Source organism: Paenibacillus rhizoplanae, from assembly GCF_042684125.1.
Lineage (GTDB): Bacteria > Bacillota > Bacilli > Paenibacillales > Paenibacillaceae > Paenibacillus_AQ > Paenibacillus_AQ rhizoplanae.
The window spans coordinates 1-57,671 of record NZ_JBHUKY010000062.1 but is presented as its reverse complement, the minus strand read 5'-3'; the positions used below and the strand labels follow the sequence as shown (position 1 = coordinate 57,671).

The 57,671-nt window shown below is 52.6% G+C and carries 48 protein-coding genes (1 of these 48 running past the window's edge); 10 read left to right on the top strand and 38 right to left on the bottom strand.

Translation table 11 applies throughout. The features are described from left to right. Positions 1-972 carry the 3' portion of a pectin acetylesterase-family hydrolase gene (locus ACFSX3_RS25595; protein ID WP_209993434.1) on the top strand. It extends 219 nt beyond the left edge of the window, so the window shows 972 of its 1,191 coding nt (coding positions 220-1,191); the start codon falls outside the window, past its left edge; it ends in the stop codon at positions 970-972. 54 nt (positions 973-1,026) lie between these two features. Then, positions 1,027-1,644, top strand: coding sequence for a TetR/AcrR family transcriptional regulator (locus ACFSX3_RS25590; RefSeq protein WP_209993435.1), 618 nt, complete (start codon positions 1,027-1,029; stop codon positions 1,642-1,644). Here ACFSX3_RS25590 and ACFSX3_RS25585 read toward each other — a convergent pair. The 7 genes from ACFSX3_RS25585 to ACFSX3_RS25555 all read right to left on the bottom strand — a co-directional run bounded on the left by ACFSX3_RS25585 (position 1,619) and on the right by ACFSX3_RS25555 (position 9,730). Then, positions 1,619-2,977: a sensor histidine kinase gene (locus ACFSX3_RS25585; protein WP_209993436.1), complete on the bottom strand. Its 1,359-nt coding sequence runs from the start codon at positions 2,975-2,977 to the stop codon at positions 1,619-1,621. The two genes, ACFSX3_RS25590 and ACFSX3_RS25585, sit on opposite strands and share 26 nt — an antisense overlap. Beyond that, entirely contained in the window at positions 2,974-3,651 is a 678-nt protein-coding gene (locus tag ACFSX3_RS25580) for a response regulator transcription factor (protein WP_209993437.1), read from the bottom strand. Before ACFSX3_RS25580 ends, ACFSX3_RS25585 begins: the two co-directional genes overlap by 4 nt. A gap of 22 nt (positions 3,652-3,673) precedes the next feature. Continuing rightward, complete coding sequence (locus ACFSX3_RS25575) at positions 3,674-5,635, bottom strand: serine hydrolase domain-containing protein (RefSeq protein ID WP_379256982.1); 1,962 nt, start codon at positions 5,633-5,635, stop codon at positions 3,674-3,676. A 441-nt stretch (positions 5,636-6,076) separates the two neighbouring features. Beyond that, positions 6,077-6,511: a hypothetical protein gene (locus tag ACFSX3_RS25570; protein WP_209993438.1), complete on the bottom strand. Its 435-nt coding sequence runs from the start codon at positions 6,509-6,511 to the stop codon at positions 6,077-6,079. A gap of 40 nt (positions 6,512-6,551) precedes the next feature. After that, entirely contained in the window at positions 6,552-6,977 is a 426-nt protein-coding gene (locus tag ACFSX3_RS25565; RefSeq protein ID WP_209993439.1) for a hypothetical protein, read from the bottom strand. Positions 6,978-7,162: 185 nt separating this feature from the next. After that, positions 7,163-7,711, bottom strand: coding sequence for a CueP family metal-binding protein (locus ACFSX3_RS25560; protein WP_209993440.1), 549 nt, complete (start codon positions 7,709-7,711; stop codon positions 7,163-7,165). Between the two features lie 30 nt (positions 7,712-7,741). Further along, positions 7,742-9,730 carry a Na+/H+ antiporter gene (locus ACFSX3_RS25555; protein WP_209993441.1) on the bottom strand — a complete coding sequence of 663 codons (1,989 nt, stop codon included), beginning with the start codon at positions 9,728-9,730 and terminating at the stop codon, positions 7,742-7,744. Positions 9,731-9,959: 229 nt separating this feature from the next. Here ACFSX3_RS25555 and ACFSX3_RS25550 point away from each other — a divergent pair, with 229 nt between their 5' ends. Then, positions 9,960-10,625, top strand: a complete 666-nt coding sequence (locus ACFSX3_RS25550) for a hypothetical protein (protein WP_209993442.1) — start codon at positions 9,960-9,962, stop codon at positions 10,623-10,625. 459 nt (positions 10,626-11,084) lie between these two features. Here ACFSX3_RS25550 and ACFSX3_RS25545 read toward each other — a convergent pair whose 3' ends face one another. The 9 genes from ACFSX3_RS25545 to ACFSX3_RS25505 form a co-directional block, all read right to left on the bottom strand. Continuing rightward, on the bottom strand, positions 11,085-12,398 hold the full coding sequence (locus ACFSX3_RS25545; protein WP_209993443.1) for an ABC transporter substrate-binding protein: 1,314 nt from the start codon (positions 12,396-12,398) through the stop codon (positions 11,085-11,087). 2 nt (positions 12,399-12,400) lie between these two features. Next, the gene (locus tag ACFSX3_RS25540; RefSeq protein ID WP_209993444.1) at positions 12,401-14,203 is read right to left on the bottom strand and encodes a sensor histidine kinase; all 1,803 of its coding nucleotides are present in this window, start codon (positions 14,201-14,203) and stop codon (positions 12,401-12,403) included. A gap of 118 nt (positions 14,204-14,321) precedes the next feature. Continuing rightward, the gene (locus ACFSX3_RS25535; protein WP_209993445.1) at positions 14,322-14,990 is read right to left on the bottom strand and encodes a hypothetical protein; all 669 of its coding nucleotides are present in this window, start codon (positions 14,988-14,990) and stop codon (positions 14,322-14,324) included. A 15-nt stretch (positions 14,991-15,005) separates the two neighbouring features. After that, positions 15,006-17,150: a hydantoinase/oxoprolinase family protein gene (locus tag ACFSX3_RS25530; RefSeq protein ID WP_209993446.1), complete on the bottom strand. Its 2,145-nt coding sequence runs from the start codon at positions 17,148-17,150 to the stop codon at positions 15,006-15,008. Between the two features lie 60 nt (positions 17,151-17,210). After that, positions 17,211-18,494 carry a citrate transporter gene (locus tag ACFSX3_RS25525; protein WP_235191726.1) on the bottom strand — a complete coding sequence of 428 codons (1,284 nt, stop codon included), beginning with the start codon at positions 18,492-18,494 and terminating at the stop codon, positions 17,211-17,213. Between the two features lie 61 nt (positions 18,495-18,555). Then, positions 18,556-19,905, bottom strand: a complete 1,350-nt coding sequence (locus ACFSX3_RS25520) for an FAD-dependent oxidoreductase (protein ID WP_209993447.1) — start codon at positions 19,903-19,905, stop codon at positions 18,556-18,558. A 25-nt stretch (positions 19,906-19,930) separates the two neighbouring features. Beyond that, positions 19,931-20,683 carry a response regulator transcription factor gene (locus ACFSX3_RS25515; protein ID WP_209993448.1) on the bottom strand — a complete coding sequence of 251 codons (753 nt, stop codon included), beginning with the start codon at positions 20,681-20,683 and terminating at the stop codon, positions 19,931-19,933. A gap of 288 nt (positions 20,684-20,971) precedes the next feature. Continuing rightward, entirely contained in the window at positions 20,972-21,700 is a 729-nt protein-coding gene (locus ACFSX3_RS25510) for an HAD family hydrolase (protein ID WP_209993449.1), read from the bottom strand. A 173-nt stretch (positions 21,701-21,873) separates the two neighbouring features. After that, complete coding sequence (locus ACFSX3_RS25505) at positions 21,874-22,131, bottom strand: AbrB/MazE/SpoVT family DNA-binding domain-containing protein (RefSeq protein WP_339223628.1); 258 nt, start codon at positions 22,129-22,131, stop codon at positions 21,874-21,876. 389 nt (positions 22,132-22,520) lie between these two features. Between ACFSX3_RS25505 and ACFSX3_RS25500 the strand changes: the two genes are divergently transcribed. From ACFSX3_RS25500 to ACFSX3_RS25490, 3 genes are all read left to right on the top strand, one after another. After that, entirely contained in the window at positions 22,521-22,940 is a 420-nt protein-coding gene (locus ACFSX3_RS25500) for a MarR family winged helix-turn-helix transcriptional regulator (RefSeq protein WP_209993450.1), read from the top strand. Between the two features lie 143 nt (positions 22,941-23,083). Beyond that, positions 23,084-23,719: a hypothetical protein gene (locus ACFSX3_RS25495; protein ID WP_379257001.1), complete on the top strand. Its 636-nt coding sequence runs from the start codon at positions 23,084-23,086 to the stop codon at positions 23,717-23,719. Positions 23,720-23,737: 18 nt separating this feature from the next. After that, positions 23,738-24,043 (top strand): hypothetical protein, encoded by a 306-nt coding sequence (locus ACFSX3_RS25490; RefSeq protein ID WP_209993452.1) that lies wholly within the window; start codon positions 23,738-23,740, stop codon positions 24,041-24,043. Positions 24,044-24,152: 109 nt separating this feature from the next. Here the strand turns inward: ACFSX3_RS25490 and ACFSX3_RS25485 are convergent, their stop codons facing one another. The 4 genes from ACFSX3_RS25485 to ACFSX3_RS25470 all read right to left on the bottom strand — a co-directional run bounded on the left by ACFSX3_RS25485 (position 24,153) and on the right by ACFSX3_RS25470 (position 31,570). Next, positions 24,153-26,249, bottom strand: a complete 2,097-nt coding sequence (locus ACFSX3_RS25485; protein ID WP_209993453.1) for a glycoside hydrolase family 36 protein — start codon at positions 26,247-26,249, stop codon at positions 24,153-24,155. Between the two features lie 371 nt (positions 26,250-26,620). Next, positions 26,621-27,946, bottom strand: coding sequence for an ABC transporter substrate-binding protein (locus ACFSX3_RS25480; protein WP_209993454.1), 1,326 nt, complete (start codon positions 27,944-27,946; stop codon positions 26,621-26,623). A 122-nt stretch (positions 27,947-28,068) separates the two neighbouring features. Next, a complete protein-coding gene (locus tag ACFSX3_RS25475) occupies positions 28,069-29,715 on the bottom strand; it encodes a response regulator transcription factor (RefSeq protein WP_209993455.1) in 1,647 nt (548 codons plus the stop codon). Then, positions 29,708-31,570: a cache domain-containing sensor histidine kinase gene (locus ACFSX3_RS25470; RefSeq protein WP_209993456.1), complete on the bottom strand. Its 1,863-nt coding sequence runs from the start codon at positions 31,568-31,570 to the stop codon at positions 29,708-29,710. The genes ACFSX3_RS25475 and ACFSX3_RS25470 overlap by 8 nt, the downstream gene beginning before the upstream one ends. Positions 31,571-31,777: 207 nt before the next feature. Between ACFSX3_RS25470 and ACFSX3_RS25465 the strand changes: the two genes are divergently transcribed. After that, positions 31,778-32,668, top strand: coding sequence for a carbohydrate ABC transporter permease (locus ACFSX3_RS25465; RefSeq protein ID WP_209993457.1), 891 nt, complete (start codon positions 31,778-31,780; stop codon positions 32,666-32,668). Continuing rightward, on the top strand, positions 32,668-33,504 hold the full coding sequence (locus ACFSX3_RS25460; RefSeq protein ID WP_209993458.1) for a carbohydrate ABC transporter permease: 837 nt from the start codon (positions 32,668-32,670) through the stop codon (positions 33,502-33,504). Before ACFSX3_RS25465 ends, ACFSX3_RS25460 begins: the two co-directional genes overlap by 1 nt. Before the next feature lie 588 nt (positions 33,505-34,092). On the opposite strand, the gene ACFSX3_RS25455 is transcribed toward ACFSX3_RS25460, so the two are convergent. From ACFSX3_RS25455 to ACFSX3_RS25395, 13 genes are all read right to left on the bottom strand, one after another. After that, entirely contained in the window at positions 34,093-36,447 is a 2,355-nt protein-coding gene (locus ACFSX3_RS25455) for a beta-galactosidase (protein WP_209993459.1), read from the bottom strand. Between the two features lie 109 nt (positions 36,448-36,556). Then, positions 36,557-38,131: a DUF3502 domain-containing protein gene (locus tag ACFSX3_RS25450; RefSeq protein WP_209993460.1), complete on the bottom strand. Its 1,575-nt coding sequence runs from the start codon at positions 38,129-38,131 to the stop codon at positions 36,557-36,559. A gap of 67 nt (positions 38,132-38,198) precedes the next feature. After that, positions 38,199-39,128, bottom strand: coding sequence for a carbohydrate ABC transporter permease (locus tag ACFSX3_RS25445; RefSeq protein ID WP_209993461.1), 930 nt, complete (start codon positions 39,126-39,128; stop codon positions 38,199-38,201). Positions 39,129-39,147: 19 nt separating this feature from the next. Then, positions 39,148-40,074 (bottom strand): ABC transporter permease, encoded by a 927-nt coding sequence (locus ACFSX3_RS25440; protein WP_036721498.1) that lies wholly within the window; start codon positions 40,072-40,074, stop codon positions 39,148-39,150. Between the two features lie 193 nt (positions 40,075-40,267). Continuing rightward, a complete protein-coding gene (locus ACFSX3_RS25435) occupies positions 40,268-41,827 on the bottom strand; it encodes a response regulator (protein ID WP_209993462.1) in 1,560 nt (519 codons plus the stop codon). A gap of 69 nt (positions 41,828-41,896) precedes the next feature. Beyond that, a complete protein-coding gene (locus tag ACFSX3_RS25430) occupies positions 41,897-43,618 on the bottom strand; it encodes a sensor histidine kinase (RefSeq protein ID WP_209993463.1) in 1,722 nt (573 codons plus the stop codon). Between the two features lie 39 nt (positions 43,619-43,657). Next, on the bottom strand, positions 43,658-46,024 hold the full coding sequence (galA, locus tag ACFSX3_RS25425) for a beta-galactosidase GalA (protein ID WP_209993464.1): 2,367 nt from the start codon (positions 46,022-46,024) through the stop codon (positions 43,658-43,660). A 224-nt stretch (positions 46,025-46,248) separates the two neighbouring features. Beyond that, positions 46,249-47,253 carry a CapA family protein gene (locus ACFSX3_RS25420; RefSeq protein ID WP_417629296.1) on the bottom strand — a complete coding sequence of 335 codons (1,005 nt, stop codon included), beginning with the start codon at positions 47,251-47,253 and terminating at the stop codon, positions 46,249-46,251. Between the two features lie 69 nt (positions 47,254-47,322). After that, positions 47,323-47,787 carry a YfbM family protein gene (locus ACFSX3_RS25415; protein WP_209993465.1) on the bottom strand — a complete coding sequence of 155 codons (465 nt, stop codon included), beginning with the start codon at positions 47,785-47,787 and terminating at the stop codon, positions 47,323-47,325. Between the two features lie 80 nt (positions 47,788-47,867). After that, a complete protein-coding gene (locus tag ACFSX3_RS25410) occupies positions 47,868-48,527 on the bottom strand; it encodes a class I SAM-dependent methyltransferase (RefSeq protein WP_209993466.1) in 660 nt (219 codons plus the stop codon). A gap of 209 nt (positions 48,528-48,736) precedes the next feature. After that, positions 48,737-49,759 carry an SDR family oxidoreductase gene (locus tag ACFSX3_RS25405; RefSeq protein ID WP_209993467.1) on the bottom strand — a complete coding sequence of 341 codons (1,023 nt, stop codon included), beginning with the start codon at positions 49,757-49,759 and terminating at the stop codon, positions 48,737-48,739. Between the two features lie 18 nt (positions 49,760-49,777). Next, a complete protein-coding gene (locus ACFSX3_RS25400; protein ID WP_209993468.1) occupies positions 49,778-50,716 on the bottom strand; it encodes an aldo/keto reductase family protein in 939 nt (312 codons plus the stop codon). A gap of 66 nt (positions 50,717-50,782) precedes the next feature. Then, positions 50,783-51,370 carry a TetR/AcrR family transcriptional regulator gene (locus ACFSX3_RS25395; RefSeq protein WP_209993469.1) on the bottom strand — a complete coding sequence of 196 codons (588 nt, stop codon included), beginning with the start codon at positions 51,368-51,370 and terminating at the stop codon, positions 50,783-50,785. A 183-nt stretch (positions 51,371-51,553) separates the two neighbouring features. Here ACFSX3_RS25395 and ACFSX3_RS25390 point away from each other — a divergent pair, with 183 nt between their 5' ends. Beyond that, positions 51,554-52,519 carry an NADP-dependent oxidoreductase gene (locus ACFSX3_RS25390; protein WP_209993470.1) on the top strand — a complete coding sequence of 322 codons (966 nt, stop codon included), beginning with the start codon at positions 51,554-51,556 and terminating at the stop codon, positions 52,517-52,519. Positions 52,520-52,523: 4 nt separating this feature from the next. Here the strand turns inward: ACFSX3_RS25390 and ACFSX3_RS25385 are convergent, their stop codons facing one another. Further along, positions 52,524-53,108, bottom strand: coding sequence for a TetR/AcrR family transcriptional regulator (locus tag ACFSX3_RS25385; RefSeq protein WP_209993471.1), 585 nt, complete (start codon positions 53,106-53,108; stop codon positions 52,524-52,526). Positions 53,109-53,231: 123 nt separating this feature from the next. Here ACFSX3_RS25385 and ACFSX3_RS25380 point away from each other — a divergent pair, with 123 nt between their 5' ends. Continuing rightward, positions 53,232-53,777 (top strand): hypothetical protein, encoded by a 546-nt coding sequence (locus ACFSX3_RS25380; RefSeq protein WP_209993472.1) that lies wholly within the window; start codon positions 53,232-53,234, stop codon positions 53,775-53,777. A 473-nt stretch (positions 53,778-54,250) separates the two neighbouring features. Here ACFSX3_RS25380 and ltrA read toward each other — a convergent pair whose 3' ends face one another. The 4 genes from ltrA to ACFSX3_RS25360 all read right to left on the bottom strand — a co-directional run bounded on the left by ltrA (position 54,251) and on the right by ACFSX3_RS25360 (position 57,483). Beyond that, positions 54,251-55,543, bottom strand: coding sequence for a group II intron reverse transcriptase/maturase (gene ltrA / locus ACFSX3_RS25375; RefSeq protein WP_209993473.1), 1,293 nt, complete (start codon positions 55,541-55,543; stop codon positions 54,251-54,253). A 549-nt stretch (positions 55,544-56,092) separates the two neighbouring features. After that, a complete protein-coding gene (locus ACFSX3_RS25370) occupies positions 56,093-56,698 on the bottom strand; it encodes a DUF1349 domain-containing protein (RefSeq protein ID WP_209993474.1) in 606 nt (201 codons plus the stop codon). A gap of 102 nt (positions 56,699-56,800) precedes the next feature. Further along, positions 56,801-57,136, bottom strand: a complete 336-nt coding sequence (locus ACFSX3_RS25365; protein ID WP_339223591.1) for an Imm3 family immunity protein — start codon at positions 57,134-57,136, stop codon at positions 56,801-56,803. Then, positions 57,133-57,483 carry a hypothetical protein gene (locus tag ACFSX3_RS25360; RefSeq protein WP_209993475.1) on the bottom strand — a complete coding sequence of 117 codons (351 nt, stop codon included), beginning with the start codon at positions 57,481-57,483 and terminating at the stop codon, positions 57,133-57,135. Before ACFSX3_RS25360 ends, ACFSX3_RS25365 begins: the two co-directional genes overlap by 4 nt. Positions 57,484-57,671 lie beyond the last annotated feature (188 nt).

The window sequence follows — 57,671 nt, the reverse complement described above, 5'->3', positions numbered from 1 at the left end:
GAGAGCAACAATTGGATCATCTTCTTTTCCGGCGGCGGGGTCAGCTGGGATGCCCGGAGCGCTGCACATCCTATTAAGCTCATGAACTTTATTAAGGGCGGAGATACAGGCAACTATTTCGCTGACATTCCGTTCTATATGCTGACTTTGCTCGGCGGGATGATGGATACGGACAACCCGGATAATCCTTTTCACGGCTGGAATGTGGTCTACCTCCCTTATTCAACAGGTGACTTCCACATTGGTAACCGCACCGCTACGTATCCGCGAGAGGACAGCAGCACCTTCACCATGCGGTATAACGGGCGTAATAATGTGCGCAGCAGCCTTGACTGGATCTATGCGAACGTGGCTAAGCCCGATAAGCTGCTAATTGCAGGCGAAAGTGCCGGGGGATTCGGTTCCGCCTTCTGGGCGCCCGAGATCTCCAACCATTATAAAGACTCTGAGATTTTCCAATATGCGGACAGCTCCTTCCTGAAGTCAGACAAGTGGCCGCAGGTGATGGAGCAGGAATGGGACTCGGATTTCACTGCAAACTTCGGATATGCGCCGGAGGCAGATATCATCGGGGCTTCTTTTCGCGCGAATGGCCGGCTGCTGCCTGCAGGTACGGTGCTTTTACAAGCCTATTCGGTATATGATGAGATTCTGATCCACTTCCAGAACAAGATTAACGATCATAATGGTCCACGGGACCAGAAGCTCATTAAGGAATGGTCAGAGGAAATGCGGCAATCGGTAGCTGCTCTAGCGGCAACGGTTCCTAATTATTATTACTATTTGACGGATTACGGGCTGAATGCTGAGAACGGGACCACCCCGCACACTTTTTCCACCCGGGAGACCTTCTATCAGGCGGAGCAGGATGGGGTGAAGCTGCTGAAGTGGCTGGGGGATGCGGTCAATCATCACAACCCCTATTCGGTGGGCAGCAAGTTCCTCGGGAAGCCGGAGCCAGCTCAAGAGTAGTCCGGGAAGCAGCGGAATACTAGCATAACAGCATAAGGACAGGAGAGGAAATCATTGAATTTGCGTGAGAAGCAGCAGCAATTAACGAGGAGCCTTATTAAGGATACTGCGCTGGAGCTATTCTGTACTCAGGGTATTGAGCGCACGGATATGACACAGATCGCCGGACAAGCCGGTGTCTCCCGCCGCACATTGTACCTTCATTATAAGGACAAGGAAGATTTAGCCGCCGAGCTCTATGTCGATAATCTGGAGCAGATGTTTGGACAGCTGCTGTTTGATTTCGATTTTGCACAGCCGGTACAGTCTCTGGAGAAGATTCTGGATCAATACCTGGAGCTGAGAGAGCATCAAGAGTCACTGATCTATTATGATGCCCTTTTTGGAGTCTACTACAGTACTCTCTCCAAGAACCCGGCCGAGCTCCCTGACTTCAGGAAGGCTATGGAGGTCTGGTATTCGCGGTACATCAGCCTGGAGAGCGCCTCGGTGGCTCCAGAGCATCAAAAAAAGTGGCTGGACCTTCTGCAGAAGTCCACCCACCTGTATTTCATGTATTTACAAAAAGCCGTTATTCTGTCTCACCAGCGGGGCGGTGCAGTCACGGAGGAAGACCGGGCAACGGACCGGCAATTCAAGGATTTCATTATGTCTGGCGTACGGGCAACCTGACAATAATCGTCGTGCCTACTCCTGCCGCACCGTCTACCTCAATACTGCCCTGATGCAGGGAGACGATTTTTGAGACAATGGCCAGTCCCAGACCGTTCCCGCTATTACTTCCATTCCGCGATTTGTCTACTGTATAGAATCTTTGGAACACGGCACCCCACTCCTCCGGGGAGATCCCGATGCCATTATCGCTGATAGTGACGGCAACTTCCGCTGCACTGTGGTCTATACGGATGCTGATCTTCCCGCCTTCTGGCGTGAACTTGATGCTGTTACTGAGCAGATTCATCCATACCTGCTTCAGCTGATCTTCATCCCCTGTGATATGAACAGCTTCCGGCAGCTCCAGATCAATAATGATGCTCCGGGCTGACCACTGCGGCTCACAGGTCACCACGATGGTTCGGATCTGCTCGTCAAGCCGGAAAGGGACTGCCGTGAAGGGGTGATGCTCGGAATCCAGGGAAGCCAGCTTCAGCAGATTATCACTTAGCCGGGACAGACGTCCGCTCTCCGCAATGATGATATCCAGATAGTCCTTACGTTCCTCTTCGGCAATCAGATCATTGCTCTGCAGCGCCCTGGCAAAACCGGATATGGAGGTAAGCGGTGTCTGGATTTCATGGGAGACATTGGAGACGAAATCCTGCCTCATCTGCTCCAGCTGCTTCAGTTCCCCCGCCATCTCCACATAGCTCTGGGTCAGCTCCCCTATCTCGTCCACACGGTTCATTCTGAGATCCACTTCGAAATCACCCTTGGCCAATCTTCTGGTGGCATTCGTCAAAGCCTTGATCGGCTCCACCAGATATCTGGCAGCGACAACAATACATACGCTTCCCAGCACAAGCACGAGCAGCAGCACAAAGAGTACCAGCCGGTTGACAAGATGTTCGTTCTCAGCAGAATACTGCAGGAACATCGCACGCCACTCCCCCTTGAGCATGAAGGGCATTCCGATGAACGTATCATCATCTTCCGTGGAGGAACGATAGACCTTTCCCTGCAACACTTGCCGGACAGCGCCGGGGGTGATGGTCACAGCCGGACTATCCGGGAGACCGTAAAAGCTATGTTCCCCCGAGGGATGGTACATGTGGATAGGATGCGCCGATATTTTAACCATACTATTCAGGAACTCATCCATATCTGTAGGCTTGGCGTCATCATAGCGGTGAATAATCTCCCTGCCCACTGTGATCATCTCGTTCTGTCCCTCATAACTTATCTGCTTCTGAAATACATACAAGCCGATGAAAAAGGAACAGATCAGACTAAAGACAATAATGCCAAGAAACGTGAGAATGATCCTGACATACAATGTCTTGATCATGGCTCAGGGATCAGCCGGTATCCCAGGCCGCGGGCGGTTTCGATCTGAAAACCCTCGCCGTTGCCGCTGAACTTCTCCCTCAGCCGGCTAATATGCACATCTACCGTCCGCCCGTCCCCTTCATAATGGAGTCCCCAGACTTGCTGGATCAGTTGTTCTCTGGTGAAGATCTGCCTGGGGTGGCTGACCAGCAGAAACAGAAGATCAAATTCCTTCAAGGGCAGCGTGACCGGTGCCCCGCCGCGTGTAACCTGAAAGGTCCGGCGGTTAAGCACCACATTACCGAGCTGCACGGACTGGGAAGTAACTACCAGTGAGCGTTTGAGCAGCGCTTTTACCCGCATCACCAGCTCCACCGGATCAAACGGCTTGGTCAGGTAATCGTCCGTTCCGAGCTGAAACCCTTTGATTTTGTGGGCGGATTCCGCTTTGGCCGTCACCATGAGAAGAGGGAGATTCGCATCCGAACGCCTGATTTCCCTGCACAGCTCCCAGCCGTTCAGTCCCGGCATCATAATATCCAGAATGACAAGATCAATCTGTGAGTCCTCTATGATCGACAAGGCCTTGGTGCCGTCCCCGGCTTCTTCGAGGTGGAACCCTTCTTTGCGCAGATATAAAGACATCAGCTTCCGGATATTGTCATCATCATCCGCGATAAGTATTGTAGCCACGGTCATCCTTCTCTCTTAAGCGTTATCCAAACTGCCAGCCGAGCAGATTCCAATAGTAGAAGAAGATCGTCAGTACGATAGCCGAAAGCGTCACTAACGTGTAATGCACCCGCTTCAGGGCGGTCCAATACTTATTCTTCCAAACCAGTACAGCCGAGATCAATATTGCCAAGGTCAAGCCCGCCATAATGATTGGCATAACCAGACTGACAGACAGCAAAGGACTGATACCGCTGAGCTTCTGCATAATGTCCATGGACATAATAATCATAAACAGAGTAATAAAAGACAACAGCGCCCAAACGGAAGTTCCCGCAGATAACCGGATGGCCCGCTTTTCGGGGAGCGTCATCGCCTTGAACCTGCGTCTGAAGAAGATAGGTCCAGGCAAGGCCGTGAGGAAAATGAATCCGACGACACCAAGCAGTATGAGCCAAAACTCACTCTGATCCAAAAGCGGCGTACGCTCCAGCGGCATCTCCGGAGCCATGTCCAGAAGCATATGTGTCACTGTGCCGGACTCATCCGTAAGGAAGCCGATCTGATCAGTCCCTTCCTCCAGCTGGAACAGGTTAGGGGCAATTGCTCTGTACAGCTGTTGTTCACTGCCGCTTCCCAAGGATATCTTGTTATCCACAACCGTAACATTCAGCTGGGCAAAAAAGTTAAAGAACTTGTCAATATCACTTATGTTGCGGCGTGTAAATTGATAGGAGCCGGCATATTTCTGCACAGATTCCGCGGAAGCGGAGAACTCCGGCTGCTTCACTTCGGAAGCGGGATAATACCGGTTGAACAAGGCCTGGACCAGATTAGCCGCAGCTTCGCTGCCTTGACCGCCATTGTAGGATAAGAAAATCCCCAGTTGCTTGGCAGGCGCGAGATATAATTCCGTATTGAACATGGGATCGGAGCCGCCATGAGAGATTATTCTCACCCCGTTCACCCGCTTCTCTGCGAATCCGAGAGCGACTCCCGGCAGGCGCTTATCGAGCTGAAATGCCGTTGAATGAATGAATGCAGCAGTCTCAGGCTTCAGAATCTGCCCGCCCCCATATTTCCCGTTCTGCAGATGCGCGATCATGAAATGGGCCATGTCTAACGCAGATACGGTGCCCGAGCCGGCAGGACGAAATCCGCCCTCGAAGGTAGGTGTGCCTGGAATAAAGCTGCCGTTCTCGCTGTTATACCCTACCACCTGGTTAGGGATGAATGACTCCGGCAATGGCTCCACGACCGTCGAATGCTTCATGTCCAGCGGATCGAAGATATATTTCTGAATATAATCATTATAAGGAATGCCGCTGACATCCTCCACGATCATCCCGGCAAGCGTGGCTCCATAGTTAGAATAGGCACTCATCTCACCGGGCGGTCTGATCCGGGCGAGCATATGTTTATTGAGTGTCTCCGAGATGGAACCGGGCAGTCCGGCAGGATCAGTGACGATCTGATAACCGACCCCGCCCTCTTCAAAGCCTGCTGTATGGGTCATCAAATGACGCATGGTGATCGGTTCAGGATAAGTGGCAGGAATCTTCACGGATTTCAGATAGGTGTTAATGTCCGTGTCCAGATCAATCTGCCCCTGTTCCACCAGCTGCATCACAGCTGTCCAGGTGAACAACTTGGTCGTTGAAGCGATTCGGAACATGCTGGTGGCAGGGTCAACCGGAGCCGCTTGCTCCAGATTGGAACTGCCATACCCTTTGCCCAAAATGATCTTCCCGTCCTTGACGATGGAGATGACGGCTCCCGGAATTTGCAGCCGGTTCATATACTCTTCCATCATACCATCCACAAAGGCAGTCAGGCCTGCCGTATCCTCAAGATTGGCAGGTGCTTCAATCCGGGACCCCGGTGAGGCGGCTTGCCCCGTCTCCGCCTTTGCATGTTTCCCGGGAAATATAAGGCCTGCGCCTAACCCCAGCACAGCCAGCATGGCCATACCGGCGATCAGCTTTTTTTTCATAAATATTAACATTATTACCCTCCGCATCATCTGTCTATTTAAGGTTGAACTTCATCCGCCTAACACTTATAGAGATTATCAGAGTAGTGTGAATGGAACGTTAACAAGACTATAAATGCTTCAAGAGCAGGTTCATTAGACAAGAATTTTCATTGATCGAATGATAAAGTACATTCACAATCACTTGAAAATCCTGCATGAAATACAACACTTCACCTAACAACTGAGTATGCCTGAATCCAAGTTGTAATTCTTACAACAATTATGCCTATAAAACTAAGAACTTAACTCACTTACTTCGTTGCTGCCAGGATTCAGTGGAAAAAGGAGTGCGCAAAAAAGAACGCCCGCTCTGCCGGGCGGCAGCTTGGGACGTTCTTCGTCTTATGTACAGGGAATTGAATGTCTTCTTGATCGCCAGACATCATTCAGCTTCGGTATAATTTTAAACGATTAATTTCTTTTCCACACTCTCACATTGATTAGATAATATAAAGTCATAAGGGATTGAATTACTAAAATACCCAGCGGAAGTACATACAGCATTTCAGCCTGATATTTTTGGAAAAGCTCAAAAGATACTACAGCATATCCTCTAGGTTCAACACCTTGTAACTCCACGAAAAGAAACAGAAGTAAACTGCTTGGAATGACCGTAAATAAAAACCAGGTGATTTGGTCGCCTCTCCTATTAGCCCTAATAAACAATAAAGAATTAATAAAACACATGCAGAAGGGCAGGAAGTAGGTTTTGCAAAGTAATATTATTATTTCTGTTCCCCATCCCTCAATTCTTATCTCAAGAAAATAGATTAATATCAGGTGTATTGCAATTGCTGCTAACATATAAAGAACGGCTTGGTATATTGGCTTTATGAATTTCCCCATTCTCTTTCCTCCTTGCTTAACATTGTATGAGGTAAAATGATTATTCTTTGGATAATATCATAATCCACATTGAAACCCACAAGACTAACTGGATGACCGAATAGATAAAGGGGAAAAAAAGCATCAGTTCTAAATAACCTTGTTCAAAATGCAATTCAATAAATACGGGTTCGCTCGGCTCCGCGCCCGCAATTTCTTTTATTTTAAAAAGGATGGCCGCACTGGGAAGCAGACTGGTCAATAGCCAAACCAGATTATACCTGATCTTCTTCGTTTTCAACGACCTCATACAAGTTGCATACAACAAAAAAACCGGAGCGCAATATGTCAATGCAATTTGCAGACCCCCTACTTCCTCCCACGCACCCTTTTTTAAATTCAAAAAGCTAATGATCAGCAAATGAATTATACCCACCACTGCAACCTGCGCTAGTCCTTTAATCCTAATAATCATCCGCTCACTCAACTTATCTCCCCCGTGATTATATATATTTTCCTTTTACACCGAATATCGGATTCTCCTCTTGATTTATGTATATCAAAGAACCGCAAAAAAGGAGCCGTATACAGATACGGCCCCAACTCATTAAATATTTTTATTATTCTTCTTACAAACGAGATGGTACAGACAGAATCAGGATTGCTATACTTTTAGCTCAATTGCATACTCGTAAGACAGGTATCATCACTCTCAAAGGTGGAAATCTCAGACTGGGCCTTCTTGCCCTCATGCGTAATGGTCATCTTATAGTTCTGATCACGCGGCAGCCATAGGTCGATGAAGCCGTTCGGCTGTGACTTGACGGTCTGGTTCATGATCTCCTTACCGTCTGCGTCTTCGATCGTTACCCCGAAGGATTGGCCGACCATCTCTCCCTGGCAGCCGGTCAGGCTGTGCGTGGCACAGGGATGTGTATTCTGCACATAAGGGGCAACCGACAGGAAGAACTCTTCCTCCGGCAGCTCGTAGACTGCTTCGTTAGAACCGCCGCTATCTACAATAAGCTGAGTAGAGGTAATCGAAGCGGACTCTGCCGTCAAGGTGCGTGAGCTGAAGTCAGCCACCATTTGCTTGATGTTTTGACTGCTGCCTGGAGTTGTGGCAACTTCCGTTGTCTTAGCTCCCCCGCTTCCCGCGTACAGATAGATTCCTAGCGCAGCAATCACCGCACAGGTACCTGCTACCAATTTATTATTCATGATATAGATTCATCTCCTTGTAGATGGAATTCAGCCCATTTCTTCCCGCAAATCATGCTCCATGAACAGAATATCACGTTTCATTTCCTTCATGCTAGCTCTGGAGATCCGTCCAGCCTCGAACATAAGTTGAATGTTATCACGTTCTAGCTGAATCCCCGCGCGCGACAACTCGTGCAGCGACTCTTCGAACTCCCGCTTCGTAGCAGAGATAGACTCCTGCCGGGTCAGTCTGAGCCGCCCCCGCTCATAACGAAGAATCAGGGAGCTAATTACCTCAGGCTCCATCTCCCCCGTATTCTGCAGCTCTCTCAGCTGTTCAAGAACGTAAGCGAAAATCCCGGACTGTAGCCGGTTCGATTCCTCTCGCCGCTCCTGCGCGTTTAAGCGAACCTGCTGAATGACACCTGTGATTTCTTCCCAGCTTTTGAACGGAATCAGGTCATTCTTGTACTGCGGATCACGGGTGTATATGAACAGCTGCCGGTTCAGGCGGTTCAGATAGCGGTATGCCGTGTACGGATTCACCTCGTGCTGCTTGAGCGCATGCATGGTGTATTCCCGCTGCCACTTGAGTGCTGTCACCCCAAGCTTCCGTTCCATTTCCTCAGCGTCTTCATTCTTCTTCAGCAGGCGGATTCGGGCATTATAAGTGCCGGTCAGATGATTCAAAGCCATGCGGGACTGATCCGTAGCCTGCTCATTTAGACCGGCAACCACGCTGCGCAGGATTTCAATTTTGGCCTCCACCTCTTCGGCATTATGCTCCGCTTCATGATCGGAGCCAAGCAGCAGCGGCAGCAGAAAGTTAGACGCCAGCAGGGTCCACAGAATGACACCCGCTGCCAGGAAAATAATCAGGTCCCTGGCCGGAAAGTAGGAACCGTCATCCAGGAAAAACGGCAGTGACATCGTACTCGCCAGAGTAATCGTACCGCGGACCCCCGACAGCGTGAGAATGAGCGCCTTCCTGAACTCCAGCTTCCAGGGTCCCCGCGGCTCCTCCCCTTCGGGAATATCCATGACCAGCATCCAGACCAGCCTCAGACCGAGGACAGCAGCGGTTAATAGCAGGGTATACAGGATAACCTGGATATTCCCTATATCCGGGTTGTTCCAGACGGTCTGAATAATCTCCGGCAGCTGGGTACCCAGCAGCAGGAAGACGAGGCCGTTCAAAACAAAGATAATGACGGACCAGGTGCTTTTGGACACGACGCTTAGCTTGGCTACCTCAGGATTCATCTGCTTGTATCCGAAGGAATGGGCGATCCCTGCACTTACCACCGCTAGAATTCCATTGACCCCAAGCTCCTCAGCGGCCATAAAAATAGCAAACGGCGTCAGGATCTCAATCAGCATATGTAACGTGACATTCTCCATCCCGAGCCTGCGCAGCCACCGGACGATCCCGTATTTAATGAGCGTGAGCACAAGGCCCAGCACCACACCGCCTAGCGAGATGCCAATAAAGCTCAGACTGGCCGTTTTGAAAGAGAATGCTCCTGTTACCATAGCCGCGACTGCAAATTGAAAGGACACCAGACCCGACGCGTCGTTAATCAACGATTCTCCTTCAAGAATCTGCATCGTCTGATGGGGGATTTTCACTTTTTGCTCCAATGCGCCTACAGCGATCGCATCCGTAGGGGCCAGTGCCGCAGCCAGCGCAAACGCAGCAGCCAGGGGCAATACCGGCAGCAGCCAGTGCAGGAAATATCCCAGCACTCCTACCGTTAGAAAAACCAGTCCCAGCGCCAGCAGCAATATCGGCTTTTTCAGCTTCCATAAGGCCACTTTATCGGCAAGCCTGCCGTCATTGAACAGTAAGGGGGCAATGAATAATAAGAGGAACAGCTCCGGGTTCAGCTCCAGCTCGAAATGTAGAGGCAACCAAGTCAAGGCCATACCCAGCACAATCTGAATGATCGGCACGGAGAGCGAGGGGATAAACCGGTTCACCAGATTAGACAGCGATACGGCTGCCAGCATCAACAAAATATACTCAAATAACTCCAAACGAACAAACCTCCATCTCTGCACTTGCGTGTGCAGGTACTAAATTACGTTATGTATGTAAACTCAGTATAAACGATCTGGGAGGAAATATCCTCTTGGTGGTGGACTATAAAGCATCTATTGCCGCTCGCCCATGTGCCAGCGTATAATGAGCTCAGACGAAGAACGTCCCAAGCCATCACTGGCAGAGGGGCGTTCTTTTTTTGTTAACATGAAGGAGGAAATACATATGGAGTTTGAAAAAGCGCATCAGCTTCTATTAGAACGGCATTTGTCAATCCGATCAGGGGAGCGAAGAGGCCGGCTGTCACGGGGGCACCAGTATGCTGAGAAGCTGATGCTGCGCAATGTCTGGTGGCCGCTATTTGGCAACCTGGATGACCTGCATCCGGAGTATGAAGTCTACGACTGGAACCGCAAATCACAGTTTCTGGATGTTGCATTTCTCCCGCCATACGGGAAATTCGGTCTGGAATGTGACGGATATCAGAGCCATGTGAAGGATATGGACCGGGAGAAGTTCAGCTATTCGCTGAACCGGGATACTTTTCTGAATGGATTGGGCTGGAGGATTATACACTTCTCCTTCGATGATGTGCAGAATCGCCCGGAGATCTGCCGTATGCTGCTGCAAATGGTCATTGCCCCTGCATTGCTGCGGATTCCGTCCGGCCCGTCTCTTTCACCGCTCGAACGGGAGATCGTTAGACTATCCTGGAGTCAAAAGAAGGGATTACGTCCCAGAGATGTGATGCTGCAATACAATGTGAGCTTCCGTACGGCGCGTAAACAACTGCAGGAGCTGGTCCACAAAGGGCTGCTGCGCCCTGTCATGCAAAATACGTATATTTGTTATTATGAGCCTGTGCAGGGGGTGCCCGATATGTATCAGTAAGTGCTGATGACTCGCCTTGGGTGAACCGCTCTGAACATAGGTAAGCTTCATGAGTAAATCCTCAGTATGCAATTTGGCGGGGATTGTAGCGGTTTGACAGTCCAACAGCCTTAATAATGTTGCAGATATTGAAACTTGGCTATCTAGATACTGGGGTGTGCGGGAGAATTGTTGCAGGAAATGCAGGAATCTTAACGTGAAGTTACTTAGATGCGGAGTATTCCTGCTTTTTGTGCAACATTTTCTGATTATGGCCCCTTAATGAGAGGCAATGTTGCATTATGTGCAGGAATTGTAATTGTGCTGCCGCCTCCACTTCCAAATCAGCAGGGGACGGCACAACGGACGGTTCAGCGCATGGCCTGCGGATAGCTCAATGAATAGCTCAGCAGATGGCTCAAGGGGTGCCTCAGCGCATGGCTCAACGCATGCACGCTCACGCACAGAAGAACAACCCGCCTATTTCATAAGCGGGTTAACCTCCTGTTCCATTTGTGCGAGCAGCTTCTCTACAGTAGAAGTTTGTGTGTAGAGACCATCCATCAGCAGTTGGATCTTGGTATCAATCTGCTGCCAATTCTTATGCCCCGGTGCGATGCGGGCAGTGGCGATCTGGTCGAGAACCGCCCGCTGAATGCTCTCCGGTGAAGGCTCGGAGGCTGCCCGCAGGAAGACATCGGATTCCAGCACAGACTTGCGTGACGGGACAAAATACTGCGCGGAGATCCTCATGGACCCGGCGCTGGTGATGAACTTGAGGAGTTCCGCCGCTTCCGCCGGATGCGCCGTCTCGAATACGGACACTCCCGCATAACCGAGGGAGGTCCCTGTCCCCTTAATGCCCGCCGGCATCGGGGCGATATCCCAGGCAAAATCGGTGACCGCCCGGGCTTTGGAGGTATAGCTGTAACGGTCTGTATACATACCGATCCGGCCGCTGTCGAACGTCAGCTCATCCCCGGGCAGCGGATGCACCTTGTTCTTGAACATCATATCGCTGTAGAGCTGCAGCGCTTCCTTCCCTGCGGGGGAATTCAGCGCAAACAATGCTCCTCCGCTGTCGAACAGCTCTGCCCCATGCGACCAGAATAGCGGCAGCAGCGCATCCGACCAGTTGTTCCAGTCGCGGACCAGCTTCACACCGTAGATACCGCGCTGCGGGTCGGTGATGCTCCGCGCCGCCTTGAGGAACTCCTTATAGTTCCAATTCCCTTCCTCATACAGCTCCGTTGGCGTCTTCAGGCCTTTGGCAAGGAACAGGTCCTTATTGTAATAGATCAGTACCGGGGGCGTGGAGAAGGGTATTCCGTACAATCGGTCCTCCCGCCTGAAGATATCGAGTGTAGACGGATAAATATCAGCGTAGTTGTACTCGGCGTCATCCTCGACCTCTGCTGCGATATCCACCAGCTGGCCCGATTCCAGTAACTGTGGAATCATCCGTTCCGCCAGCCAACCGGCATCCGGGGCCGTACGGGAGGCCAGCATAATCGACAGCTTTTGCTGGTAGTCGGCAAAAGGAATCGTCATGATCTCTACCTCTATCCCGGAATGAAGCTGCTCGAATTCATCCACCAGCCCCTCAACCATTGCTTTCTGCGCATCGTTGCCCCAGATGCTGAACTTCAGCTTCACAGGCTCCTGCTCCGCAGCCGTCTTAGTTCCTGCTTCTTCGTCCCCTGCTGTCCCCTCAGGCGCTCCGTTTCCTGCACCTGAGGAGCAGCCTGTAGCCAACAGCACCGCAGCCATCAGACCTAGCAGCCTTGTCCGCATCCTTATGCCTCCTCCTGTCTGTCCCCGGCGGGGCCGGTATTGTTCATTGCTTCCCAGTTCATCGGCAGCCGCAGCGAGACCGTTACGCCGCGCTCTGCCGTGTTATCCAGTGTCAGGCCGTAAGGCTCCCCATAGAGCAGCCGCAGCCGCTGATGGACATTACGCAGCGCGAACCCCTTGAGTATCCGGCCGAAGCCCCCCTGCTCCGCATCGGCTGCGGCCCGGGGCTGACGGCCATATAGCTGTTCTTCAAGCTCCAGCATCCGTCCGGCGGTGATGCCCAGGCCATCATCCTTCACCGACAGAATCAGGTCCTCTTCCCTGGCAGAAGCCGTCAAAGTAAGGTGCAGCCTGTCTTGTCCCATCGCATGTTCAATGACATTCTCGATCAGCGGCTGGAGAATCAGCTTCGGCACCACACAGTAGTCGAAGGAAGAATCAATGTGAATGACGGCTTGCAGCTTGTCACCGAGGCGCATGCCCTGAATACGCAGATAGGCTTCCACAAATCTCACCTCATCCAGCACATACACCATCTGTTCCCGGTGGCCTACCGTGTAGCGCAGCAGCTTCCCCAGACTGGTCACTACACCGGAGAGCTCGCGGGTATTACCCTGCAAGGCCAGCATATTCACCATCTCCAGCGTGTTGTACAGGAAATGCGGATGAATCTGGCTCTGCAGCGCCAGCAGCTCTGCCTCCCGCTCCTTCAGCCGGGTCTCATAGACCTCTTTGACCAGACGGTCGATCTCGCCGATCATCGTATTGAACCCCTCGGTCAGCTGCCCGATCTCATCACTGGTGGTGACCGTCGCGCGTTCCAGGAACAGCCCCCGCTTCACCTGTCTCATCTTCGACTGCAGGTGGGCAATCGGCTTAATCAGGCGGCTGGACAGCAGAATAGCTGCCGTATAAGCCGCCATCAAGGCAACGATCGACACCACCAGTGTAGAGTTGGTTAACTCACGGGCGTCCTCACGGAGCTGCGCACGCGGAATCAGGGAGGTGACCTTCAGTCCCGTGTAGGAAGACTCCGCAGACGCCGTAATATACGATTCGCGTGAGTCGGGAAGCCGGCCGGCCCCGGAGTACAGGACCACCTGATCCTTGCCTGTAATCTGCAGCAGGCCGCTCCCGCTGGAGCGGACCGTCGAGACAATAGACCCGAAGCCCCGGGGCATCAGATCCACCTTGACAATCCCCAGCATGGCATGGGTGTATGGCTCACGGATGACTCTGGCTACAGAGATCACCCCCTGCTTCGGTTCTGTATAATAAGCTGCAGTATGCGGAGGAAGAATGGCCAGGCCGCCGTCCTCCTGCTCAATGGTCTCCATCCACTCTGCCATGCTGCGGTCCCACCGCTTCCTTACGCTCTGATCCAGGTTGCTGAAGATTCCTCCGTCATTGGTGAACACCAGAATGCTCTCGATCTCGCCCCTGTCAAAAGCCAGAGAAGAGATAAACAGATTCATCTTCAGCGTCTCATCTGTGGTCAGATAGGTGCTGGCGGGTCCCGCGCCCCTGTGCTTCCTTAGAATCTGCATCATATCCTCATCGTACAACGGCGCAAGGGTAAGCCGGTCCAGCTCCTTAATATAATGCTCCAGGTTAATACTGATCTGGCTTACGACCTGATTGGACAGCTCCACCGTGCTGCGTTCGACTCCGGCAGTATATTTTCTATAGCTGATCGTACCGATAACCAGAAACGGAATGGTGATCAGCAGGCAGAATAATACGATAAATTTGGTGCGCAGCGGCACATAACGTGATTTTTGATTTGACCCTTTTCTGAACGGCATGTCAGGCAGCCTCCCGGACTCTGATTCCTTACACCAAGATAGCATAATTCGAGTATGAAGTCAGAGCCGTTCGCCAGGTGTATTTACCAGCGGGAGGCAGCCGCCCAGAGCATCCGGCTCAGCCGTTCTCAAGCTCCTCCGCCCAAACGTCCGTCTGCCTCCAGAACTCTCCGGCTGTCAGGGTGCCGCTGTGAATCATATAAGCGTAATCCAGCAGATTCGGCAGGCAGGGCAGGTCCAGGAGATAACGGCTGAACGCATGGGCGGCAATCTCCGAGGTCCGGGTCACGCTGGCCCGGATACGCAGCGGCCCCAGAGAGAGGCTGCTGATATCATCCAGCCGCTTGTTGGTATATCCCAGCTCTGTGAATTCCAGATCGTGGAACAGCTCATGGGCGAGATGAATGTCGGTGACTTCCTTCAGGCTGAAGGAACGGCCGGGAAGCAGCACACCGGCACATTGCCGCAGCTCCTCCATCGAGGACCGGTACAGCGTAATGACGCGTTCCTTGTCTGACAGCTCAATCTGGGCACGGAAGCGGATCTGCCCGATGGTGCCCTTCCGTTCATTGAGATTCACCCGGATGCCCCTGTCCCTGCAGATGGCTCCGACATCCGTGCCATAGCGGGCTTTGAACGCCAGAGCCTGCTCCTTCCCGATGGCCAGCGGACGCTCCACATAATAACGCCGTTTGCCCTGCGGTATCCGGTGGAACAGCAGATCATTCTTCAGCTCGGCATAACCCAGCACGCGGTCGTCCGGTACGGTGTTCGCTGCGGTCTTCATCCTTAGGTGCACCTCCTACTGATAGACGACAGCGAGCATCTCGCTGTTGTCCTCAAGCAATTGTGTTTCCACTTCGAGAATGGAGAACAGCTGCTCCTTGGTCTGCATCCCGGTCAGATCGAGCATTTTTTCCTTATAGAAGATGAAGGTCTTCGGGATCGTGGCATTGGCGTCCGAATAGATCGTATTCTCTTCCAGGAACGAGGCGAACCGGTCGGCCATATTTTTCTTCAAAAAAGCCAGATGATACGCATTCGTCTTCTTGAAGCGCACCACCCCCTCACGGTCCAGCACGCCGACATGGCTGAGCTTCTTCTTCACCAGCCCGAACATGGACTTCTTAATCTCGCTGGACTCGAACAGATACCATCTGCCGGAGGCTGCCTTCAGCTCCGTCTGCTCCGCCGGCCGGCCCAGCGCATCCGCCGCCGTCCGCATCAGCTCGTTCACCGGCACCTCGCGGCTGGCCAGATCCTTCGAGCGCAGCTCGGTGGAGCCGGTGGCAATCGCCCGCAGAATATTGCGCTGGGAGTCAATCTCGATCGTGACATCAACCGTGGATTCGTTCGCCCCGGACTGGACGATTTTGTCCATAATCTCTGCCCGGATCAGCTTGATATCCCGCTCCGTCGCGCCCACGACTGTCTTCTCAATCTGCTCGCGGACCATCGCCATCCCGACGCCAATCGTGGAGATATACGGCGCATTGTTCGCAATCTGGTGCTTGAAGCCTTCCTTCGCAGCCATGGCCGGAACCAGAACCGCCCCGCTGCCTCCGCCGCCTACCAGCGTAATGAATCCGGTGTCCAGCTCATAATCGCTGATCATCTGATTCACCACCGCCATCACCTTGCGGATAGCAATATCCATCGCTGCCCTTGCTGCCTCCTCCGCTGACATCCCCAGATGGGCACCCAGCGTCTGCCAGGCAATCCGCGTGCTCTCCATATTCCCGCGGGCATAATCCGTCTCCGGCACATGGTTCAGCAGATTCGCCGCTCCTGCCAGGGTCAGCGCATATTCATGTCCTCCCCCGCTGCGGACCGTGACATAATCGGGGTCTCCTTCGCGCGGACTGACAAGACCGATCGCGGGCTGCTCCAGGTTCTCCTTGCCGGTGAAGCATTCGTATTCCAGACCGGCGATATGGGCGCTCCGCGGTCCGACATCCGTGATCTTCCCCCCGCCGATCTGGATCATGCTCCCCCCGGCAACGGCCAGCGTCCGCACATCCAGCGAGCGCAGATAGGTTTTATGCCCGCCGACCTGAGCATTCTCAATCATCACCTTGCCGTTCTTGATCACGGAAATATCTACACTCGTACCTCCGACCTCGAAGAAAATGCCGTCCGAGATCTTCTCATACATCAGGGCGCCGGCCACTCCGGCCGCCAGCCCCGACAGCATGGTCAGGATCGGACGCTTGCGCACCTCGTCGATGCTCATGACCCCGCCGTCACAGCGCATGATCATGAGCTGTGAGGTAATTCCCGCTTCTTTGACAGCCTGCTCGGTCATGTTGGCCGTCTCCATCATCTTGGGGATCAGGCTCGCGTTGACGACCGCTGTGCGGGTCCGGGTCTTCAGCCCGTAGAGCTGGGAGATCTCATGTCCGCCGGTAGCGTACACTCCCCGGCTGCGCGCCGCTTCCATCACCCTCAGCTCATTGGCCGGATCATCGACACTATAGGCTTCTGAAGCTACAATGACCTCCGCGCCCCGGGCCAGCAGCTGATCAATCGCATCATCAATGGCTTCTGCCGTAAGCTCCCTGGAGTCAATGAATTTGTGATAAGTGGTCAGGAATTTCCCCGCAGCCAGCTCGATATCCGCCACATTGGTTTCGGAGCGGGCACTGCGGGCATCCAGCCCCGTGCCCATCCCCACGATGCCTACACGGGCAACATCCCCTTCCAGCAGCGCGTTGGTAGCCTGCGTAGTCCCGTGGGCGATGAACTTGATATCACCGGGAAGAATCCCGTTCTCGCTCATAATCCGCTGAATGATCTGGACAATCCCGCTGGCGACCCCGCGTTTGTCGTGGTGCGTGGTGGGCATTTTGACTTTGGACAGCACCTCAAAGGTCTCATTGTCTATGGCAACGGCATCTGTGAAGGTTCCACCGACATCAATGCCGATTCTGATCTGTTTATGGTTCATAGCAGGTTCTCCTCTCCATGAAGCTTAGGTCTCTACAGTCTGTGGTTCACTTGCTGCAGGCTAAAAGGCAATCATTCCCGCGATAATCATCGAGATCATCACCGCTACGAACATCCACGGCAACGTCTTGCGCAGCGTTTCAATAATATCGGTCTTCGTGTAATCGGCGATCCAGACATTGTGTGAGTTGGTCGGATCGCTGACAGCCTGCAGATTGCTCACGATACGCAGGGCGAGCATCGCTGCTACAGGGGCCATGCCTCCGGCCACGATCAGTGCCGCGATTCCGCTGCCGAGCCCCCATACATTAAGCGGTCCACGGTAGATTGCGAGCGGAGACAGCAGGGTGAAGACGAGGATGTACATCAGCGGACTGGTCGGAATAATGACTTCGATCAGCGGCTGGATTAACGAGGCCACCTGGGGCGCAGTTACCGCACTGAGCAGCATCCCGATTCCGATCATCAGACCGAGCGCACCGGCCACATCCTGAATGCCTTCCACCAGCGCACTCGACAACACATGGAATGGACGTTTGGGGGTGGCGAGCAGCAGGGTGACCAGGGCCCCCATGAAGACTGCAGAGACAATATCCACCTTCAGGAAAAACACGAGCAGCACCGGAACAAGCGGACTGATGAGCGCAATCGCTCTTACATTCTTGTTGTCCTGAGCCTGGAATTCCGGCTTGAGCGGCATCGCCCAGGCGCGGCGGACCTTGCCGTCTTTGCGGGTATAATAGACGATCATAATCAGGGCAATCACGATCAGCGGAACAGCACAGACCAGCGAATAAGAAGCAATCGTGTTCGTCGGCACCTTAAGCACATCGGTATAAATCGCCCAGGTGGAGACGTTGAACACCACGCCGACCGCATTGGCCAGTAGTACTACCAGACCGCTTACAAAGGGCTTAAGCCCGGCTGTCAGCATAATAGGGATAGCGATGGTCCCGACCAGAATAACCATACCCAGGCCGTTCGCGGCCGAGAAGATTACAGAGGCGGCGAGGAAAAAGATAATGGCAATCGCCAGCGGCTTATCACCCGCCAGCTCCGCTGCCTTGCGGATAATGGTCTTGGTGATGCCGACCTTGCTGAGAATCTGGCCGAACCAGGCGCCGAAGATCAGTCCGGCAATGGCGGTAGACAGCTTCATGGCTCCGCCTGCAAGCACACCCTTCGTGATGGTGAAGGTATCCGGGTTATCCGACAGGAGCGGGATGCCCGCAATGGCCGCTAGCAGAATCGCCATCATCGGCAATGCCAGCAGCGTGGTCAGCTTGCGGGTCATCATCAGGCCCACAAACACAATGAATACAAGTAGAATTCCGATAATTTGCACGGTTTCCAAACCTATTCCTCCTAAAGTTTCATGAGTAATATACGTTGTTATAAGAACTTAATTACACTTCCAGATAAGCGCCGTGGGCCACAAGCGTCTCTTGCAGTCTCTTATAGTCCACCTGCTGTACTGGAACTCCTGCTTGCACCGCCAATGCCGCCGCAGTACCGCCCGCTTGCCCGATAGCCCCTACCGTTGGCGTTGTCCGCACAGCCGCCTGGGCTTCAAAGGTGGCCGAGAGGCATCTTCCGACGACAATCAGGTTGTCGATTTCGCTGGTGATCAGGCAGCGGTAAGGGATGCTGTACATCGCTCCCCATTCCAGATGATCTGTTGCGGTTCCCTCGCCGTCCGGGCTGTGGATATCAATCGGGTAGCCGGAATGGGCGATCACATCCTCGAAGGGCTTCACCGACAGAATATCCTGCGCGGTTAGTGTGTACATGCCCTTGATCTGGCGGGAGCCGCGCACGCCGATGGACGGACCGGTGGAGACGACTACAGAATCTTCAAAGCCGGGAATAACCTTTTTGAGGAAAATCTCCAGCTCCCGGCACTGCTTGCGTCCTTCAACCTCGGCCTCACTGAGACTCCACGGGTCCGTGCTGTCCTTGCCGAGAATCCGCGTCGTGTTCATAATAACCTCACCGGGATTACTGGTCTCGAAGAACAGCACATCCTCTCTCGGAATACTGATCTCGCCGCGCGCCTTCGCTTCACGGAACTGCCGGTCGAAGCCGGCGACCGACAATCTTGCCGCCGAGTCCATCACGCTGATATCCTGGTTCATTCGCGGAAAGTCCTCACGATGCTCCCGGATATACGTCTTGATCTTCTCCGTGTCCACTCCCCTCATCTTCATCTTCAGGGTCATCGGCTGCGACTGTTCATCGGATTCACGCCCTTTGGTGAAGGGAACCCCGGACCATGCGGCGAGATCACCGTCTCCGGTAGCATCAATGAACACATCCGCCGTAATCCGGCTAAGTCCTGCCTTGTTGCACAAGGTAAGCGACTCAATCCGTCTGTCCGATACTTCAGCCCCGGCCAGCATCGTATGGTACAGCACCTCGCCTCCGCTCTCCTGAAGCATCAGATCCAGCTCGTATTTCATCGCTTCGGCATCGAACGGTGTCACCGAATAGGTGTAGTTCGTCGCATCCGGGATATGCCCCGGCGATTTGCCCAGCGCCTGTAACCGCTGAATCAGCTCATCGGTAATCCCTTGAATCGCCTGCTTATTCCCGGCATGAAAAGTCATCATCGGCCCGACGCCCGCAGCCGTCAGGGTTCCGCCGAGGAAGCCTCCTGCCTCAATGATCAATGTTCTGGCACCTGCTCTTGCTGCCGCGATAGCAGCGATGGAGCCGGATACTCCGCCTCCCGCCACAATAACCTCATATTTTCTCATCCTGGTTCCCCCTCCTGCTTGAATGTTAGCGATTACAATCCGGCTGTTCCCTGAACTGCGAAGGAGTCTTGCCGGTATAGTCCTTGAAGACTGCCATGAAATGCTTGGAGCTTAAATAGCCTGACAATTTGGCCACCTCATAGATTTTGAGATTACTCTCCTTCAGCAGCTGCTTGGCCCGGTTCATCCGGCACTGCGAGACATAATCCGTGAAGTTCTGTCCGGTCTCCGACTTGAACAGTACCGACAGGTACTGGTGGTTCAGATGTACCTGCTCTGCCATATATTGCAGCGAAATTTCCTGATCCAGCCGCAATGCGACCAGCTCCTTCACCTTGCGGATCAGCTGCCTGCCCTTCTGGTCTGATTCGCCCTCACCCGGCTGCGCCTCCGCATCACTCTGCGTTCCGTGCCTGCGTTTGAAATCTCCCAGTGCCTGGGCCAGCTCCGTACGGTCAACCGGCTTCAGCAGATAATCGCTGATGCCGTATTTGATCGCCTGCTTCGCATATTCGAAGTCAGCATACCCGCTCAGAATCAGGATGTACATGTCGGGATACTGGTCACGAATCCGCTTGATCAGCTCCAGACCGTTCATTTCATTCATCCGTATATCCGTGATCAGAACATCGGGCTTCACACTCTTGAGCGCCTCCAGCGCAAGCCGTCCATTCTCTGCTTCCCCCACCACCTGATAGCCGCCGATCACCTTCTCAATCAAATGCTTAAGGCCCGCACGGATCAGGGCTTCATCTTCCACCAGAAACAGCTTGTGCAACCCCATCCCCTCCAAATACAGCATCCGGCCACCGCAACCGCTCCGTCAAGCTCCCAAGGGCTTATCTTTTATGAAACGCTTACAGTAACAGTATAAAATCTGGGCAGCCGCAAAGAAATGCTCCCCATTCGAGAAAAGGTATGAAATTTCGAGATGTATCCGTACCTTCTCCTTCAGACATCAAACCGGATGCCCTTAACGCCAAGATACGGCGGAAAGAACACCCGGTTTTTGCTTAAAATATAAGATTTTTTACAAATAGTGAATACTCACTTCGGTTCTGCCGGACTACAGGACAGGTGCTGCGCTGTTGTCGTATAGCCCAATCAGCTCATCGAAGGAAGAGATAATAACGTCAGAGCCCTTCAGCTCATCCTGCCGCCCGAATCCGGCATAGGCGCAGCCGATGACCGTCTGTCCGTTGCCCTTGCCCGCCTGTACATCCGAGGAACGGTCCCCGACCATCCATGCACTGCTGATCTTGTGATTGTCCAGCAGAAGGCCGAGCAGCTCGGTCTTGGTTGCTGTTCCTGATCCGCCCGCGCTGTACAGCCCCTCGAACAGGTCCTTCAGCTCGTGTACGACTACGATGCTATGGATATAATCCTCCAGCCCGTTGCTGGCTACGAACAGCCTCACTCCCCGCGCGTGCAACGCACGCAGCGTTTCGACTACCTTGGGGTACAGGACTGTCCCTCCGGCCTCCAGCCCCTCAATCTCCAGCTGCAGGAGCAGTTCATCCGCCCGGCGGTGTACCGCCTCATCTGCTTCCGGCATTACGTTCTTCCAGATATCCGCAAGCAGCATGCCTAGACTGCCCAGAATGCGCTCCTCCGGCGGAGTCGGGCCGGAATGCAGGCCTTCTTCCCGCAGGATATCGAACATTTTATGATAGGCGGGCAATAACAGACTTTCTGTCTGGAACAGCGTACCATCCATATCAAATACGATAGCTTCCGGCTGGTTTAAGTTCGGCAGCGGTCTGTTCCCCGCCTGTGTCTGTTCTTCGTTGCTCATGAGGTGAATCATCCCTTCCCAATTGTTCTTCGGTCACACGCCCTAATGATATAGGAAGCAGCAGATGTTGTCTACGAACCCATAATCACAGAAAGGGACCGCATTGCAAACACTTAGAGTGCTTACACTGTGGTCCCTTCTGTTCATACTGCATACTGCCTCAGAAGCTTAACTTATACGTTGTCGAAGCTTGAGATCAGTTCATCGAGCACATCTTTGCTGACCATCTTACCCTTGAAGCTGATCAGGTTCTCGGCACTTCCGGAGAAGATGCAAGTAGGTTCATATTTTCTGAGAATGATCTTTTCGCCGTCCACAAAAATTTCGAGCGGATCCTTTATGTCAATTCCCATTGTTCTGCGCAGCTCAATCGGAATCACAATACGTCCCAGTTCATCTACTTTTCTTACTATACCTGTTGCTTTCATCATTATGCATCCTCCCTTGAAATAACACTTGGATCATCATTCGGTGTTAAAAGCTATCAAAGCTTCTAATAAGTAGAAATGATTACTCTATAATAGCATTGTAAAGTGCTATTTCTTTCCTGTCAATTTTATTTCTACATCTTTTGATATTTATCGACAAATAATTCGACAAAGTTTAGAGTTTTTTCGACAAATCTATAACCAAAACTGTTTTATATCCATTTTATTCTTTTCGTACTATTTTCCCCCGTAATACTGTAGTTATATTGCTGAAGCGGTTCTTCCCCTACCTTACGGCTGATCCTTAAGAACTATGTTACCCCCATACTTACTTGACAAAAAAGTTATACAATCTATATATTTTAATTACCACACTATATTGGAGTGTTTCCATGAGCAAAGAAGCAGAGAAAGAACAAGCCGTCTATACCGTCATGGATCATATGGCCAGCGTGCAGCAGAAGTCGCAGGCGTTCATAGACCGGATTACGAAGAAGGGGGCGCTCTCGCAGAATCAGATCATGCTGTTGTTCCTGCTCCAGCTCACTGGCTCCCTTAATATTACGGATATCTCAGAGCGGCTAGTGATTACTCCGGGAGCCGCTTCGTTCATGTGCGATAAGCTGGAGGATCTGGGATACGTCGAGAGAGTGCGCACGAAGGAAGACCGCAGAGTCGTCAATATTGTTCTCACCGGATCAGGCAAGCAGCACATCCTTTCTCTGTTCGACACCTTTGCATTGACTGACCTCGACAAAATCTCCTCAACCCTCCAGAGAATCGATGAACTGATGGGCGGAATGTTAGAGTAACACCAACGGCTATACTTTACGAACAGACTGCATTTCCCTTAGGGAAGTGCAGTTTTTTTGTCGGAGAACATATATTGATTATATATTTCATTTAATATATATTATAGTTACTTAAATATTATAAAACGGCGGTGAACGAACCTATGCCTGCACTGAACCCGATGCCGGAATCCAATAAACCTCTTAAAATCAACGGCTCCCGGATCTGCCGGGGAGATATGGACGCCTCCCATGTGGAGGTGCTGGGCCACCTGCATGTCAGCGGGAGCTTGAGCACAGCGCGCCTGAAGCTTAGAGGAGAATGCTCCATAGGGTTATCTTGCCATGCGCAGGAGCTGAGCAGCTTCGGCAGTCTGCGCGTTACTGAACTCAGGGGCGTGAGCATCACGGCCAACGGATACCTGTCTGTTACCGGGGAGGCTGCCGCAGAAGAATTCAAGGCTGAGGGCTGCGTGCGTATAGACCGCTTATCCTGCACAAGCACCATCCGGATCAAGCTGGGGTCCCTGTGCAAGATCAGGCACATGACCTCTGAAGGTGATATTATCGTATCGCCCTCCTTCAAGCTGCTCCCTATTCCGCTGAGCCCTTTCCGCAAGCTGCGCTGCGAGATCATTGAAGGCGCTGACATCACCCTGTACCGGACGCAGGCAGACCTTGTGTGCGGACAGAAGGTTACACTCGGACCGGGATGCTCAATCCGGGAGATCCGTTACCGTGAGACGCTGACGGTTCATCCCCGTTCGCAGGTAGGCAAGATTATTCAGATGAATACATAACGATGGAGGTAACACGAAATGAAATCTTCCTCTGGTGCAATGCCCTTACTGCTGAACTATCTGGCAAAAGGTTTCGTCATCCTCTTTGCATTGCCCGTGCTGGGCGTCTGGGTGGCCGGGAGCTTCATCTGTGCCGTCATCGCCCCGATAGCGGGCTTGCTGCGGACCTTCGGAGTCAGTGCCATAGGGATGAATCTGACCCCGTCCTATTCGGTCCCGGTCATTCTCAGCTTGCCCTTCAGCTTAGTTCTCGCGTTCCTCCTTCTCTTGTCCTTTTATTACACCCGGCGTTTGTTGCGGAAAAGTCTAAGCTTCATCAAGTAGCAAAAAGGGGTATTTCAGCAGCCATCCTCCGGCGCAGAAATACCCCTTTTTTGTGTGCAGAACGCCCCATATCTGCTGTTCAGCCTCTTCTTGGTATGCGAAGCTCGCCCTACGAACGAAGCTCAAACAGCCTGGCAGTCTTGCCTGCGGGCAGCGTAACGCTCAAGCTGCCTTCCACAGCGTCCCAGCTCCACTGCGACCCGTGCGCCTCAGGATACGCACACCGGGCCTCCGCATCGCGTCCCCTCAGCTCAGGAACAGGCAGCCTGACCGCCGCCGCTTCTCCGGCAATCCGCCATACAGCGATATAGCGGATGTCTCCATGACGCAGGCCGAAGCTGACCCATTCCCCGCCACTGTCGGGCAGACCGAGCGGCCAGAAGGCGAAGGCTTGCGGAATGTGGGCGCGGATAGACTTGTAATAATCCAGTGCCTCCTTCACCAGCGCCCGGCGTCTTGGCGTTAACTCAGCCAGATGACCACTCTGGTGGACGCGAAGCAGCAGCGAGTTAACCATATTGAAAATGACCTCTTCATCGTCACCTTCGCGCAGCGGGTACGACCAGACCGCCGATTGCTCGGGAGTCAGTGCAGCCGGAGAACCTGCGGCAATGGCAGCATACTTCACATAATCCTCCTGGTCACTGGTGGACTGGATGCTGTGGCGGCTGAGCATGGCATAGTCCATCCGCATCCCGCCGCTGGAGCAGTTCTCGATGACGAGCTGCGGATAACGGGCGAAGATACTGTCCAGCCAAGCCAGATAGGCACGGTTATGCTGCAATAGACCGTCCCCGAAGCTGTCCGCTGCCGTCTCCGTACCAATTCCAGCATTGATATTATAGTCCATCTTGATATACCCGACGCCGTATTCCCCGACCAGCCGGGCAATCACGCTGTCAGCATGCTTGATGACCGCCGGATTACGGTAATCGAGCTGATAGCGGCTGCGGTCCTTGACCCGCTTGCCATGGCGCATGAAGAACCAGCTGTCGTCGGTCTCCGCAAGCTTCGGACTGTTGATGCCCATCACCTCCAGCTCCAGCCACAGACCCGGAATCATCCCCTTGCTGCGGATTACATCCAGCACGTACTTGATACCTTCCGGGAAGCGCTCAGCCGAAGGCTCCCACTCCCCGACCCCGTCCCACCATTCACCGGGAGCATACCAGCCCGCGTCGATGCAGAAGTATTCACAGCCGACCTCGGCAGCAGCATCAATCAGCGGCAATAGCCTCTCCGTTGTCGGGCTTCCCCACAGGCAGTTCATGTAGTCGTTGAAAATCACCCGCAACAGCTCATTATCCTCATTCGGTCTGCGGATCAGCCGCCGGTACGCGGTAAGCTGCTCTGCCGCCTCTCCGAACCCGCCCTCTACTACACCTGCGGCCACCGGCACGGAGGTGAACGCTTCGCCGGGGGCGAGCTTCAGCCACCAGTGGTTGTCATGCTCCGTAGGACCGCTGACCAGCAGCGTGAGCTGGTCGGCCTGATCCGTCAGCTCCCAGTGCCAGGAGCCGTTATGTTCAATCTGCCAGAACAGGCTGCTCCCGCTCTCCTTATTGCGCAGCACGGCCATTGGCAGCAGCTCCGCCGCTGACCAGGACCCGGTATTGCTGGCGGCAATCCGTTTCGAGCCACGGTCAGCGAGATGGGACATACCCAGCTCGGGCAGGCTGTAGCTTTTCCACTGCAGCTCACTCTGCCACCCGCTGTGAGCAATACTCACTTCGATTTTGTCATTCCGGTCTCCGTTGCCCTCCTTGTCCACTCCTGTAAGTGCGAACGAAGACAGGTACTCCACAGCCGCTTCTGCGTCGCCTTCATTAATCAGTACTGTCCATGAGCGCACAATCTGCACGCCAGAATAGAACTGATAATGCTGTACTGCCTTCACACCCGTCAGCGGGTCAGCCAGCGTTAGTTCCAGCTTCCGCCCCAGCGGATTCACCGTGTCCTTATGCCCGTCATACACCATCCGCAATCCCGGATAAGACGCGCGGTGCGTCCGCCCGTGATATTCCGCCCGGTCTTCCCCCGACAGCTGCAGCTCCAGCAGCCGGAAGCTTGCCATCTGCTTGTCTTCTATGTTCCCTGCTTCCAGCGGCGCTGCGCCAAAATGCAGCAGCCGCACATCCTGCTGCTCTGTAATTTCTATGGTAAGATAAAGCCCGTTCTCGGCTATGTCTATGAGCCTGCTCTGCATATCTGATTTGCCTCCTTACAAAGGTTGTTGTTGTCCTTGGTTTCCTGTTTTTCTGCCTCCCCTGATTAGGAGGCCATCTCTTCTATTCGTAACTGCTGATTTCCTGCGGTGCTCGTGTAAGTGGCGAAGTAACGGAGGTGAAGTTTGGGTTGAAGGAGCGATAGCGTCCGCCTTTGTCTCCGGAGTTCAACCGCTACCAGCGGTAAAATCAAGAAATCTGGAGACAACAGCGGCCGGAGGCCCAAACATTCACTGCAGTTACGTCCAGCCACTTACACCCCCTCCCCCGCCTAAAAATCTGCGTTACATAGAAAGAAGGCCCCCTCAGTAATAAAGCTTACTTCGGAGGCCGTTAAGGTCAAATCAAAATTTTATTCCGCAGACCCGAATTGAATCCAAGCCTTCTGAATTTCATCAATCGCCTGATCCTTCGTCTTGCTGCCGCCGATATAAGCCTGCATCAGCTCACCGAATTTCTGGTGGAACGTATCCAGAGAGTAGTTCACCGACAGGTCGCCGGATTTCTCCGTCTTCAGGATTTCTTCCATTTCCTTAGGCATTTGCAAGTCAGGCATCGGGGCATCCTTGATTGGAGGAATGACCTTCGCTACGTTAGAGAACCAGCTCTTCCCGTAGTCGGAAGTATACAGCCAGTTGAAGAATTCAATCGTTTCCGCTGCTACCGCAGAATCCTTATTGATCCGCAGTGCCTGGTCGGCACCGGTGATAATCTGGGATTGCTCCGGCTTGTCACTGACAGGGTACCCGGCGATGCCGAGGTCAAAGTCAGGGGTGATTTTCTTAATCGCTTCTTCATCCCACGCGCCTTTACCAGTCATGAAGGCTGTTTTGCCCAAGGCGAAATCACTGACCTCAGCATTGCTGTCGCGTTCAAGCGGCTTGTCTGTACCATGCTTAACGGTTGTGTCAATGAAGCTGAAGAAGTTGTCCTTCAGCACCGGATGATCCTTGAAGGTCGTCTTCCCGGCGATGAAGTCCGCTACGAGCGTCTTGGCATCGGTTCCGGCATCGGTGGCTGCGGCGTCTACGAAGTGCTGGAAGATATGCTTCCATACCCACCACTCTTTATAGGCGTTGGCGAAGGGTGTGATGCCCTTGGCTTCAAGCTTGGTAATCGCATCGTCCATTTCAGCTGTTGTCTTAGGCACTTCCGTGATGCCGGCATCCGCCAGCAGCTTCTTGTTGTACATCAGGACGAACAGGTTGCCCTTCACCGGCAGTCCGAGGACTTTGCCATCTGTAGAGCTCATGTTCGAGCGGACTGCATCCGTCATCGCTGCGGCCAGTGGCTCATTGGTCAAGTCAGCGCTGTATTCGGCAAAAGTATCGATATCCCCGCCCGCCGTGGTCTGGAACACATCCGGTGTGCTGCCTGCGGCAATTTTGGATTTCAGCACCGTATTGTAGTCCGCCTGCATGATTTCCAGATTGATCGTAACATTCGGCTTAACCTTCTTGTATTCCGCAATATAAGCATTGAAGGCATCCGTGTATTCGGGCGAGGCGGTGAACATATTAATCGTGACGGGCTTGGAGGAATCCGTAGGCGTATTGCCTGCTCCGGCTGCTCCACCCGTGTTGTTAGCGACATTATTGTTGTTATTTCCGCCGCAACCGGCCAGCAGTCCGCCCACCAGCAGCAGACTCGCAGATAATGCCATGAATCGTTTTAACATATTGTTGCCCCCTTTTTCCTTATGCATCTTGTGGTCTTGCTCATCATTCTAAATAAAAAGAAAAAGGATAAGAATGTACATAAGTGAACGGATAAGGGTAAAAAAGTGTCCATGTAACCGTTTCACTTTTCTACCCCTGGCAGCTGCAGCCGGAATTCAGAAGGGGAGCAATCATAGTAATTGCGGAACGCCTTGCTGAAATAGTTCTTGTCCTTGTATCCCAGCATTTCAGAGATATCCTGAATTTTGAGGGCAGGATCGGTCAGCAGTACTTTGGCTTTGTCCATTCTTACCTTTTGCACATACTCGTGAATACCATAGCCATATTGTCCCTTGAACAGCTTCATCAAATACTCTCTGCTCAAGAAATATTGTTCCGTGAACATCGATATCTTAATGTCCTCGAAATAATGGTTATCAATGTATGCCTTAATATTCTCCAACACGCCGCTGCGGTCTCCGGCCACCGTCCGGCTGATCTCTCCCGCATAACGGTCGAAGATGTCATGAAGCACGCCCGCAAACTGCCCGAAGGAGGCAAAATCGCTGAGGATGCCCAGAGATGCCAGGCTGCTGTCCTTCCCGCTGCGGATCTCCGGCGGCATGGCATCCAGCCCTGCTGCAATTTCATTTAACAGCAACAGGAACCCTTGCAGGGTCCGGTCCGCCTCCCCGAGCGTGAAACCTTCCGCCTCCTGGCATTTGCGGATGAATTCGCCGAGGATGCTGCGCGCATGATTCACATTCCCGCTCTCCAGCGCGCTGCGGATCTGCGGCATCCGTCCGGTCAGGGAGGGATTATCCCGCGATACCGGGTTCACTGCTCTGCCCTGTGCGATCAGGCTGCCCTTCAGGCTGAGCAGGTCGATCGTATCTAGTGATGCTTTGGCCTGCTCATAAGAAGCGGCAATGCTGAGCGAATCGCTGCAAGGCTGCCCGATTCCCCCGGCACAGATGATTCCGAACAGCTCCTTCAAGGTGGAGGCTGCTTTCTTCATATGGTGCAGCGACAGGAAGGCCGCATCCGCTTCATAACCGCCCTTCATAGTGAAGATGGCAATGAACTCGCGCTCCCCCTTGGGGCTGGCGAAGCTGAACGACTCGAACTGCCCGTCCGTGTTCTCGTTCATCACATTCGTTACGGCAAAATGCAGCAGATCCCGGTCCCCATGGAATCTTTCCTTACGTACCTGTTCCAGATTAAGCATCCGCAGAAGGCCGACAGCGAAGTGGCTCGCCGCCCCGTCCGCCCCGATCAGCGGGAGAAAAGCCTCATTGGACTGGGTCTTGAAGCTCCGGTCAATGATGGACAGATACATCTTCTCCTTCAGCTTCGGAAGCGACATATTGAGCGTAATATTGCGGGTTATGAACTCGCTCTCCCGCTTCCGCTTGGCCTCCAGCACCCCCACCGCCTTGCGCAGCGCAAGGTTAAGGTCTGTGCGGTTCACCGGCTTCAGCAGGTAATCCACCACCTTCGAACGGATGGCCTGGCGCGTATACTCGAAATCATTATAGCCGCTGATCACAATCAGCAGCAGGTCCGGGAATTCCTGCTCGGCAATCTGCAGCAGCTCGGCTCCGCTCAGCTCCGGCATTTTCATATCAACCAGCACCAGATCGAACCGCTCACGGCGCAGCAGCTCAAGTCCTGCCTTCCCGTCTGTCGCCTCCCGCACCTCACTGACACCGAGGCCCTCCCAATCCCCCAGGATATGGATCGCTTCGCGCAGCGGCTCCTCATCATCAATAATCAGCACTCTATACATGTTGTCCTACTCCTCCCCGCGGCAACCGCATATCCATTCGTGTTCCCTCTTCTGTACTATGAATGACCAGACCCGACTCTTCTCCATACAACAGCTTCAGCCGGGTATTCAGATTCTTCAGCCCGATACTCTCCATGCCGTCCTCTTCGGCAGTGTCCGCTGCGCGGTCCTCCCACTGGATCTGAAGTGAATTCAGCACCTGCTCCAGCCGTTCTCCGCTGATGCCCGGCCCGTCATCCAGCACGGAGATCACGCTGTGAGTGCCGGTGATATGCGCCTCAATGGTGATGGTAACCGTACTCGATACCTTTTCCAGCGCATGCTTGATGCAGTTCTCCACCAGCGTCTGGATCGACAGCTTGGGGATTCGCAGCTCCATCAGGCTCTCATCCCAGGCGTATACCACCTGCATCCGGTTCCCGAACCGCGCCTTCTGCAAGGCCAGATACCGCTCGATATGCCGCAGTTCCTCCCTTGCCAGCACAACATCCTTGCCGCTAATGCAGTATCGCAGGGTTAGGGCCAGGTTGTCCACCATCTCGACAATATCATCGTTGTTGTTCTTGAGCGCCTTGGTGGAGATCGCCTGGAGCGCATTGTACAGGAAATGGGGATTAATCTCGGCCTCCAGGGCTTTCAGGACGGCGTTCTTTTCAACGATTTTCATTTTATAGCGTTCATTGATCAGCTCATTCGTCTTCTCGACCATCTTGTTGAAATGGCGCGACAGGTAGGCGATCTCATCCTTGCCCGCAACCGCAGCCTGTGCATCGAAGCTCCCGGTACTGAACCGCTGCATCTGGAGCGACAGATTCTTCAGCGGATGGGTAATCCGGTTCGAGGTGAAGCTAACCAGCACTACAGAGACGATCAGGAACAGCAGGCCAATCCCCACACTTAACGTACGTGTCGTTGTCGCCGCCTCATAGATCTGGGTGTAGGGAATCGGCTTGACGAGCTTCCAGCCTTCCTTTTGACTGATATCGTAGATTACCAGGTACTTCTGCTCCTTGTCTGACCAGGTTACGCGCCCCTTCTGCTCCGGTGTCAGCAGCTTCGCCAATCCCGCCTCCTTGCTCTCCCGGTAGAACTGCTTGTCATCCACCTTGAAAGGCTCCCCGTCCGGGCTGATATACATCAGATGCTCTCCGGTGCTGAACGGGATATCCCGCATAATCTCATCCGTCACGGAGGAATTCAGATACAGCGACAACACCGCCTGCGGCTCGCGCGACACGATGGAGCGGATCAGCCGGTGGTAGCCCATGAACACCTTGTTATGGTTAACGGGATAATCGGCGCTGTTCAAGCTGGCCGGCTGCTCCTCCACAAACGACTGATAGGAACGGTTGTACGGACTCTTAAGCGCCCGCTTATACCACGGCAGGTCATCAACAGGCGGATGCTCGGATACCCGGACGGTGATGTTATAGTTCTCCTTGGTGACATAATAATACTTCTGCTCCTTAATTACATAGAGATATACAGCCTCCAGATCATTGCGCGAAAAATACAGATTCCGCAGATAATCCTCCACGTACATCCGGGAGCTGTAGTCTTCCGATTCATGCAAAAGCGCATAATTGAACTCATCGTAGGAGATCTGCGGCAGAGACAATTGCTCAATCCCGCTTAGATAGCTCTCCAGATTCCGTCCGACCAGAAGCAAATTATTGCCCGTACTGGCCATGCTGTTATCGACCGATTCCCGCTGCAGCATGCTATAGGATATGTAGGTGAGTGAACTGACCACCAGGATGATGATAATCGTAAATAACAGAATCAGCTTGTTAGCCAGGCGTCGGGACACCCGCGCCATTATAGGCTCGATCAGCTTAACCCACACTTTTCTCATGATGCTCTCCGCTCTCCCCGCTGCCGGTTTTGGGGACTTTTCCGGCCTCCGCAGTCCGTTCACCTTTTTACCCTTAACTGTACTCTTAAATCCATTTTTGACGATACGGGTCTGCTCTATAATACACAATATAGACTAACCGGAATGGTTAAGTGTGGCAAGACAGGCCTAATACTCCCACCCTATAACTCAAGAAGAGGTGCATCCATGTTAAAAACACTCGGCAAAAGATGGCGCGAGAAATTCGAATTCGGAATCTTTACTCTCCCGGTTCTGATCTGTATCGCTGTAGCCTTCTATATTCCCTTCGCCATGACCATCCGCTATTCGATGACCAAGTGGAACGGGATCTCCAAGCACCCCAAGTTCGTCGGCCTGGATAATTTCAAGCAGATCTTCGCAGGCGATACCAACTTCTCGGATGCCGCCTGGTTCACGATTAAATATGCGGTGCTCTACATTGTCATAGTCAACGTGCTGGCGATTCTGCTGGCGGTGCTGCTGGACATGAAGCTGAGAAGCACCTCCTGGCTGAGAGCGGCCTTCTTCATCCCGTATATCCTCAGTCTGGTCATTGTCGGCTTCATCTGGAAATTCATCTTCATGCAGGGCTTCAACTCGCTGGGCGAGAGCACAGGCTGGGCGATCTTCGATCTAAGCTGGCTCGGGACACCGGGTCTGGCCTTCATCTCCATCTTGGGCGTATCCATCTGGCAGTCCATCGGGTTCTATCTAGTCATTTACATTGCCGGTCTGCAATCTGTGCCTGAGGATCTCAAGGAAGCTGCTACGGTTGACGGTGCCGGACCGCTGAGACGATTCTTCAGCATTACGCTGCCGCTGCTTGCCCCATCGATCACGATCTCTGTGTTCATGGCGCTCACCAATTCGATCAAGGTGTTCGATGTCATCCTGTCACTGACCGGCGGCGGTCCCGGCGGAACTACGTATAGTATCGCTTATGATATCTACCGGGATACATTCCAGAACAACCTGTACGGCTACGGTACAGCCAAAGCGCTCATTCTGTTCCTTGCCGTGCTTGCCGTAACGATCATCCAGCTGACCGTCTTTAAACGGAGAGAGGTAGAGGCCTAATGACAACCAACCACAACAAGGCAGGCAAGATCATCCTGGAGGTTATTCTGGTCCTCTTGTCTCTGCTGTTCCTGTACCCGCTATTCCTGACGATTATCAATTCGCTCAAAAGCTTCGGCGAGGTCATGACCGATGTCATCGCCCTGCCGCAGAAGCTGACCTTCAGCAACTACGCCTATGTCTGGGAGTTCATCAACTATCCGCGGCTGTTCCTGAATAACTTCATCATTACCGGTGTCGGCCTGCTCGGTATTGTATTCATCTCCTCCATCGCCGCCTATAAGCTGGCCCGGACCAAAACCAGATGGAGCGGTGTCCTGTACTTCCTGTGCATTATGCCGATGCTGATCCCGTTCCAGTCGATCATGCTGACGGTCCTCCAGACCGCCAAGAACCTGAACCTGTCGGAGAGCACCTGGGGACTGGGTCTCCTGTATTGGGGCTTCGGCGCTCCGCTGGCGGTGTTCATCTATCACGGCTTCGTGAAGGGAATCCCAACGGAGATTGATGAGAGCGCGACGATTGACGGCGCTTCCGGCTTCCGCCTGTTCTTCAGCGTGATCTTCCCGCTGCTGAAATCGGTCACCACGACCATTGTCATCATTGATGTCATGTGGATCTGGAATGACTTCCTGCTCCCGCTGCTGATGGTCAATGGTTCGCCGGAGACGAAAACGTTAACGCTGGCCGCTTACACCTTCGTGGGCCAGTATACCTCGGACTGGCAGTATGCCATGACCGCTATGGTAATGGCGGTGCTTCCTTCGATCGTGGTCTTCATCTTCCTGCAGAAATACATTGTGAAGGGCGTTGTGGCAGGGGCGGTTAAGGGCTGATCCTGTACTTCCCCTCTACTCTGCCCGCTTCCGAACGGTAAATAAGGCACGGCCTAAGCGAATTCGCTCGGGCCGTGCCTTTTTCTGTTTTGATTCCCTGGTATAACCATCACTGCGGAGATTTTGGAATTCCAGCCGCTGTTAGGTTTGGATTTCCCGATTCAAATTGCTGGCCGCAGTAGAAATCCAAACAGACTATGCTTCCGAAGCTAGCTTTCCTACGGAAAGCTTTCAGGCGGACGCTGCCGCTCCTCCAGTTCCAAAATCCCTTCCGCGCAGCCTGCCACCCATCCCGGATTCCCCCAGGAGATGCGGACTCAGATGACCTTATTTCGCTAATACTGCCCTGTTTTTCGCGCCTGCGGACTCAGATGCACTTATTTTGCAATTTCGGGCCCGCAATGACTGCAAATAAGCAGCTTAAGGTCCACTGAGTCCGCAAGTTCGGCGAATCCAGCCCTTTCAGGACTATAAGGGCCTCCCAGTCCGCATAGAACCGCGAAGTACCGCACCAGCCTCCCAGCGAAGGTAAAGAGGGGGCGATGGTCCACGGGGCGGATGGGCCACAGGGACGTTGAAGTCGTTTCTTTACCGTCTAAGCGCGATCCGGTACACTGGAGAAGCGGTCACACTATGGAACACGGCAACGGCTTCGCCCTCGAATACCTTCTCCACGGCCATGGCGGCATCGCCGGCCAGCTTGACGGCACCGGTGCGGCGCGGCGTGGTCTCCAGCACAATCTCACCCCGGCGCAGCACCTCCCGGAACCGGGACAGGCCGATTTCCCACGGCAAGCCGTTATAGAAATGGTCGTGGAACAGTTGTCCGGCAGCGAAGGCATAGCCTACATTTCCGGTATAGTCGATGCTCAGCAGTACTTCTTCCGTGCTCTCGAGGACATCCTCGGGCAACTGGAGGACAACCTTGTGGTCCTGAATCCGGCGCAGCGTAACCGCGACTTCCTTCTGCGGTACCTGTACCTCATAAGCCTGGAACAAGCCTTCTGTACGTGCGCTCACCTTTGCATCCGCCTGCGGCGTATTCCACTGCGTTGCCGCCTCAGCTCCACCCGTGTATTCGCGGAATGTGAACGCATGATGTCCCGGGCTGATGAATTCCATCCCGTCCGGGGTCTGAACAGGAGGAGCCGGTGAGAAGATGATGCGGTTCTGACCGTTCTCCTCAAGCTCCCACAGAGCCGCAGCTTCACGAGCGCTCATTGCATAGATGCGGACTTCTCTGGCTTCGTCCCGCCGGATCACAATCATCGAAGATTGGTCATGCGGAATCAGCACATTGTAGCCGCCATTCTCTGCTACGTCCCCGGCATCCGCAGTCACATCAAGAATGCCAGCAGCCGCGTCGATCTGGAACTCACCGTCTACCCCCTCTGGCATGGAGAAGAAGTAGGTAGCCGCTTCCTCGCTTTCGACAACCGTTACAGGCTGGGCTGTAGCAGACTTAAGATTCAGACCATCCAGTGCGAAGTTGAACGGCAGCAGGAAGGAAGCCTTGGGCTGAACCGTCAGCTTACTCCGCTGCGGGAAGCTTAGCGTCTCCTCTCCCAGCTCTACCGTAAACACAACCTCCTCATGCGTATCCATCTCCACATGGTCCTGATAATTATTGACGAACAGGAACCCGGACTTGCCGTCCGTGCGGACTGCATAACGCAGCGTATGCGCATCCTCCGGCGTAACTGCTTCTGCCCCCTCGGGAAGCACAGTTGCCAGCGGTGCAAGCCGGTCTGCGAACCGGCGCAGGAAATAATGAAGCGGACGAAGCAGATGATTCGACTCGCGAATTTGGCCGAATTCGCCAATCGGCGCCTGGAAGTCATAGGTCAGCTTCGGGGTGGTGCTCTCGTTCAGGTATCCCGTTCTTCCCACCGGATTCGTTCCGCCGTGGAACATATAATACCCGATGAAGTTGCAGCCCCCGGCAAGCTTCATTAAGGTCATGGCAATTACACTTTCCGGCTCCACCTGGAACCGGGACAGATACCAGGTCTGCATCCCGCCGCCCATCTCACAGCAGGCGAACGGGTATTTCGTCCGCGCATACGGCGGATTGAATTCGCCGCCCGGCGCCTTGTCATCATGGAAGTTCACGAATACATATTCCGGCGTTGGCTTCTGGACCTGATTCGGATCACTGATGCTCCACGGAGTATATGCATACCCGCCATACAGCGGAAGCACCTCATCCTCCAGGAACGGCGCCTCGCCCCAGCCGGTGCTGGTATAGATCGGAGCGATCAGACCGGAATCCACCGCAACCTTCTTAAGCAGACGCATATGCTCCGATCCGGCTTCCCCGCTTGCGCCGCCGCTGAGATATTCGTCACCCTGCTTGGCGGTCTCTTCCCAGAGAGCGGCCGCAGCATTCAGCTCATTCTCCAGCTGAATCCCGATCACCGGGCCGCCATCCTTGAACATCTGCCCATCAGACTGATTGCCGATTTCCCGGAACAGTCGGTTCACATACTTCAGGTAGCCCTCGTCATTGGAGCGAACCGCGAATTCACGCCCGAACAGCCAGTCCGGCAGTCCGCCGTTCTTGACCTCGCCATGACAGAACGGACCCACACGCAGGATGACGTATAGGCCATTCTCCCGGCACAGCTCCACGAATCGCCGGAGGTTGCGGTTGCCCGCCCATTCGAACTCCCCTTCCAGCTCTTCATGATGATTCCAGAAAATATAAGTCGCAACCACGTTAATTCCCGACAGCTTCAGCTTGCGGATCTCGCTCTCCCAGTCCGCTTCGGGATACCGTGAATAATGGAATTCCCCGCAGATGGCGAAGTAGGGCTTGCCGTTCAGCTCCATATAATAATTGGTGAAGCTGAGCTCGTCCCCTTGGGGGTTGCTCCCGCCCAGCCGCAGTGTGGACGGGTAGATTTTTTTGGGAGACACTCCAGCCTGTATCGTATATTTCATGAGAATCGCTCCTTTGCCCTAATGTATGATCCGTGTACAACCTATACCTATAATTTCATAAAAACTGCCCCAAAGCTAATGCTTTGGGGCAGCCCGTAAGCTTATTCTGTTATTTCTGCGCTGCGAGGAACGCATCGATCTGTGTCTGCATTTCAGTCTGTACTTTATCCAGACCTGCTGATTTCAGCTGCTTGATCAGGTCTGCCTGACCTTTAGCCAGATCATCGATCAAGCCATACTCAAGCGGAATCGCATAACGCAACATCACGTTGCCGATGTTAGCCACTTCGTTCTTCACTGGCGTAGTGTCGAAGACGAAGGTTTCCAGCGGGAAGTGATAGATGCTGGACTGCCAAGTGTTGAACATATCGTCCGCTTCTTTAGGATACGCTGCATCCTGACGGTTCAGCGGGGAGTTCCAGCCCCAGTTCGAGAAGCCAGTGTAGTTAGCGGCAGCAGGACCGGCGGTGAACTTCTTGTCGCCTTCCGGATTGTAGTTGCTTCCGGCGATACCGTACATAGTCAAGTCGTGAATTTCCTTGTCATTCTGCAGCAGATCGAGCAGCATCAGGGCGCGCTCTGGGTTCTTAGAGGTCGCATGGACGGACATCCCGTTCTGTGTAGAGATCGCAGCAATTTTCTTTTTGTCCGGGGTAAGGTCAGCAATGCCCAGCTCTACATCCGGTTTGTCACGGCGCATTTCAGCCAGGTTAGCCGCTACAGTACCCAGATTGTGCGCATAGGAGGATACCTTGCCTGCTTTCACATCCTGCCATACATCGTTTTTGTTGCTGACTACGTTCTTGGACCACGCGCCGTTATCGGCCAGGTCTTTGTAATATTGAAGCAGGGAAGTGAATTCAGGTGTGTCATAGATATTGAAGACTTTACCGGATGCATCATCCAGCTTGTACGCCAGCGGAAGCAGGCTTGCATCTACCAGGTTGAAGTTGTTGTTCTGCTCCAGCAGCGTCTGATCCAGCTCATGGAATTTCCAGCCGTCTGCAGGCTTGGCACCGAATGCGGTGATGCCTTTCTCATCTTTGGCAATGGCCTTCAGATAAGTAGCATATGATTCAGCACTGTTGATTTCAGGCAGATTGTGTTTTTTGCGCAGATCCTCACGGTACAGCACCACTTTGTCGGTTACTTCAACATTGTTATTAGGAACCATGTAGAGCTTGCCGTCCACCTTGGCTTGCTGCCAGTTCACTTTCGGCATCGCTTCCCAGGTCTGTGGCATGTATTTGGTCAGCATATCATCTGTTAGCTCCAGGAATCCGCCTTTCAGCGCCTGATCGTTATAGAAGGCCCAGTTCGCTGTATATACGAGATCGAAGTCTTCGTTCGCTGCGAATTTCAGCGGATATTTCTGGGTCCAGTCGGACCAATCGAGGAATTCAGTTTCTACTGTGGCATTGATTTTCTCTTTGAGCTTGGTGTTCAGCTCTCCGAAGACCTTGTCATAATCGCCAGGCTGTGGCCCGAGCAGAATCATTTTGAGCTTCACTTCTTTGGAGGTGTCCGGAGCACCGGAATTTGTTGCTCCTTCCGATGTCGCCGGAGCCTTAGTGGCCTCCGCTCCTGTATTTGCGTTATTATTGCCGCCGCAGGCACTGAGGACCGTTCCAAGCGCCATCATCGTTGCAAGCGTAACTGTTAGTTTCTTTTTCTTGTTCATCATGACCTGTATTTCCCCCTTAAGTAATAGTTGCCCTAAGTCTTATATTGATAACCAGGTTACCCTGTGATCATCCTTTGACTGCACCAATCGTAAGTCCTGTTACAAAATATTTCTGGATGAACGGATACGCCAGCAGGATCGGTCCCGTAGCCACAATCGTCATGGCCATCTTCAGACTTTCGGTTGGCAGGTCCGTGTTGACCACCGCACCGGAAGCCATCATCGCCTTACGCATTCCATCCATATTGCCTAACATTTTGTAGAGATAATACTGCAGCGGCATCAGCTCCGACTTGGAGATGAAGAGCAATGCGTTGTACCAGTCGTTCCAGTAAGCCAAGGCAATGAACAGACCAATGGTCGCCAGGGCGGGCTTGGACAACGGCACAATCAGCTGCATGAAGATCCGGAAATCGCCGGCTCCGTCTATTTTGGCGGATTCTGTAATGGCATCCGGGATGCTGCTCATGAAGGACTTCATGACAATAATATAGAAGACGTTCATCATCATCGGCAGGATCAGTACCAGAAGCGTATCCTTCAGATGCAGATAGTTGATGATCATCAGGTACCATGGAACCAGACCGCCGCTGAACAATGTAGTGAAGAAGAAGAAGAAGGAGAAGCGGCTGCGCCATTTGAAATCTCTCCGGGACAGCACGTAGGCTGTCATTGACGTCAGGAACAATCCGACAATAGTACCGATGGCCGTAACGGAGATCGTCACGCCATAGGCTCTGAGCATCTCAGCCGGATACTTGAACAGCAGGCTGTACGCTTCTGTCGAGAAGGCAGTCGGGAAGATCTGGAACCCTTTCTCGATAATCGCGCTCTCTTCACTCAGAGAGGAAGAGATAACCAGAATGAACGGGAAGATACAGAAGATGGCCAGTACCGTAAGGGTTACGTATCCGATGATGGATAGTAGCATCTTGTCCCGGCCCTCAGGCTTTCTGCGTACTTCCGGTGATTTAATATTTGCAGTGGTTGAACTCATTGGGCATTACCTCCTTGTCCTAGAATAGAGCGCGATCCTTGTCGTATCGGCGTACAGCATAGTTGGCCAGCATGATGGTTGCGAAGCCGAGCAGGGATTGGTAGAAGCCGGCTGCCGCAGACATCCCGATTTCATTGGATGTGGTCAGCGAGCGGAAGACGAAGGTGTCGATTACGTCTGTGGATGAGAACAGCAGGCCGTTGTTGCCGACCATATTGTAGAACATCCCGAAGTCTCCGCGGAAGATATTACCGATCGCCAGCAGCACCAGAATGATGACAGTCGGCATCAGGTTCGGAATCGTAATTTTCATAATGCGCTGGAAAATATTCGCGCCGTCAATTTCGGCGGCTTCGTACATCTCGGTGTCAATGCTGGTAATCGCGGCCAGATACATGATCGTTCCGTAGCCCAGTGTCTTCCAGGCGGAGACAATGACCAGGATAAACGGCCAGTAGGCTGCCGTATTATAGATATCCACCGGCTGCATACCGAGTCCCTTCAGCAATACGTTAACGGTACCTACATCGAAGTTGAACAGGTTGTACGCAATGGCTCCAACTACAACCCAGGAAATGAAATAAGGCAGGAACAATACCGTTTGGGTCAGCTTGCGGAACCATTTGCCCGCAACCTCGAACAGCAGGATCGCTGCAAAGATCTGAAGCCCGTTGTTCACAACGATGAATGCGATGTTATATAACGCTGTATTTCGGGTTACGCGCCAGGCGTCACCGGAATCAATGAAGAATTTGAAGTTATCCAGTCCGTTCCACGGACTGCCGAATACCCCGCCAGTATAATCAAATTGCTTAAATGCCAGCACAATACCCGACATAGGCAGATAAGCAAAGAGCAGAAAGAACAATACAGCCGGTGTCAGCATAAGAAGCAAGGATCTGTATTTCTTGACATCGTCCCAGAATCCGTGTTGTTTCTGTTTCATCTTGAATCCCCTTTCCCATTCCCATTTCTCTATAGCCTTATTATAAATAAGCGTTCTTCCGGTGTGGATTAGGGCTATCAACTAAAAGTAATACTTTTTCAACGATCGGTTTAAAATATATGCTTTCCAAAAACACAAAAAACGTTGCCTCTGATTTGGAAATCAGGACTGGCAACGTTTGGTAATCTTCAACTTAGATTTTCTGTTTCTTGCGGTATTCCCCCGGTGTCATGCCTGTGATCTGCTTGAACTGCCGGTTGAAATAGATAATATTCTTATAGCCCATCCGTTCGGCAATCTCATAGATCTTAAGCGTCGGATCACTTAGCAGCTCGAACACTCTGCCCGTCTTGCGCTCGTTGACATACTCGCTGAAGGGAACACCGTATTCTTCCTTGAACAAGAAGCCCAGGTAGTTCGGGGTGAAGTCGAAGTGGGCGGCTACCTCCTTCAGCGTGATCTTCTTCTCCAGATTCTCCTCCACATAATTCATAATCTCGTCGATCAGCTTGCGCTTCTGCCGCTGCCGCTTCACGTACAGCAGCTCCGACAGCTCGAAGAATCTCCGTCTCATCCACGACAGAATATCATGAATCGTCTCGAACTGGAACAGGATGTCCGGCTGATGGGACTCCCACTGGAGCAGCTCATACAGATTCTCATTCTGCTGCTGAAGATCAGCATGCAGCTTGGAGGTAATACGGATAATCAGCTCATAGACGTCCTTCTTGCCGGCATTCGTGAACAGCTCCAGCAGATGATCGTCAATCGCCACCAGATCGTACTGGATGATCGCTTCCAGCAGCTGCACAACCGTCTGTTCGATCCGGGCCCCCGGCGTACCGCGCGGGGAAGACTCCAGGTTATCACGGATCAGCCGGTTCTTCCCGAGCAGCCACTTCGCGCTGAGTGCGGCCGTTGCCTGCTGGTAAGATTCATGCAGCCCCGCTTCATCCTGGGCGTAACGCCCGACCCCGATGGTTAAGGTGCAGGGAGAGCTCCCGGCCATCTGCTTAATCAGCTCATCCAGCAGACTGAGGAAGCTGTCCGAAGGATGGCTGCACAGAATCACGAACCGGTGATGATGGACGGGAATCAGGGTTCCCAGCTTGGTGCTCTCCACGAAGGCTCTGATCAGTGAAGCCATCTGCCGCGTCTTGACACGTGCATCCTCCTCGGACAGGTCGCGCATTTTCCATTCCAGATCATCGATCTCGATAATCGCTGCGGCCGCTCCCTTCATGAGCAGCGGATTCAGGGCGCTGCGCAGATGCGGCTCTGCCGGTTCAGGCGATGTATCCTCGAACCAGCGCAGAATCAGCTCCTTATTCACCAGGGATAGCGCTTCGGTGAAGGATCGGCTCTGCTCCCGTTCCTGCTCCAGAGCGGCAGACAGGGATTCCAGCATGTCGTAGAGATCCTTGTCTTCCACAGGTTTCAATAAATAGCCGGAGGCATTGATCTCAATCGCTTCCTTGGCATAGCTGAAATCCTCGTGGCCGCTGATGAAGACAATTTTGACCTTCGGATGAATGACCTTAGCCCGCCGCGCGAATTCTGTACCCGTCATAATAGGCATCCGTATATCGGACAGGATGATATCCACCCGTTCCTGTTCCATGATCTTAAGCGCATTGAAGCCGCTGTTCGCCGTCCCTACCACTGCCAGATCGAGCGGGCTGGCCAGCACTCTGCGCCGCAGCCACTCCAGATCGATCGCTTCATCGTCAACCAGTAATACATTGATACTCATCGCAATCTTGTCCTCCTGTATGTGTACATGACCCTATGACGCTCAGCCATTCGAATTATGGCGCCTGTCTTACAGCTCCTCGTGACCCTGAAGCCCGGCAGGGAGCAGCAGCCGCACGGTTGTACCGCCACCGTAGAAGCTGGCAATCGTCACCCCGTACGCATCACCGTATCTGAGCTTGATCCGCTCATTCACATTTTTCACACCGTAACCGCCCGACTGGCTCGGCCCCTGCATCATACGCTTGACCACCTCGGGACGCATGCCAATCCCGTTATCAATTACCTTGAGTTCAATATTGTCCCCCACACGCTTGCCGGTCAGCCGGATGGCAATGGTCTCACCGAACCAGGCGTGCTTGAATATATTCTCCACAAAAGGCTGCAGCAGAAGCTTAATCACCTGCATATGCATGATCTCCTCGTCCACATCCACGTGCAGCGTGAAGGCGTCCGCATATTTGACCCGCTGGATCTCCAAGTACGTAGCCACCTGGTCCAGCTCCTTCTCCAGTTCAATATAGACATTGCCCTGATTGAGCGTCAGCCGGTAGAACCGGGACAACCCCTGGACCATCTCCGTGACTTTGCCGATCTCCCCGAGATTAGCCAGGCTGCTGATCGTAGAGAGCGTATTATATAGAAAATGCGGATTGATCTGTGCCTGCAGGGCCTCCAGCTCCGCCTGCTTCTTCTGAATTCCCTGCACGTACACGCTGTTGATCAGCCCCTGTATGTTGGAGGCCATATCATTGAAGGAATCCGCGATCTGCACGAATTCATCATTGCCGGAGAAGCGGATGCGCTTCTGGAAGTTCCCGTCCTGGAAGGAGCGCACCAGGCCTACGATCCGGCTCATTTTGCGTCCCGATATCCGTGCCACCACATAACCGATCAAAGTCATGACCAGGAAGCTCAGACTACAGACAGCAATAATCACCCTGCGCAGCCGGCCGGCATCCTGGGTCAGATATTTATGCGGTACCATCGCTTCAATTATGAAGTTACTGCCCGGAATCTGTTCCTGCAGCCTGAGGAAATTCTCCTGTCCGCTGCTATTATTGGCAGGACCCCGCAGGAATAGAATATCCCCCGTAGTCTCCTCCACCAGCCGCAGCGTAATGCCTTCCTCCAGCGGGAAAGTATCGAAGCCGCCGAACAGGTCCTCCAGCGATACCGTAATCCGCACATAACCGATCAGCGACTTGTAATCACTGAAGTTGACGAGTCTGCGTACATGTGAGAGGTTGCCCAGCTTCTGGTCTGTATCAATCTGCAGCCACAAATTATCACGCTTGGAATCCTTCAGCGACCGGTACCACCCGCTGCCTGTAATATCGTCCAGGGGCAGAATATAGTAGTCACTGACAATGATCGGATCATCCAGATTATCCCCGGACACAATGTTCAGATCAGGGTTCGGGGTGTAGAGTATGAAGCGGATCTTATTCCCGAACAGCTGCAGCGGCGCGGTAATCTGGGGGACAATTTGGTCAAGCATCGTCAGATAAATCTCAAACGGTGTCCCCTTCATCTCAAGCGCACGCTGGAACGGCTGGCTGCCGAACAGGTTGTCCGACATCCGCTGAATTTCATCCATCTGATAGCGGATATTGTTCCTCGACTGCTCCATGCCTGTGCGGATGTTGGACTCGGCCATCTCTGTCCGGGAATCAGTCAGCATGGAATACGAGATATAGCCGATGAACACATCCGTGAGGAGAACCAGCAGCAGATAAGGAATCATCATTTTATAGGTGAACGGCATGTACTTCTTAAGCTTGGGCATCATTCGCTGGACATCCTCTGCATGGAATTCGTTATAGCTATTCTATTCCGAAACGGACTGCAGCACCACTTCCGCAGACGCAAGCCCTGGAGCTACAGCCCGAACCTGAATGGCGCCCGCTGCGGCAGAAGTCTGAATCAGCGCCAGACACCATCCGTTAAAAGCACGCCGCAGCACCGACTTATCCGGCTCATGGCTGCTTGGATTGCTGTTGCCAACCCCGAGCAGCGCCCCCGCTCCCGTCACTTCAAAGCGGATCTCGTGATCCGCCGCCGGAACAACGTAGCCCTGCTTGTCCAGCACGGCTACGCGAACCGGAATCGTATCCGAGCCGTCCGCCTGCGCCTCCAGCCGGTCCGGGAACAAGGCGATCTGGTACGGCTGACCGGCGGTGACCACAGTTTTCTCGGCGATAACATGGCCGCCCCGTTTGCCGGCGGCTTGCAGCTCACCGGGTTCATAGAGAACCTCCCACGACAAATACCCGTTCGTATCCACCTGCTGCTCACCCAGACTTCTGCCGTTCAGACTCAGCTCAACGGTATCGGTATTTGCGAACACCCGCACCTCCACCGGCTTGCCCTCAGACCCGGGCCAGTTCCAGTGCGGAAGCACATGGACCATCGGCTCCTCCCTCCAGACAGACTGCATATAGTAGTAGCTGTCCTTCGGGAAGCCGCAGGTGTCCATCAGCCCGAAATGCGAATTGATGCACGGCCAGAGATGGGGAGTCGGCTCTCCCCGGTAATCGAAGCCTGTCCACATGAACACGCCGGTCAGGAAGCGGTGCTGCACCAGATCGCTCCATGCCTGCTGCGGGGTACAGCCCCATGAAGGAATGTTCGTGCCGTATTCAGAGCAATAGCCCTTGACCGGATCATCCTCATAGATGCCCCGCGTAGCGGTATAACTGGCACATTCACTGCCGATCATTAGGCGGTCCGGGTATCGCTCATGATCATGGAGGTCAATGCTTACGTCTTGTCTGTGCCCGTAATTATAACCTGTAATCTCGACAGCGTCATTATAGCCATTCTCATGCCAGCCATGGTTCATCGCTGCACAAGTCGGACGGGTCGGATCAATACGGCGCGTCCAGTCTGCCAGTGTCTTCAGTACCCGGGCGCCCGTCAAGGTGCCTTCAAGCACCTCTTCGTTCTCCAGGCTCCAGATGATTACGCACGGATGGTTGCGGTCACGGTAGAGCATCCGCGACAGCTGGCTCAGGCCGTTCGGGCTGCTGTCCAGCTTACGGTTCTCATCCATCACCAGCATGCCAATCCGGTCACAGATATCCAGCAGCTCAGGCGTTGGCGGATGATGCGCGCTGCGGTAGGCATTGGAGCCCATCTCCTGCAGCAGCTTCAGCTTATATTCAATGAGGCTATCAGGCAGCGCTACGCCGACCCCGGCGAAATCCTGGTGATTGCAGGTCCCCTTGATCAGCAGCGGTTCCCCGTTCAGGAAGAACCCTTCCTTGGAGTCGAAACGGATGCTGCGGATGCCGAACACGGTCTCATACCGGTCAAGCTTTTGTCCGGCAACCCTAATGACCGACTCCGCCTTATACAGATAAGGAGATTCAGGGCTCCAGAGATTCGGCTGCTCCACGCAGAAGCTCTGCTCCAGCTCTACTTCCGCATACCAGTCTGCATAAGCCTCCGCCGTCCCCTCACCGACCTGTATTCCATCCGCATCATAGATAACCGTGTGCAGAGATATCTGCTTTCCTTCGGTATAATCATTGCGGATACGGGTAGAGAGATGAACGGATGCCTGTTCTTTTGCCACCTCCGGTGTCGTAATGTAAGTGCCGTATTCAGCCACATGCAGGCAGTCCGTGGACTCCAGCCAGACATGCCGGTAAATGCCACAGCCTTCATACCACCAGCCCTCACATTCTGTAGCATCCACCTTGACGAGTATGACATTCATGCCCTCCTCACCATAGCGGAGCACATCTGTCAGATCATAACTGTACCCGATATAACCGCCCTGATGCGAGCCGATCAGATGCCCGTTGACCCAGACTGTGCTTGTGCCTGATACCCCGTCGAAGCGGATATTCCACTTGGACCCGTCAGCATCTGCCGGAAGCGCGAAGGTTTTGCGGTAGAAGCCCGTCCCTCCGGGCAGATACCCATGGCTGCCGTCCCTTGAACCTAATCCCTCATCCCGGACATACTCCTGCTCCACACACCAGTCATGCGGCAGGCTGACGGCCGTCCATTCCAGCTGCTGCTCACTCATTCCTTTATCATGGTAAGCGATATCCAGCCACTCCCCCTCCCTAAGAGAGTCCGTATCTGTAATACCGCCGGTCATTCCACCCTTAACTGCATAAGGAATATGAAGCTCCCCTTGATAAAAGCCCCAGTCCCTGTCAAAGTTCACTTTGCTTCTTGCCATTTCCGTCCCCACTTATGTGTCATCCTCCTTAGCAGAACTAATATTCATATTGTAGTGTAGATTCACACCGCGCGGTTAGCACAATGCTAAGAATGAATAGCACAAAATGAATAATACCGGGAACACGCCAAATAGCCTGGGGAGGATTCGGAAGCAGCTCCCCGGGCTTGTAAGACATGACTTCGTACGAACTATTTCCTACAGGCGGCTTCATACGGCTTATTTCACTGCTTCTCGCTGACTGCCCCGCCCGCTGCAACCTTCGCATTGAAGGAGAGCTGGTTCAGCTTCTGGATGGTCTCTTTATTGTAGGCTTCCCCCATGAAATTCGGCTGGCCGCCAATGATTTTGACCGGAGTGATACTGCTGGTTACCCCAGAAGGGTTGATGGTGAAGTTAACCAGCATGGAATGCAGGGTCTTGTCTCCGCCCCGTGTAGAACGGTTGAACACAAAATTGCCCAGTGAATAATAGATCGGCTTATGCTTGTAATATTCAATACCCATCAGACAATGACTGTGCGCGCCAAGGATGATATCCGCTCCGCTGTCGATCATCTGCTTGGCCAGCTTCCGCGCATACGCCTCCGGGTAATCCTTGAATTCCTGATTCCAGTGAATATATACAACCGTATAATCATTATCCTTGGCAGACTTCTTAATCGCACTCAGCAGCGGCTCTGCCGTATAGGCGGAGGCTGCACCCGGGCTGTTCTTGCCTGCATACCAGGAGGGGGCAGACAGTACACGGCTTGTTCCAAGAACCGCGATCCGCTTGCCCTTGACGGTCTTAACATACGGTTTGAAGGCTTCATCGATATTAGCACCTGCACCGGTGTGCCCAATGTTGTTCTTATCCAGATGGACCAGCGTGTCCAGCATCGCGGTTCTGCCGTAATCGAGAATATGATTATTGGCGACGGTCACGCCGTCGATCCCTGCTGCACTTAATCCCGCGAGTGCCGCCGGCTTGGAGCGGAAGGCGAATGTCTTGCTGGCCGCAGCCCCGCGCACCGAGACCGGAGTCTCCAGATTGGCAAAAGCAAGATCTGCCTTCTGCAGCACCGGCGCTACCTTAGCGAACGGGAAATCAACGCCATATTTGGCAATCTGGTCGCCGACAAAGCCGTCCAGCAGAATATCCCCGGCAAACGTAAGGCGAATCTTCTCCTTCGGAGCGGCCCCCTGGGCGCTTATACCCGCAGCCGGGACCAGCAGAAGCAGAATCATGAACATAAAAGCATATCTGCGCAAAGTTCTCTAACTCCTTTTTCAAATGTAATGTAATGATGACTGTGACTAGGAAATATAGAACAGAACGCAGGATGCACTCGCGCTTGCCTGCTGGTAGAACTCCCGGATGGCCTTGAAGTAAGTTAAGATATAATCAAAGAACTCCTCCGCCTCATCATCCTCGATAAGCGGGTAGATTCCTTCCTCCATCATCTGCCGGAAATCATAGTGTTCCCGGAGCCAGGCTTCTTCTATTCCCTCCAGGGCCTCTGCGGTTAGCTTCACCTCATCCGGTTCCAGGGCAAACACCTCGGCATCCGAATAGTGCCCGATATAATGACTGCTTAGAGGCACAGCCGCGCCCAGAGGCGACTGATTGCCCTCCTGTCCGCCATTCAGTGTATAATGTAGAGCTTGCCAGGACTTATCAATATCAAGCTTCGGCCCGATCCCGTGCAGGCTCACTTCTTCATTCCGGATCGACTGAAGCAGCTCAGCATTTACAGCCAGATAATTGCCGATCATCCCCATGAGATTGTCTCCTTCTTTCTTATGTCTTGACGCTATTCTACTACACTGGAAGGAAACAACCAAATGATGGGTGAACTTTGCTAGATTTGCGCTTTTTTAAGCACTGCCCGGAAGCAGCTCAAGCCGCCCCACTGGTCTGTACGCACGGCATCTGCCGGAAGATTGAAATCCGTCTCGCCCCAATATTGAAATCCGGCCTGCAGCAGAATCTCATTCATCCGCGGCAGATTGACGGTCGGATGATCGAAGGTCAGCACCAGCAGCCCTTCTCCATTGAGCGTTCTATGAAACTCGCGGACGGCCAGCACCGTTTCCTGTACCGACAGATGCTCCAGCACCGAGATACAAAAAACCGTATCGAAACACTCATCCTCATAAGGCAGCGAGGTCAGATCTGCCTGGGCTAGATGCAGTCTATTCATCGGTCCCGCCTCCACCTGCCGGGCTGCCGCTGCTCCGATATCCTCGGTGATATTCTGCATAATCGCTTCATGCGACAGAATCCGGGCATCCTTATCACAGGCATAGACCTCAGCGCTATGCTCAGCAAGATAGAATTTGAGCGGGTGAGAGATTCCGCAGGCTGCATCCAATACCACATCATGCGGTGAGATGAAATGGGTACACCATTCGTATTCATACGGACGGCTCCACCAGGCTTCCGGCAAATCATAAATCAGCTTGTCACGGCGTGCATCGGTATTCACAAAAAAACGGGAGACGTAAGGATGTGTCGGCATGGCCAGGACTCCTTTACTCGTGGGGATTTCGGTAGTCAGAGTATATTCACGAATCCCGGTTTCATGCTATAACCTCGCAGCAGCCTGACATGGGGATTATTTCGTAAGCTTCATTAGGGTGGATGGCTTCGCAAGCAAAACAGGCGCTACCCGTTAACGGACAGCACCTGCTCAGCGTAATCTATAGGACTTGTATCTATAAAATCTACTTATACATAATAGCTAAGCAGCTTCGCATCGACGCCTTGTCTGGCGATCAATCCGTCCAGCATTTTGAACCAGTCATGGTCTGAGGTGCAGCGTTCCGGCTGGGCTTCGAACCAGGCCACCGAGCGCTTCACGCCTTCCGCGAACGGCAGGGTGGCCTGGAAGTCAGGCACCAGACGTTTGATCTTGCTGTTGTCGAATACACTGCTGACTGCCTGATCCCCGATCAGCCCGTCCGCCGTTCCCGCCGGGGTGTTCGCAGCGATGAAATCTGTAGACATGTGTACAACCTTCGGCTCACGGCCTGCGGCCTCTCCGATGGCCGCATAGATCTGATTCCAGTTCAGCACCTCATCCGAGGTAATATGAACCGCTTCTCCAATCGCCTCAGGGAGTCCCAGCAAACCAACGAAGCCTTTGGCAAAATCCGTATTATGCGTCAATGTCCATAGAGAGGTGCCATCGCCATGAATGACGAGCGGCTGGCCCTTGCGGATACGTTCCACTAAGGACCATGGATGACTCCAGCTGGTCAGCGCCGCCGGAATGGCTGTATCTCCGTAAGTATGGGAAGGACGGACAATCGTCACCGGGAAGCCGCTGCTCTGATACGCTTCCAGAAGCAGCTCCTCAGAAGCAATCTTGTCCCGGGAATACTGCCAGTACGGGTTCACCAGCGGGGTCTCTTCGGTAATCAAATAATTACGCTGGGGCTTCTGATACGCCGAAGCCGAGCTGATATAGATATACTGCCGCGTCTTGCCAGTGAACAGGTCAATATCCGTCTGCACATGCTCCGGCGTGAAGGCAATCCAGTCGACGACAACATCGAAGTCATACCCCTTCAGCGCCTCGGCGGCCTGCTCCTTGCCACGGATATCACCGTGTATCACCTGTGCGCCCTGCGGCACGAAGCTGCTGCGTTCTCCACGGTTGAACAGATACAGTTCTATTCCCCGTTCCACTGCCAGCCGGGAAACCGCCTGACTGATAAGTCCCGTACCTCCGATAAATAGAACCTTCATCTGTATCCTCCCTCTCTCTTAGCCAATAATTTCTTCAATTCGAGTCAGTATATCCTCATTCAGCTCAATGCCGGAAGCCTTCACATTCTCCTCCACCTGCTCAGGGCGGCTCGCGCCCACCAAGGCACTGGATACATTAGACTGGCGCAGAATCCAGGCCAGTGCCAGGTTGCCTACAGAGATATCCAGTTCAGCGGCAACCTTGCCCAGCTCCTGAACCTTCGTAAGCTTCTCCTCCGTAATTCCTTTGCGCATCCAGTCGAGCCGGGCAGCCCGGCTGTCTGCCGGAATATCGGAGACCGAACTGTATTTGCCGGTCAGCAGACCTTGAGCGAGCGGGGAGAATACGACTTGTCCGATTCCCTTGTGCAACCCAAGCGGGATAATCTCCTTCTCGATATAACGTTCAAACATATTATAGACCGGCTGGTTGACCACGATATGATCCAGCAGATACCGGTCAGCAACCGCTAGAGCTTCGGTCATCTGCGCCGCTGTCCATTCACTGACTCCCACGTAGAGCACCTTGCCCTGACGGACCAGATCATCCAGCGCGCGCAGCGTCTCTTCGATCGGGGTCTCCGGATCATACCGGTGACAGTAGAGCAGATCCACATATTCAGCGCCCAGCCGCTTCAGGCTGGCATGGCATTGCTCGGTAATATGCTTACGGGACAGGCCGCGGTCATTGGGACCGTCACCCATGACCCCGAACACCTTGGTCGCCAGCACGTAGGATTCGCGCGGATAGCTGCTTAGGGTAGCTCCCAGCACCTTTTCCGCCGCCCCCTTCTCATAGACATTCGCGGTATCAAAAAAATTAATGCCCAGGGAGTAAGCGGTTTCAATGGCCTTAACGGCATTGTCCTGCTCCACATATCCTCCGTAGGTCAACCAGCTTCCCAGGCTGATCTCACTGACCTTCAGTCCGGTCCCACCTAATCTGCGGTATTTCATTCATCCCTTGCTCCTCTCTGAATCCGGCGGGTCCCGCCAACCGGTTGCTATATGCACCTACTTATTCTAGAACAATTTGGTAGAAATTGAAAGCGGAGCGGACGGCGGGACCATCTGGTTGCGCTCCATCAGCGCCCACAATTGCCCTGCCAGTTCTGCTGCTGAATAGGACGTTGCACGCGTAACCAGCTGTTCGATCATGCCGGTCATTGCCACAGCCAGAAATTGCACCAGGATTCCCTTGTCCATCATCTTGTTAATGCCGCTCATATCCATCTGTTTGTCGAACCCCCGCATCAGTACCGCCTGCAGACGATTTCGGAACGCGGGAACCCCCTGGTTAGCCAGTGCCGCTGCATAGAAGGAAGCGTGCTCATCGAGGTAACGGAACGTATAGTGCAGAGCCGCCTCTGTGGGAAAAAGCGCCTGCTCGCCGCACGGCAGACAGCTGTCAATCAGCTTGACAAAATGTGTCCTGATGCACTGATCCAGCAGATCGTATTTGTCGGTAAAATGCGAATAAACGGTGCCCCTGCTTACATTTGCCCGCTCGGCAATTTCGTTTATCGTGATTTGTTCGAAGTTCTTCTCTGCAATCAGCTGGATAAAAGCTTCAATAATAGCCTCCTGCGATTTACGTATCCTTCTATCCATAGATAACCCCTTCTTCGTCCCGTTCGCCTTGAATTGTACACTTCTCCAGATTCTGTACAATACTGAACAGATTCCGAAATTCTAGCAATTGATGCAGCTATACCACACTGGTAGGATCATTATAGTGAACGTCTACCTGTAAATCAACAGAGGTTCAAAATACACGGATCGGAGGATTTAGCTATGCATGCAATTGCTATTCAGCATTATGGTAATCCCGAAGTATTCACAGAACAAGTACTCCCTACTCCCTCTATCACGGAGAGTCAGGTGCTCATTGAAATGTACGCCACAACTGTCAGTTCCGCAGACCAACTGGTGCGCTCAGGCGCATTCAAGGATGTGGTGCAGCTCCAATTTCCGCATGTGCTGGGTGTAGAAGTAGCCGGAATAGTGAGGGCGGCGGGGAAAAATGTGTCACGGCTGAAGGTGGGCGACCGCGTCATGGGGCTCTCCAGATCCGGCGGCGGTTATGCAGACTTCTTAGCCCTGGAAGAGAACTCAGCGGTTGTTATTCCGCCCGAGCTTTCCTATCAGGAAGCTGCCGCACTGCCCGCTGCTGCCTTGTCAGCCTGGCAGTCCTTATTCCAGTACGGCCAGCTGCATTCCGGCCAGCGGATTCTTATTCACGCAGGCGCTGGAGGCGTGGGACATCTTGCGGTGCAAATGGCCAAGCAGCACGGCGCCTATGTCTTGGCCACAGCCCGGGCGTATAATCATGAATTTGTGCGGCAGCTTGGAGCAGATGAGGTTATTGACTACACGACCACTGATTTTGCAGAAGCAGCCGGCACAGTAGATGTTGTACTGGATATGGTGAGAGAGACGGAAGTTGATGAGGATACTGGAATAGGAGCAACCGAACAGAAGAACCTCCAGATTCTGCGGGACAACGGCAGGCTGATCTCCCTGGTAGACCCACTGATCGCCACCCACCCCAAGGTTCGCGGAATCGAAGCCCAGTTTGCCTATATCGAGCCGAACCCAAGGGATCTGGCTTCCATTATCCAGCAAGTCCGCGAACATAAGCTTAAGGTGCATGTGGAGGAGATTTTCCCGTTTACTATGCAGGGGATAGTAGAAGCACATAATCATTATGAGACCAGGAAGGTTCGGGGGAAATTAGTGATCCTGAGACAACAGGGATAGAACATTATACCAAGATAGATTCCAGATGAATATTCAGCACCCGGATCACACGTTGTTTGTTCATCCTGTCAGGCTCAAGCATGGCATGAAGGGCCAAGCCGTCAATCAGGGCATACAGCCGTTCGGCTTCATCATCCTTATCCAGCCCCTGCTTGAAGAGCGCATGCTGATCCAGATAGTCAATAATTTGCACAATCAGCGGATAGATCGCATCATTAAGCTCAGTAGCTCTCTGCCCGCCAGTCTTGAGATGGAAGGTAAAGGCGAACCATACCTCCATCTCAGCCATGCTGCTGTCGTCCGTAGGGAGCAGCTCCAGCAGCACTTTCATAATCTGCTCCCGCGGAGGAAGCTCCGACTGCATAATATCCACAATCCTCGCTGTTACGCGCTCCTTCACCAGATTCATAGCAAACTCCAGCAGTTCATGCTGAGTGGAGAAATAATGGCGCAGCGCGCCCAAAGAAACACCCGCCTCGGCAGCAATATTACGCACCGTAGCCCCTTTAATTCCCTGCCGGATAATGACCCGCCAGGTAGCTTCGGCAATATTCGATTTTCGTTCGGAATGATCTACTATTTTTGGCATGCCCATATTGTAGCATACCGGAAAACATAAGCACAATTTAAATAATACAGTTGTATTACTTAAAATCCGCTGTTATACTTCGATTAGGCTATAACTACTATCAACTATAACAAGGGGTGCGATATGAATCTGGTTGCATGGGCGATTGTTACCTGTGAGGTCTTGTTCTGGGTGGTCATTCTTGCAGGCTTTACAGCACGTTATATCTTCAAGCGGCCAACACTGGGGCTGATTTTCCTGGCGATGACTCCGGTCCTCGATCTCCTTCTGTTAATGATCTCCGGCGTGGACTTGGCACGAGGCGCTACCGCTACGACAGCACATGCGCTTGCAGCCGTGTATATCTCCGTGTCCATTGTATTCGGTAAAAGCATGATCGCTTGGGCCGACGAACGCTTCCGCTACTATGTTACCAAGCAAGGGGCGAAGCCGGCCAAGCGTTACGGCATGGACCATGCCAAGCATTATTTCCAGGGCTGGGTGAAGCACCTGCTCTCTTTTGTGCTCGCTGCCGGGATTCTGTATGGTCTCATTATCTGGATTGACGATGCCGCCCGCACGGAGGCCTTGTTAAGTATCCTGAGCGTATGGTCCGTGGTGGTCGGCATTGACCTGATCATCACCGTCACTTATTTCATCTGGCCACGACAGGCCAAAGGTTCAAGCTGAACAGAAAATTAAGAGGCTGACTCGAAAGCCATGAAATGGCTGCTTGGGACAGCTCTTTATTGCGGAGTGGGATCAACGTGAGCACTTGGGTGGACGCTCCGCAAACAGAACGTTGTTCCAATCACTGTTGTGTCCAGATTTCTTTCATTCCCCCTTAGCGGTGAAAATCCGGACACAAAGGTGAACGCTTCGCTTTTATACAATCGTTCTGCCCGCTCCGCTGTTTAAGCGGAAAATGATAGGTCCATCCTAAAAAAGTCGCTCATACCGGTAAAATGGAGGTACCACCCAACCATTCCCAAAGGAGCGATGGGTTAGCCCCTTTTAGCTTCGATGATGACTCAGGTACTTTGCGGAGGAGCCAAAATATATCTAGAGTAAAGGGCTGGATTAACCAGCCCCTCCTCATCAAACCGTACGTGAGGTTTTCCCTCATACGGCTTTCCGATGTTTGTCATTCATGAGCATGCAGATCACAATAGCGTTTTTAGTCCATTCATGTTGGCTATATACTTGACTTCAGATAGTGAACTCATCCATCTTCTGCGCTGTCTCTTCTTCGCGTACCACCGGGTTAATCGCTGCAGAATATACCAGTCTAGCTTAGCTAATCTCTTTTGGCTGTAGTTCGTGTAGTAATAATTTCTCCATCCTTGTATCTTCGGATTGAGCCATTTCACGTGTTCCGCAAACGATTTAGATCGCATGCCGGGCGGTGCTAATCTATCTTTGACCACGCCTCGAATACGTTCCTCTGCCTTCTTCGTTAGCCACTGCTGGGTGGTATAGTACACCTTCCCTTGAGAGGTTTCTGCTTTCGTTTTTCGGTGGTGCATTCCTAAGAAGTCGAATCCTTCCTCTCCTGTCCACAGGCCTACAATGCGAGTTTTGACCGGGTGTAAGGTTAACTCTAGACGTTCCATAATCCTGCTTATGAGCTCATAAGCATGTTCGGCGTCCTTTTTGGTTTTACAGACCACCACCAGGTCGTCTGCATACCTTGTCAGTTCTCCCAACCCCCTTCCGTATTTCTCCCATAGTCGGTCAAAGTAATTCAGATTGATATTCGCCAGTAGCGGTGAAATCACCCCACCTTGCGGTGTGCCTAAATCGGAACGCCTTACGTTTCCTTCTTCCATCACACCCGCTTGAAGCCACTTCCGTATTAATTTCAGGATTCGCCTGTCATTGATACGCATTTGTACCAATTTCATAAGTTTCTCCTGGTTAATATTGTCGAAGTAGCCTTGGATATCGACGTCGACTACCCAATTCCCTTTGCGGTTGCAGGCTTTCCGGATTCGATCCAGCGCTCTTTTCGCACTTCGCTTCGGGCGAAATCCGAAGGATACTTCTTCGAAGTCTGCTTCAAAGATCGGTTCAATCACGAGTTTCGTTGCCATCTGTATGACTCGGTCGCGCACCGTCGGGATACCCAGCGGTCTTTGTTTCCCGTCTTTCTTTGGGATATAGTGCCGCCGTACGGGCTCTGGATAGTAGCTGCCTGCTTTCAATTCTCGCTCACAGTCCTTCAGGAACCGTATTTCTCCTTGTGCTTCAATATCTGCGAGCGTCACGGCATCTACTCCAGCCGCTCCCTTGTTTGCCTTAACTCGTCTCCAGGCTTCACTCAGCACATCCCAGCGATAGACTTTGTCGTACAGCGCATGGAATTTACGCTTGTTGTTCTCCTTGGCCGCATGACCTAGCTTTTCTTGGAGTTCTTGAACTTTTTCTTTGGGTGTCGTTAGCCGGTTGGCATTCACTCACTCGTACCTCCTCCAAAAGCGTAAACAAAGCAGGGCTCCTTCCCTCCCTAAGGTTATGTTGTCCTTAGGTTCTTCGGTACTACGAGCCCCTCGGACTCCCTTCCCACAGACGGTTCATTTCGTCTTTTGGACTTATAGAGCGCCTATTTACGGGTTTCTAAAAAAAAAAACCCCCGTGTGGGGGAGGGTCTCCCCAGTTCACTGCATTATCTTTCAACCCATGCCGATCCCTATACCCCGGAGGATTCTTCACTGTTGTTCCAAGTTCTGTACAGCTTCCTTGGCCTTCGTCCATGAAAGCGGGACTCGGCTTCCTCTCTTCCCCTTCGCAGGGCCTTTTTGACGACGCGGCAGGATTCACTTGATGTTACGGCCTGGGTTGTTGCTCGCCCAGTCTCTGACCGGTACTTTTGTCGATGCGCTTTTACACACAGATTTCGCCATGCGCAAGCATCCTAGCTACAAGAGTGGCTTGGCCCCTCTCTTGGTTGGACTTGCACCAACTAGATAATGCGTGCCTCTGGGCACGCCTTTCAAAAAAGCCGGCTATTCGCCGGCTCTTATATTTTTCACCGTCCGCTGCTCCAGTGAGAAATGCTTGTATATTCTATCCCCGCCATCGCCAGTAGGGGCCTGCGCCAACAACCCGACCTTGACCGTGTCTCCCACCGGTAGGTTAAAGAAACGCATCATGTCAAACCGTACGCCGTCGGTCGAATAATGAAAAGCAAAAGCATTCCCGGATCTGGCGGCCTGCAGCCATACCTCATTGCCTTCAATATTGCAGCCATTCGCATCATCCGAGGTCTGGTTCGTAACTACGCTGACCACAGCATGGGTATCGAAATCCGTCAGCTCAAAGCAGGCCTTCGCCCAGACCGACAGATCCTGCATTATCATAATGGACGAAGAATCGTACGTATCCCGGAAGTCATGACTCACCTTCACCCGCAGTACGAAATCCCCGGATACTTCAGTATAGAAGAACGGCGCATTGGTCAGGCTCTCAGGCGTCAGCCCTTCTTCCGCAACCGCCCCGTTATTGCAGAAAAAATCACTGTTAGCAGTAGCTTCTAATATAATACTGTCATCCTCAAACCTGATGTTCCCCTCATTCATCCACTGGTATGTTTCGAGATCAGTCTTGGTCATTTGGTAGTCCTCCTATTTTTGGGAAATTCAAAATATACTACTATTATATTTCAATCCTTAGCTAAATCCCAGTTAATACTATTTATTCGTTTTTTTGATTCATTAAATACATAGCTTAACCTTCACTTTTTGAACAAGTCTGCTCAAATCCTCAATATCTTCCTTCTCTAACTCATTGGCGAATTTATCAATATTAAAATCCTTAATAATATTTTTCACTTCATCGAGGATTCGTTGTGAGACTACACCTTTATCAATTTGTAAATCTGCTAAGCAAACATAAAATATAATTTTCTCAACTTCCCCCTCCTCTATAGCATTGGATAACTCGTACAAGCATCTCCCTCCTGCTTGGAGAGTATTTAGTCCATCACTTATTGAAGTATTAAAAACTTCACGTATGTATTCACTAAATTCTTTATAACTCCAAACTTTCATATATTCCCCCTCTTATCCCCATTCATCAACTTTTGATTATATTTTTCAATATCCTGCAAAACCTTCTCAGCATCCTCGGCTGCTAATTCTTGCTTTAAGGTTGTGGAGGAAATATCAATAATACTATTTAATTCAAATTGTATATCTTCTCTAAGATAATTTTTTTCAAGAGAAAGAAGAGCAACTGTCAAATAAACAACTAGTTTCTCAACGTTACTCCTTACGATTCCACGATGATATTCAACAAGCAATTTTTCTGTGACTTGCGATAATGATAAGCCTTCCTCCAAAAATTCTTCAAAATCTTCCGCAATAAACTGTTCAAGTTCTTTATAATTCCAGAGCACTTTACTTCACCTCTACTTTGTTAACATCTCTTATGAAGGAATTATAATCAACAGGTAATTCTTTAAGTGAAATTAACACATTATTAACTCAACTTTCGCAGCTCAAATCCCCAAACAAACCCTTGATATAGCTGGGTAAACCGGAGATCCAATCCTGTAGTTGACAAAAAACTGCTGTTTTGTTCTTC

Bases quoted from the DNA above. Each gene is read 5' to 3' on its own strand.
- ACFSX3_RS25585 (WP_209993436.1), bottom strand. From the start codon at position 2,977: ATGATCAAGACATTGTATGTCAGGATCATTCTCACGTTTCTTGGCATT.
- ACFSX3_RS25575 (WP_379256982.1), bottom strand. From the start codon at position 5,635: ATGTTAATATTTATGAAAAAAAAGCTGATCGCCGGTATGGCCATGCTG.
- ACFSX3_RS25570 (WP_209993438.1), bottom strand. From the start codon at position 6,511: ATGGGGAAATTCATAAAGCCAATATACCAAGCCGTTCTTTATATGTTA.
- ACFSX3_RS25560 (WP_209993440.1), bottom strand. From the start codon at position 7,711: ATGAATAATAAATTGGTAGCAGGTACCTGTGCGGTGATTGCTGCGCTA.
- ACFSX3_RS25550 (WP_209993442.1), top strand. From the start codon at position 9,960: ATGGAGTTTGAAAAAGCGCATCAGCTTCTATTAGAACGGCATTTGTCA.
- ACFSX3_RS25545 (WP_209993443.1), bottom strand. From the start codon at position 12,398: ATGCGGACAAGGCTGCTAGGTCTGATGGCTGCGGTGCTGTTGGCTACA.
- ACFSX3_RS25540 (WP_209993444.1), bottom strand. From the start codon at position 14,203: ATGCCGTTCAGAAAAGGGTCAAATCAAAAATCACGTTATGTGCCGCTG.
- ACFSX3_RS25535 (WP_209993445.1), bottom strand. From the start codon at position 14,990: ATGAAGACCGCAGCGAACACCGTACCGGACGACCGCGTGCTGGGTTAT.
- ACFSX3_RS25530 (WP_209993446.1), bottom strand. From the start codon at position 17,150: ATGAACCATAAACAGATCAGAATCGGCATTGATGTCGGTGGAACCTTC.
- ACFSX3_RS25520 (WP_209993447.1), bottom strand. From the start codon at position 19,905: ATGAGAAAATATGAGGTTATTGTGGCGGGAGGCGGAGTATCCGGCTCC.
- ACFSX3_RS25510 (WP_209993449.1), bottom strand. From the start codon at position 21,700: ATGAGCAACGAAGAACAGACACAGGCGGGGAACAGACCGCTGCCGAAC.
- ACFSX3_RS25505 (WP_339223628.1), bottom strand. From the start codon at position 22,131: ATGATGAAAGCAACAGGTATAGTAAGAAAAGTAGATGAACTGGGACGT.
- ACFSX3_RS25500 (WP_209993450.1), top strand. From the start codon at position 22,521: ATGAGCAAAGAAGCAGAGAAAGAACAAGCCGTCTATACCGTCATGGAT.
- ACFSX3_RS25495 (WP_379257001.1), top strand. From the start codon at position 23,084: ATGCCTGCACTGAACCCGATGCCGGAATCCAATAAACCTCTTAAAATC.
- ACFSX3_RS25490 (WP_209993452.1), top strand. From the start codon at position 23,738: ATGAAATCTTCCTCTGGTGCAATGCCCTTACTGCTGAACTATCTGGCA.
- ACFSX3_RS25485 (WP_209993453.1), bottom strand. From the start codon at position 26,249: ATGCAGAGCAGGCTCATAGACATAGCCGAGAACGGGCTTTATCTTACC.
- ACFSX3_RS25480 (WP_209993454.1), bottom strand. From the start codon at position 27,946: ATGTTAAAACGATTCATGGCATTATCTGCGAGTCTGCTGCTGGTGGGC.
- ACFSX3_RS25475 (WP_209993455.1), bottom strand. From the start codon at position 29,715: ATGTATAGAGTGCTGATTATTGATGATGAGGAGCCGCTGCGCGAAGCG.
- ACFSX3_RS25470 (WP_209993456.1), bottom strand. From the start codon at position 31,570: ATGAGAAAAGTGTGGGTTAAGCTGATCGAGCCTATAATGGCGCGGGTG.
- ACFSX3_RS25465 (WP_209993457.1), top strand. From the start codon at position 31,778: ATGTTAAAAACACTCGGCAAAAGATGGCGCGAGAAATTCGAATTCGGA.
- ACFSX3_RS25460 (WP_209993458.1), top strand. From the start codon at position 32,668: ATGACAACCAACCACAACAAGGCAGGCAAGATCATCCTGGAGGTTATT.
- ACFSX3_RS25455 (WP_209993459.1), bottom strand. From the start codon at position 36,447: ATGAAATATACGATACAGGCTGGAGTGTCTCCCAAAAAAATCTACCCG.
- ACFSX3_RS25450 (WP_209993460.1), bottom strand. From the start codon at position 38,131: ATGATGAACAAGAAAAAGAAACTAACAGTTACGCTTGCAACGATGATG.
- ACFSX3_RS25445 (WP_209993461.1), bottom strand. From the start codon at position 39,128: ATGAGTTCAACCACTGCAAATATTAAATCACCGGAAGTACGCAGAAAG.
- ACFSX3_RS25440 (WP_036721498.1), bottom strand. From the start codon at position 40,074: ATGAAACAGAAACAACACGGATTCTGGGACGATGTCAAGAAATACAGA.
- ACFSX3_RS25435 (WP_209993462.1), bottom strand. From the start codon at position 41,827: ATGAGTATCAATGTATTACTGGTTGACGATGAAGCGATCGATCTGGAG.
- ACFSX3_RS25430 (WP_209993463.1), bottom strand. From the start codon at position 43,618: ATGATGCCCAAGCTTAAGAAGTACATGCCGTTCACCTATAAAATGATG.
- galA (WP_209993464.1), bottom strand. From the start codon at position 46,024: ATGGCAAGAAGCAAAGTGAACTTTGACAGGGACTGGGGCTTTTATCAA.
- ACFSX3_RS25420 (WP_417629296.1), bottom strand. From the start codon at position 47,253: ATGATTCTGCTTCTGCTGGTCCCGGCTGCGGGTATAAGCGCCCAGGGG.
- ACFSX3_RS25415 (WP_209993465.1), bottom strand. From the start codon at position 47,787: ATGGGGATGATCGGCAATTATCTGGCTGTAAATGCTGAGCTGCTTCAG.
- ACFSX3_RS25410 (WP_209993466.1), bottom strand. From the start codon at position 48,527: ATGCCGACACATCCTTACGTCTCCCGTTTTTTTGTGAATACCGATGCA.
- ACFSX3_RS25405 (WP_209993467.1), bottom strand. From the start codon at position 49,759: ATGAAGGTTCTATTTATCGGAGGTACGGGACTTATCAGTCAGGCGGTT.
- ACFSX3_RS25400 (WP_209993468.1), bottom strand. From the start codon at position 50,716: ATGAAATACCGCAGATTAGGTGGGACCGGACTGAAGGTCAGTGAGATC.
- ACFSX3_RS25395 (WP_209993469.1), bottom strand. From the start codon at position 51,370: ATGGATAGAAGGATACGTAAATCGCAGGAGGCTATTATTGAAGCTTTT.
- ACFSX3_RS25390 (WP_209993470.1), top strand. From the start codon at position 51,554: ATGCATGCAATTGCTATTCAGCATTATGGTAATCCCGAAGTATTCACA.
- ACFSX3_RS25385 (WP_209993471.1), bottom strand. From the start codon at position 53,108: ATGCCAAAAATAGTAGATCATTCCGAACGAAAATCGAATATTGCCGAA.
- ACFSX3_RS25380 (WP_209993472.1), top strand. From the start codon at position 53,232: ATGAATCTGGTTGCATGGGCGATTGTTACCTGTGAGGTCTTGTTCTGG.
- ACFSX3_RS25370 (WP_209993474.1), bottom strand. From the start codon at position 56,698: ATGACCAAGACTGATCTCGAAACATACCAGTGGATGAATGAGGGGAAC.
- ACFSX3_RS25365 (WP_339223591.1), bottom strand. From the start codon at position 57,136: ATGAAAGTTTGGAGTTATAAAGAATTTAGTGAATACATACGTGAAGTT.